This window comes from Blastococcus sp. URHD0036 (genome assembly GCF_000701365.1).
Lineage (GTDB): Bacteria > Actinomycetota > Actinomycetes > Mycobacteriales > Geodermatophilaceae > Trujillonella.
On the sequence record NZ_JNIK01000001.1, the window covers coordinates 111,562 to 169,232 of the forward strand.

48 protein-coding genes and 2 tRNA genes (2 of these 50 only partly in view) are annotated in these 57,671 nt (G+C 72.8%); 38 read left to right on the forward strand and 12 right to left on the reverse strand.

Annotated features, from left to right (window positions below; all coding sequences use genetic code 11):
* Nucleotides 1-3,085: the 5' portion of an NACHT domain-containing protein gene (locus N555_RS0100585; protein ID WP_029429563.1), read on the reverse strand. 2,618 nt of this gene lie to the left of the window's left edge; the window shows 3,085 of its 5,703 coding nt (coding positions 1-3,085); it begins with the start codon at nucleotides 3,083-3,085; its stop codon lies off the left edge, out of view.
* Between the two features lie 151 nt (nucleotides 3,086-3,236).
* Between N555_RS0100585 and N555_RS27660 the strand changes: the two genes are divergently transcribed.
* The 3 genes from N555_RS27660 (at nucleotide 3,237) to N555_RS0100600 (ending at nucleotide 8,390) form a co-directional block, all read left to right on the forward strand.
* Nucleotides 3,237-4,526, forward strand: a complete 1,290-nt coding sequence (locus N555_RS27660; RefSeq protein WP_029429564.1) for an AlbA family DNA-binding domain-containing protein — start codon at nucleotides 3,237-3,239, stop codon at nucleotides 4,524-4,526.
* A gap of 260 nt (nucleotides 4,527-4,786) precedes the next feature.
* Nucleotides 4,787-6,436 carry an RNA-directed DNA polymerase gene (locus tag N555_RS0100595; RefSeq protein ID WP_197028858.1) on the forward strand — a complete coding sequence of 550 codons (1,650 nt, stop codon included), beginning with the start codon at nucleotides 4,787-4,789 and terminating at the stop codon, nucleotides 6,434-6,436.
* A 343-nt stretch (nucleotides 6,437-6,779) separates the two neighbouring features.
* Nucleotides 6,780-8,390: a hypothetical protein gene (locus N555_RS0100600; RefSeq protein ID WP_029429566.1), complete on the forward strand. Its 1,611-nt coding sequence runs from the start codon at nucleotides 6,780-6,782 to the stop codon at nucleotides 8,388-8,390.
* Nucleotides 8,391-8,968: 578 nt separating this feature from the next.
* Here N555_RS0100600 and N555_RS0100610 read toward each other — a convergent pair.
* Nucleotides 8,969-9,042, reverse strand: a tRNA-Gly gene (locus N555_RS0100610).
* A gap of 432 nt (nucleotides 9,043-9,474) precedes the next feature.
* On the opposite strand from N555_RS0100610, the gene N555_RS0100615 reads away from it, so the two are divergent.
* Nucleotides 9,475-10,704 carry an ABC transporter substrate-binding protein gene (locus tag N555_RS0100615; RefSeq protein WP_197028859.1) on the forward strand — a complete coding sequence of 410 codons (1,230 nt, stop codon included), beginning with the start codon at nucleotides 9,475-9,477 and terminating at the stop codon, nucleotides 10,702-10,704.
* Between the two features lie 55 nt (nucleotides 10,705-10,759).
* Here the strand turns inward: N555_RS0100615 and N555_RS0100620 are convergent, their stop codons facing one another.
* The gene (locus tag N555_RS0100620; RefSeq protein ID WP_051683505.1) at nucleotides 10,760-12,082 is read right to left on the reverse strand and encodes a class I SAM-dependent methyltransferase; all 1,323 of its coding nucleotides are present in this window, start codon (nucleotides 12,080-12,082) and stop codon (nucleotides 10,760-10,762) included.
* 188 nt (nucleotides 12,083-12,270) lie between these two features.
* On the opposite strand from N555_RS0100620, the gene N555_RS0100625 reads away from it, so the two are divergent.
* The 5 genes from N555_RS0100625 to clpX all read left to right on the forward strand — a co-directional run bounded on the left by N555_RS0100625 (nucleotide 12,271) and on the right by clpX (nucleotide 17,105).
* Nucleotides 12,271-12,344, forward strand: a tRNA-Pro gene (locus N555_RS0100625).
* A 108-nt stretch (nucleotides 12,345-12,452) separates the two neighbouring features.
* The gene (gene tig / locus N555_RS0100630) at nucleotides 12,453-13,934 is read left to right on the forward strand and encodes a trigger factor (RefSeq protein ID WP_029429570.1); all 1,482 of its coding nucleotides are present in this window, start codon (nucleotides 12,453-12,455) and stop codon (nucleotides 13,932-13,934) included.
* 312 nt (nucleotides 13,935-14,246) lie between these two features.
* Nucleotides 14,247-14,849 carry an ATP-dependent Clp protease proteolytic subunit gene (locus N555_RS0100635; RefSeq protein ID WP_255347327.1) on the forward strand — a complete coding sequence of 201 codons (603 nt, stop codon included), beginning with the start codon at nucleotides 14,247-14,249 and terminating at the stop codon, nucleotides 14,847-14,849.
* A gap of 20 nt (nucleotides 14,850-14,869) precedes the next feature.
* Nucleotides 14,870-15,505: an ATP-dependent Clp protease proteolytic subunit gene (locus N555_RS0100640; RefSeq protein WP_029429572.1), complete on the forward strand. Its 636-nt coding sequence runs from the start codon at nucleotides 14,870-14,872 to the stop codon at nucleotides 15,503-15,505.
* A gap of 331 nt (nucleotides 15,506-15,836) precedes the next feature.
* Nucleotides 15,837-17,105, forward strand: a complete 1,269-nt coding sequence (gene clpX / locus N555_RS0100645) for an ATP-dependent Clp protease ATP-binding subunit ClpX (RefSeq protein ID WP_029429573.1) — start codon at nucleotides 15,837-15,839, stop codon at nucleotides 17,103-17,105.
* Between the two features lie 127 nt (nucleotides 17,106-17,232).
* Here the strand turns inward: clpX and N555_RS0100650 are convergent, their stop codons facing one another.
* Nucleotides 17,233-18,147, reverse strand: a complete 915-nt coding sequence (locus tag N555_RS0100650) for a DUF559 domain-containing protein (protein ID WP_029429574.1) — start codon at nucleotides 18,145-18,147, stop codon at nucleotides 17,233-17,235.
* A gap of 165 nt (nucleotides 18,148-18,312) precedes the next feature.
* Here N555_RS0100650 and N555_RS25415 point away from each other — a divergent pair, with 165 nt between their 5' ends.
* On the forward strand, nucleotides 18,313-19,239 hold the full coding sequence (locus N555_RS25415) for an oxygenase MpaB family protein (RefSeq protein WP_051683507.1): 927 nt from the start codon (nucleotides 18,313-18,315) through the stop codon (nucleotides 19,237-19,239).
* A gap of 63 nt (nucleotides 19,240-19,302) precedes the next feature.
* Here N555_RS25415 and valS read toward each other — a convergent pair whose 3' ends face one another.
* On the reverse strand, nucleotides 19,303-21,888 hold the full coding sequence (gene valS, locus N555_RS0100660) for a valine--tRNA ligase (RefSeq protein WP_029429576.1): 2,586 nt from the start codon (nucleotides 21,886-21,888) through the stop codon (nucleotides 19,303-19,305).
* A gap of 42 nt (nucleotides 21,889-21,930) precedes the next feature.
* Between valS and N555_RS0100665 the strand changes: the two genes are divergently transcribed.
* Entirely contained in the window at nucleotides 21,931-23,286 is a 1,356-nt protein-coding gene (locus N555_RS0100665) for a bifunctional folylpolyglutamate synthase/dihydrofolate synthase (RefSeq protein WP_029429577.1), read from the forward strand.
* On the forward strand, nucleotides 23,283-23,681 hold the full coding sequence (locus N555_RS0100670) for a DUF4233 domain-containing protein (RefSeq protein WP_029429578.1): 399 nt from the start codon (nucleotides 23,283-23,285) through the stop codon (nucleotides 23,679-23,681). The genes N555_RS0100665 and N555_RS0100670 overlap by 4 nt, the downstream gene beginning before the upstream one ends.
* On the opposite strand, the gene N555_RS0100675 is transcribed toward N555_RS0100670, so the two are convergent.
* The 3 genes from N555_RS0100675 to N555_RS0100685 are packed head-to-tail and all read right to left on the reverse strand — an operon-like array spanning nucleotide 23,678 to nucleotide 26,518.
* Nucleotides 23,678-24,517, reverse strand: coding sequence for an LLM class F420-dependent oxidoreductase (locus N555_RS0100675; RefSeq protein ID WP_029429579.1), 840 nt, complete (start codon nucleotides 24,515-24,517; stop codon nucleotides 23,678-23,680). The two genes, N555_RS0100670 and N555_RS0100675, sit on opposite strands and share 4 nt — an antisense overlap.
* A gap of 4 nt (nucleotides 24,518-24,521) precedes the next feature.
* On the reverse strand, nucleotides 24,522-25,286 hold the full coding sequence (locus tag N555_RS0100680) for a sugar phosphate isomerase/epimerase family protein (protein WP_029429580.1): 765 nt from the start codon (nucleotides 25,284-25,286) through the stop codon (nucleotides 24,522-24,524).
* Nucleotides 25,283-26,518, reverse strand: a complete 1,236-nt coding sequence (locus N555_RS0100685; RefSeq protein ID WP_029429581.1) for a CaiB/BaiF CoA transferase family protein — start codon at nucleotides 26,516-26,518, stop codon at nucleotides 25,283-25,285. The genes N555_RS0100680 and N555_RS0100685 overlap by 4 nt, the downstream gene beginning before the upstream one ends.
* A gap of 155 nt (nucleotides 26,519-26,673) precedes the next feature.
* Between N555_RS0100685 and N555_RS0100690 the strand changes: the two genes are divergently transcribed.
* The gene (locus N555_RS0100690) at nucleotides 26,674-27,858 is read left to right on the forward strand and encodes a cytochrome P450 (RefSeq protein WP_029429582.1); all 1,185 of its coding nucleotides are present in this window, start codon (nucleotides 26,674-26,676) and stop codon (nucleotides 27,856-27,858) included.
* Here N555_RS0100690 and N555_RS0100695 read toward each other — a convergent pair.
* Together N555_RS0100695 and N555_RS0100700 are read right to left on the reverse strand one after the other, a co-directional pair.
* Entirely contained in the window at nucleotides 27,855-28,493 is a 639-nt protein-coding gene (locus N555_RS0100695) for a TetR/AcrR family transcriptional regulator (RefSeq protein WP_051683508.1), read from the reverse strand. The two genes, N555_RS0100690 and N555_RS0100695, sit on opposite strands and share 4 nt — an antisense overlap.
* 30 nt (nucleotides 28,494-28,523) lie before the next feature.
* Nucleotides 28,524-29,303 carry a dienelactone hydrolase family protein gene (locus N555_RS0100700; RefSeq protein ID WP_029429584.1) on the reverse strand — a complete coding sequence of 260 codons (780 nt, stop codon included), beginning with the start codon at nucleotides 29,301-29,303 and terminating at the stop codon, nucleotides 28,524-28,526.
* Between the two features lie 82 nt (nucleotides 29,304-29,385).
* On the opposite strand from N555_RS0100700, the gene ndk reads away from it, so the two are divergent.
* The 13 genes from ndk to N555_RS0100765 all read left to right on the forward strand — a co-directional run bounded on the left by ndk (nucleotide 29,386) and on the right by N555_RS0100765 (nucleotide 44,170).
* Entirely contained in the window at nucleotides 29,386-29,799 is a 414-nt protein-coding gene (gene ndk, locus N555_RS0100705; protein ID WP_029429585.1) for a nucleoside-diphosphate kinase, read from the forward strand.
* 113 nt (nucleotides 29,800-29,912) lie between these two features.
* Nucleotides 29,913-30,950, forward strand: coding sequence for an acyl-CoA dehydrogenase family protein (locus N555_RS0100710; protein WP_029429586.1), 1,038 nt, complete (start codon nucleotides 29,913-29,915; stop codon nucleotides 30,948-30,950).
* Nucleotides 30,951-30,967: 17 nt separating this feature from the next.
* Nucleotides 30,968-32,161: an acyl-CoA dehydrogenase family protein gene (locus tag N555_RS0100715; RefSeq protein WP_034508106.1), complete on the forward strand. Its 1,194-nt coding sequence runs from the start codon at nucleotides 30,968-30,970 to the stop codon at nucleotides 32,159-32,161.
* 1 nt (nucleotide 32,162) lies between these two features.
* Nucleotides 32,163-33,356, forward strand: coding sequence for an acyl-CoA dehydrogenase family protein (locus N555_RS0100720; RefSeq protein ID WP_051683509.1), 1,194 nt, complete (start codon nucleotides 32,163-32,165; stop codon nucleotides 33,354-33,356).
* Nucleotides 33,357-33,408: 52 nt separating this feature from the next.
* The gene (locus N555_RS0100725) at nucleotides 33,409-35,331 is read left to right on the forward strand and encodes a TIGR03960 family B12-binding radical SAM protein (RefSeq protein WP_029429589.1); all 1,923 of its coding nucleotides are present in this window, start codon (nucleotides 33,409-33,411) and stop codon (nucleotides 35,329-35,331) included.
* The gene (locus tag N555_RS0100730) at nucleotides 35,331-36,098 is read left to right on the forward strand and encodes a TIGR03936 family radical SAM-associated protein (protein ID WP_029429590.1); all 768 of its coding nucleotides are present in this window, start codon (nucleotides 35,331-35,333) and stop codon (nucleotides 36,096-36,098) included. The genes N555_RS0100725 and N555_RS0100730 overlap by 1 nt, the downstream gene beginning before the upstream one ends.
* Nucleotides 36,099-36,352: 254 nt before the next feature.
* Nucleotides 36,353-39,406 (forward strand): Rne/Rng family ribonuclease, encoded by a 3,054-nt coding sequence (locus N555_RS25420; protein WP_081865876.1) that lies wholly within the window; start codon nucleotides 36,353-36,355, stop codon nucleotides 39,404-39,406.
* Nucleotides 39,407-39,592: 186 nt separating this feature from the next.
* Complete coding sequence (rplU, locus tag N555_RS0100740; RefSeq protein WP_029429592.1) at nucleotides 39,593-39,904, forward strand: 50S ribosomal protein L21; 312 nt, start codon at nucleotides 39,593-39,595, stop codon at nucleotides 39,902-39,904.
* Between the two features lie 7 nt (nucleotides 39,905-39,911).
* The gene (rpmA, locus tag N555_RS0100745; RefSeq protein WP_029429593.1) at nucleotides 39,912-40,169 is read left to right on the forward strand and encodes a 50S ribosomal protein L27; all 258 of its coding nucleotides are present in this window, start codon (nucleotides 39,912-39,914) and stop codon (nucleotides 40,167-40,169) included.
* Nucleotides 40,170-40,254: 85 nt separating this feature from the next.
* The gene (gene obgE / locus N555_RS0100750; RefSeq protein WP_029429594.1) at nucleotides 40,255-41,736 is read left to right on the forward strand and encodes a GTPase ObgE; all 1,482 of its coding nucleotides are present in this window, start codon (nucleotides 40,255-40,257) and stop codon (nucleotides 41,734-41,736) included.
* Nucleotides 41,733-42,869, forward strand: coding sequence for a glutamate 5-kinase (gene proB / locus N555_RS0100755; RefSeq protein ID WP_197028860.1), 1,137 nt, complete (start codon nucleotides 41,733-41,735; stop codon nucleotides 42,867-42,869). Before obgE ends, proB begins: the two co-directional genes overlap by 4 nt.
* Before the next feature lie 13 nt (nucleotides 42,870-42,882).
* A complete protein-coding gene (gene def / locus N555_RS0100760) occupies nucleotides 42,883-43,365 on the forward strand; it encodes a peptide deformylase (RefSeq protein WP_029429596.1) in 483 nt (160 codons plus the stop codon).
* 22 nt (nucleotides 43,366-43,387) lie between these two features.
* Nucleotides 43,388-44,170, forward strand: coding sequence for an isocitrate lyase/PEP mutase family protein (locus tag N555_RS0100765; RefSeq protein ID WP_029429597.1), 783 nt, complete (start codon nucleotides 43,388-43,390; stop codon nucleotides 44,168-44,170).
* Here N555_RS0100765 and N555_RS0100770 read toward each other — a convergent pair.
* Complete coding sequence (locus N555_RS0100770; RefSeq protein ID WP_029429598.1) at nucleotides 44,163-44,786, reverse strand: maleylpyruvate isomerase family mycothiol-dependent enzyme; 624 nt, start codon at nucleotides 44,784-44,786, stop codon at nucleotides 44,163-44,165. The two genes, N555_RS0100765 and N555_RS0100770, sit on opposite strands and share 8 nt — an antisense overlap.
* Before the next feature lie 75 nt (nucleotides 44,787-44,861).
* Between N555_RS0100770 and N555_RS0100775 the strand changes: the two genes are divergently transcribed.
* From N555_RS0100775 to holA, 11 genes are all read left to right on the forward strand, one after another.
* Complete coding sequence (locus N555_RS0100775; protein ID WP_029429599.1) at nucleotides 44,862-45,296, forward strand: MarR family winged helix-turn-helix transcriptional regulator; 435 nt, start codon at nucleotides 44,862-44,864, stop codon at nucleotides 45,294-45,296.
* A 40-nt stretch (nucleotides 45,297-45,336) separates the two neighbouring features.
* The gene (locus tag N555_RS0100780; protein WP_081865877.1) at nucleotides 45,337-46,596 is read left to right on the forward strand and encodes a glutamate-5-semialdehyde dehydrogenase; all 1,260 of its coding nucleotides are present in this window, start codon (nucleotides 45,337-45,339) and stop codon (nucleotides 46,594-46,596) included.
* A 23-nt stretch (nucleotides 46,597-46,619) separates the two neighbouring features.
* Nucleotides 46,620-47,510, forward strand: coding sequence for an AAA family ATPase (locus N555_RS0100785; protein WP_029429601.1), 891 nt, complete (start codon nucleotides 46,620-46,622; stop codon nucleotides 47,508-47,510).
* Nucleotides 47,510-48,928, forward strand: coding sequence for a vWA domain-containing protein (locus N555_RS0100790; protein WP_051683510.1), 1,419 nt, complete (start codon nucleotides 47,510-47,512; stop codon nucleotides 48,926-48,928). Before N555_RS0100785 ends, N555_RS0100790 begins: the two co-directional genes overlap by 1 nt.
* Nucleotides 48,929-49,366: 438 nt before the next feature.
* Entirely contained in the window at nucleotides 49,367-50,047 is a 681-nt protein-coding gene (gene nadD / locus N555_RS0100795; protein WP_081865878.1) for a nicotinate-nucleotide adenylyltransferase, read from the forward strand.
* Nucleotides 50,044-50,460: a ribosome silencing factor gene (gene rsfS / locus N555_RS0100800; RefSeq protein ID WP_029429604.1), complete on the forward strand. Its 417-nt coding sequence runs from the start codon at nucleotides 50,044-50,046 to the stop codon at nucleotides 50,458-50,460. The genes nadD and rsfS overlap by 4 nt, the downstream gene beginning before the upstream one ends.
* Complete coding sequence (locus N555_RS0100805) at nucleotides 50,457-51,188, forward strand: histidine phosphatase family protein (RefSeq protein ID WP_034508116.1); 732 nt, start codon at nucleotides 50,457-50,459, stop codon at nucleotides 51,186-51,188. The genes rsfS and N555_RS0100805 overlap by 4 nt, the downstream gene beginning before the upstream one ends.
* Before the next feature lie 59 nt (nucleotides 51,189-51,247).
* The gene (locus N555_RS0100810; RefSeq protein ID WP_029429606.1) at nucleotides 51,248-52,132 is read left to right on the forward strand and encodes a DegV family protein; all 885 of its coding nucleotides are present in this window, start codon (nucleotides 51,248-51,250) and stop codon (nucleotides 52,130-52,132) included.
* 136 nt (nucleotides 52,133-52,268) lie between these two features.
* The gene (locus tag N555_RS0100815) at nucleotides 52,269-53,141 is read left to right on the forward strand and encodes a ComEA family DNA-binding protein (protein WP_029429607.1); all 873 of its coding nucleotides are present in this window, start codon (nucleotides 52,269-52,271) and stop codon (nucleotides 53,139-53,141) included.
* Entirely contained in the window at nucleotides 53,138-55,594 is a 2,457-nt protein-coding gene (locus tag N555_RS0100820; protein ID WP_231502549.1) for a ComEC/Rec2 family competence protein, read from the forward strand. Before N555_RS0100815 ends, N555_RS0100820 begins: the two co-directional genes overlap by 4 nt.
* 12 nt (nucleotides 55,595-55,606) lie before the next feature.
* Nucleotides 55,607-56,590 carry a DNA polymerase III subunit delta gene (gene holA, locus N555_RS28525; RefSeq protein ID WP_029429609.1) on the forward strand — a complete coding sequence of 328 codons (984 nt, stop codon included), beginning with the start codon at nucleotides 55,607-55,609 and terminating at the stop codon, nucleotides 56,588-56,590.
* Nucleotides 56,591-56,769: 179 nt separating this feature from the next.
* Here the strand turns inward: holA and rpsT are convergent, their stop codons facing one another.
* Nucleotides 56,770-57,036: a 30S ribosomal protein S20 gene (gene rpsT, locus N555_RS0100830; protein WP_029429610.1), complete on the reverse strand. Its 267-nt coding sequence runs from the start codon at nucleotides 57,034-57,036 to the stop codon at nucleotides 56,770-56,772.
* Nucleotides 57,037-57,270: 234 nt separating this feature from the next.
* On the opposite strand from rpsT, the gene lepA reads away from it, so the two are divergent.
* Nucleotides 57,271-57,671 carry the start of a translation elongation factor 4 gene (gene lepA, locus N555_RS0100835; RefSeq protein WP_029429611.1) on the forward strand. 1,444 nt of this gene lie beyond the right edge of the window, so the window shows 401 of its 1,845 coding nt (coding positions 1-401); the start codon lies at nucleotides 57,271-57,273; its stop codon lies off the right edge, out of view.

Sequence of the window (57,671 nt, forward strand, 5' to 3'; positions counted from 1 at the left end):
TGCTGCGCGCAGGGGCATCGGGAGTTCCGGAGACCGCCAGGTACAGCGCCGTCGTGCGGATGGCGAACCGCCGCTGGCGTCGACCCCAAGCCAGGTGCTCGTAAGTCTCTGGCGCGTGCGGCCATCCCAGGCCGAGAGCCAGGAGCGCAGCGGCCTGAGCGCTGACCGTGGGGCCGTCCCGGATGACGTGGAGCAGCGCCGTCAGCGCCAGGCGACGAACGGCGTCCGAGGGTGCCGTGCGGTCATCGTCGCTGGACGTGGCGGTCGGTTGCCTCGGGGGTGGAGGCGCCGGCCCGAACCGGCGGGCGATCGCCTCGGCGGCGGATGCCCGAACGTCCGGCGCGGTGGACCGTAACGCCCAGAGCATCACGGGCAGGACGCGGTCGTCGGGCAGTGGCAGGCGGGCCAGAGACCAGACAGCGGGCCCGGGAAAGGGGCGCGTCGCACCGAGCCACCGCTTGAACGTGGGAAACAACCGGGTTCGCCGCGACGGCTCGGCGCAGGCTCCGACGAGTGCCGTGACGAGCGCCGCCCGATGCTCCAGCCATGGCGAGGTGTCCACCTCGTCGATCAGCAGGTCCAGAAGGGCGGCTGTTCGGTCAGCGGGCAGTACGACGTCGGCGGCCAACGCGTTGGCGATGAGTTCTTGACTGGCATGCCGCTGACGGACGTCGTCCGGCCACCGCAGCTGGCTGTCGCGGTCGTCGGTCCTGGCCAGCGGTCCATCGAGCAGGGCAGCGACGTGGTCCGGGTCCCGGGATCCTGCCAGGGCGGAGAGAAGAACGTCCTGCCATGCCGGGTCGGTGTATCGCCTGGTGAACACGGCTAACTGCTCGGCCGGGTCCTGTCGGGCGAGGTGTTGGCCGGCGAGGTGGTCGAGGACGACTCGATGCAGGAAGCCGACATGATCGGCGCCTTGCGACACGACGAGGCCGAACTCGTCTTCGGCCATCGTGAGGGCGGCGGCGGCCATTCGGTGAGACTCGGCTGGCGGGTACCCGAGGATGTCGTCGTCGGCGAGCGCTGCCTGGATGCGCTTGGTCATCTGGCGGGTGGGCAGGGGCCCGGTGTGGCCGTCGGCCCGGAGTGAGTAGGCGACCGCTTGGAAGACGAGCTTGAAGTCGGCGTCGGCCAGTGGACGTTGTCCGGCGCGGGATGCGCGTCGCCGCATGTGCGGATGTCGCACGACGAGCAGTTCAACAATGTGGGTGTAGAGCTCATAGCGCTTGCGTGGGAGGGGTTCGCCCCGCCAACGTTCGGCCAGCAGAGCCAGGAACAGTGGGGTCCGCGTGAGGTCGGACAGCTCTGGAACCGTCGACAGTTCCGCGATGAACGAGTCCACGCCAGGCCGCGGGTGCTCGCCCGATGTTTGGCGCTGGGGGCTGGGTGGCTCGGCTGCCTCTGCCTGCTGAGGTGCCTGGGGGTGACGGTCGTCAGCCAAGTACTGCGCGGCCATATGCCGACGTTGCTTGTCGGTTAACGGCGCCAGGTCACCGCGCCGCCATGGCGACGCCGAGGCCAGCCGCGTCACCGCGTAGGGGCGCGAGGAGAGAACGGCTGCCGCTCTGGTCCGGTTGAGGAAGGTCTCGATCGCTCCGAGCGCATGATTGGCGGCGTCGAGTGACTTCCACTCGTCAATGCCATCGATCAGCAGCACGAGGCGGTCATCGTCCAGGGCCTGCTCGACCAGCGGCCACAACGCCGCAGCGTCCTGACTGCTGAGCCAGGAGCGGATGGCTGACTGGAGGGAGTTGGTGTCGGCGTCATCGAGGTGGCGCGTCAGGAAGCCGAACGGCAGCCAAATTGGCAGCCGCCCACCGTGCTCCTGCTGCAGCCGGGTGGAGTGCGGATCGGACGACAGCAGGTCTCGAGCCACGAAGCGCAGCAGGCTGGACTTGCCGGAGCCGGGCCCACCGACGACGAGACTGCGAGGCGCCCGGGACAGCCAGATGTCCGCCTGCTCCCGATAGGCGCCGTCGCCACCCGATGAGCTTTCGGTGAGCAGCAGAGCGGCGGGGCGAAGTGTGCGGCGGGGGCGGTCCAGGCCCGCCGCAGGCGTCGATGTGGAGGGGGCGTCGGCCGCGGCCCCCGTCCCCACCCGGCGGGGATCGGTCTCGGCGGCGCCGGATGGGCCGAAGCCGAACCGCGCGCCTGGGAGCAAGGGGCCGCCGCTCTGGTCACCTACGCTGCCAGGCGCGCCCAGCGTTGACCCAAGCAGCGAGTCCTCGCCTGGCGTGATGTCCAAAACGATGAACCGATCGGCGTCCACGGCTGCGTGCTGAGGCGGGCGGACCGCGTTCTGCGCGTCGAAGGTTGCCCGGTACAGGCGGTCCAGGTCTGCGCGCAGCTGACTGGCTTGGTCGAAGGTCAAACGAGTCCGCAGCTGGGTCACGGCTTCTGGTCCGCAAAACGTCTCCACCCAATGCCGGCCGAAGAAGTCGTCGACCAGCTGAGGACGGCGCCTGAGCATCGTGAAGATGTCCTCAGCGCCCCACGGGATGAAGGTGATGCCTTCTGCGGCCAATCTCTGCTCGGCCGCGCGGAGAGCATCGTCCAGGCGGGTGTCGGTCAGGTCGAAGGTCGTGGCGTAGTAAAAGGTGCGGGTGCTGGCCGGCCAGCTGCCGGCCAGGAAATCGTCGACGGCACCTGTGATGTCGCTCGAGGAGAGCTTCTGGACGCGCCGGGACTGTAGGACCGCGTACAGGCGCCGGGCCGTCAGTGTGTCGGTCGCCTCGTAGTCGGTTGATCGTGAAGGGGGCAGCATCCGGGCATAGACGTCGATGCCCTCCTGCTCCTGCCCGGCGGTGCCGTACAGCTTCGTGCGCACCACCGAGGCTTGACCGGCCAGCAGCTGCACGAACAGGCGCTCGACGTTCTGCCACGACAGGTCGAGCAGCGGCAGTGCAGTCGCCTTGGTGACGACGGGAGGCTGAGTGGGCTGTTCGTCGGGCGGGGTCCACAACCATGCCTGGGTGGCGTTTTCGTGCAGGGCGTTTGGGGCCGCGCTGTCCGCAGCTCGTGACGCGGATTCGGTGGCCGCCCCGGCGGTGGAGCTCGGGCACGGGTCGTGGCCCTTATTGCTCACGTTCTGTCGCCCGCTGCTGCCATGTCGCCATCATGAACGACCGGTCCGACTCCTTCCCTGAACGCAGCCCTGCGCCGTTCTGCGGCCGCGCGTCCGTAGTCGAGGCTGCGGTCGCTGGCGGTCTCGGCCACGGATCTGTTTCGGTAGCTCGGTGATCGACACGTCCCTGTTCACCGTCCCGGCCGAGCGCATCGACGCACCCCTGCTCATGGCCTTCCTTGCCCAGCAGGTGACCGAGCGGCTCTTCACCGAGAGCACGACGCTGGAGTTCAAGCGGCAGAGCAGTAGCGACAATGTCGTCCGCGCCATCTGTGCCATGGCCAACACCTCGGGCGGCATCGTTTTGGTCGGCGTCGACGAAAGAACACCGCGTCAGGCGCCGGGTGTCGAGCCGGACGAGCACGGCAAGTTGGTGGACCGCTGCCGACTTGCTTTGGAACCGACCTTCGTGCCCGAGATCATTCCGGTCCCGCTCGATGCCGAGCGAGTGGTTCTCGTCGTGCGGGTGCAACCGCAGCTGGCTGATCGGCCGGTCTTCTGCGGGGGAGCGGTGTGGGTTCGGGTGCCCGGTCAAACGGTGCGGGCGAGCCGCCCGCAAGTGATGGACATGTTCGCCCGGCAGACCGCGTACGGCACGGTGCCGGCCGGGATGGCTTCGGCCGCCCTGGTCAGCACGTTCTATCCGCCGACGCCGAACGGAACGACCGACGACGCAGCCCTACCGAAGCTTCGGCTGCGGGCCGCCGCAGGCGTTCTTCTTCGTCCGGAGGCCCACGCTCACATGATGATTGGCTCGGCGCTGAAAGACCGTCTCCGCGACGCAATCGACGCTTCCGATGCGGTCCGCTGGGCTGCCGGCAGGAACCCTCCAGCGGCGAGGAGCTGGTGGGAGCCCGAGATCGTGCGGGCGACCGAATGGCGGGAGCGGCGGCTCCTGAACCGGCGCTGGGGACCGGACAATGTCTCGGTCGCGGTGCATGTCCGCCTTGAGGCCGCTCGGCTCGCCTGGTCGGTTGACGTGGACATTGCGGGGTCCCAGCCCCAGGACGCCGCGGAGGCCGATCTGGTGGTTCCGGTCGAGCATTGGTTGCGTGGTTGGACCGAGCTCGCTGCCCTCGTAGGGACGGTGCTTCCTGATGCGGTGTCCGAGGAGATCCTGTCCCCGCCCCTGACTCACGCAGGCATCGTGCTGTGGGTGGTCTCCGGTTGCGCCGACCTTCGTCGCGCCCTCGGCCTGCACCGCCTGTCGTATGACCTCGACCGGGGAAACCGCACGGCCGATTGGCGGATCGACCTTGATGGTCCCGACGAAGTGCCGGCAGCCCTCTCAGCGTGGCTGCAGCGGTTGCTGCTCGACGAGGGCGTCACCGATGGCGACCGAGTGGCGGTCTCGTTTGTCGAGCAGGCGTTGGGCACGCAGTCCGGCGCGGCCGGGCTCTGAACCGGCTGTGCCCTCGTAAGCAGGCGTGAGGTGGCCAACTCCGCCGCCGCCGACCAGGTCTCGGGTCGTGGGCCAGTCGCGGCCACAGCGCCGCGTTGCGTCGGTGCAGGCAGGACCTCTTGGACCGGGCGGCGGGGGCACCCCGGTGGCGCAACGTCCAATTGTTGCCCGGGTGGAGTGGTGCGGCCGCTATGTTGCCCGAAGGTGCTCATGCCGAGCCGCAGCTCGGCATGAGGGTCAGGCGGTGGTTGGAGGTGAACGTGGCTGCACCGAAGGTGTGCGCGGCATTGGCGGGACGAAACCTGGAGGACGATCTCCAGCGGGTCGGACGGACGAATGACATGCTTCCGCCGCGCGAAGACGACAAGGTCGCCGGCCGCATTCCGAAGCGGTTTGTTCAGGCACTCAGCCTGAATGTGAGCGAAAACAGCTACGAACCGGCACCGGCTTCGTTCGTCTACGTGCCTAAGACTCGCTTCGCCACCAGGCCGGCGGCGCTACTCACTCTGGCGGACCGGGTTGTCTTTGAAGCTCTACTGGAGCCAATGCGTCCAAAGATCGAGGCGTACCTCGTCTCGGATGGTGTCGTCTTCTGGCCCCGTGGCAGCGTCACTGAGAAGCGATGGGATGAGTTCGAAGCGGCCCCAGTTGCAAGCGGCGGTGGTCACGTCGTCGTCGCTGATGTGGCCGGCTTCTACGAGTCCATAGATCACGCGCAACTCCGGCGCGTCTTAGTCAGCGCCGGAGTAGCAGTCGCCGACGCGGAAGCGCTCGAAGAGTTCCTGCGCTCAGTAATGCGGTCGAGCAAGGGTTTGCCACAGGGGGTAGCAACCTCCGACCCGCTCGCAACGATCTACCTTGCGGCTGCGGACGCCGCAGTTCGTCGCACGGGTGCCGGCTACTGGCGGCACGGCGATGACATCCGGATGGCAGCGTCGACCTTCGCGGAAGCCAGGCGTGCCATCAACACACTTGAGGCCGCCTTGCGAGACTCCGGCCTGCTTATGAACGCCGCAAAGCTCCGTGTCTTGAGGTTTGCGACTTACGCTGAGCACCAAGCCGATCTGGAGAAGGCTAGGGATGACTTTCGGACACGGCTACTGGAGGCGCGAAAGGAGGCAATTCGGAACTCCGAGGAGCCGGAGGAGTTGGAGGAGTTGATGCATGCTGCCAACGTCGACGAGGACATGCAGTGGGGGTTTTGGTACCACCACAACATTGACATAAATGAGGTCCTGGAAGCGCTTAACGAGCACATCGCGCCGTCGCTCCTCGAGGTGCAGCGAGAGATGTTCAAGGACGCCATGCGGCGGCGACCCGGGACACCGGACGGGCTCAGTCGAGAGCTTTGGCACGCGCGCGTCGCATACTGTCTACGGCGCTTCGCGGCTGCGAGATCGAACGCGGCGCTGCCATACGCCGGCGACTTGCTGGTTCGATATCCCGAGGAGACTCAGTTCGTAGCGAGTTACCTGCTGTCCCTAGTCGACGCTCAGCCCTCGCGTGTTGCGCAGGCAGTTGAGCACGGGCTCGACAACTCTGAGTTCCTTCTGGGGTGGCAGAGAGGATGGCTTTACCGCGTTCTAAGCCGCGTCGCGCATCAGGTAACCGACGGCACTTTGACAGAGGCTTCTCGCGTCATGCGGTCGCAAGACCATGACTGGTTGGCACGGGTAGAGGCCGCGCGCCTCCTGGGCGTCCGAAGTCGCTTGACGGCAGACGATGTCAACAGCCTTTACCGAAACGCACCGTCGGCCTTTAGGACTGATCTGTTCGCGATTGCTGCCGAGCTAGAAGATGCCGCCCCGTGGGCGCAGGCATTCCTGGATGGCGCTAAGCAGGATGCACTTGCCGCAGTCGTGATCGACGCAGTTCGCGCGAAGCAAGCCCAACGGTCGAGCTCCAGCTGAGGCGCCAGTTCTGCGGCGCGAGTTCTGCGGCGCCAGTTGGCGGCTCCGTAAGCGCGCGTCTTGACTTGAGCACTCTCCCTAGTCCTCGGACGAATAGAGCGGGCTTCTCACGGGGATCGTGCGCAGGGTGGGAAGTTCAGGCGGACAGAGCCCATAGGACGACGGGGACAGGGGAATGTCGAGAGGACGTGCCACGCGGCGACCGACCAGGCCGCGGACCGCCCGCAGGGCTGCCACACGGGCCGCGCTCAAGGGCGCCGACCGCGCCGAGCGACGTGGCCGGCAGGTCCCGCCGACCGTCGAGGGATTCAGCACCGCTCTGGCCAACCGCGGGCATGACGGCGTGGCGGAGGCGCTCATCTCGCGACACAACCAGCGCATGCAGCGCCTACAGGAGGCCGGCGAAGTCCTCCAACAGTCTGCCCTGCCGGCCCTGTCGGGCTACTTGCCGATGCAGCTCGTGGCCCAAGAGCTCGGCGCCCATCCCGGACGGTGGCCCGCCCACCCCGGCAGCACGTGGCCGGACCACCTGGCGTGGGGGTTGGACAGCGTCGCGGCCGCCGTCCGGCTCATGCTCGCCATTCAGCCGGTCGGCGCAGCGGTGCTCTCCCGCACGCAACTGGAGCGCTGGTCGTCGAACCTGCAGTTCAACAGCGAGGTCGCCCAAGTCCCGGGCGAGGACACTGCCACCTGGCTGACGCGCCTGTGGACATCGCCGGGCGTATCGCTGACCCCCCGCTCCTCGAGCGTGGGCGCACTGTTTGCCGACCTCAGCGAGGTGTTGCACGGCCGTGGGCCGCTCATGCCCCTGGTCTGGCTCGACGTCGCCGACGTCACCGCACTCCCGACCGGCGACCAACTTCGGTTGATGGACACCATTACTGACGCTCAGATCGTCAGCTTGACCCAGCTGCGCAACTGCCTTGCCACCGCAGCCGAGGAGAAGGACTGGCCGGTACTCGCGGAGACCGCCGCGCGCATCAGGCTCATCGAGCGCGCCCACGGCTGGACCCCCAACATCGCCCCGACCGTCGTCCCGCTCATCCCCAGCCACTTCGCCGCTCTGGAAGGACCGCTTGGGGCGCTCGCGACCGGCCACGCAAAGGCTATGCACGCGCTGCGCCACGTTCACGACCCCGAGTACCCGTCCGAGATGTGGCCGCTGTTCGCGTTCGGTCAGCAACGCTTCCGCGCGCTGACCACGGCGAGGAGGGCGTTCGAGCGCGAGCGGGACCTTCTGGGTGAGCGCTTTGGCGAGCACGGCATCGAAGAGCTGGCAACCGAGGCGGTCCTGTCGGGTGAGATGGCCGCGATGCTCGCGGTCTGGCTGCGCGAGCGCAACACCGTGCCGCTGGCGGCAGACGCGTTCGCGGTCTGCGCCTCGGCATTGCGGTCAGCGCACTGGCTGTGGCTTGAGGATGACGACCGAGCGATGGGATGCCTGCGGTGCGTCATCGAGCAGCTCGCGCGCGCTCGGACCTGGCGGGTCAAGCCGGAACGGGCGGCCAAGATTGAAGCCAACCTGAACGCCACTCCACGGGACTGGATCGAAGCCTCCGGATGGCGGCGCCTCGGCCTGATGAACAGAGCCCTCGGCGAGTTCGCGCATGGCTCGACCAGTGTGGACTGGTCTCTTGCCCGCGACGCGCTCGTCGCGCTGCAATCCGATCCCGAGGACGAGCTTGCGCGGTTCACCGGTCGAAGCCACGCCCTTTCCGCGCTCATCTTCATGGTCTCGGTGGAGTGCTCGGCGTGGGTGGATGAGTTCAGTGCCGAGCTAGGGGAGGCGTACCGCAAGGTCATCCGCATCAACGACGACCAGGCCAACCGGGCAATCGAAGCGCTGATGAACCGGGCGTGGAACGCGCGAGACACCCCGTTGCGCGCCCCGCGGACCACCAGTCCTCACGACGACCGCGGAGCAGCGCCCGACGGGTCGGGCGACGCCTCCTGATGAACTCCTCGGGCGTTTGCAGCGATCCACCGCCGAGGTAGCTCCATGACGCCGTCAAATGCAGGGTTGCGTCTCCGCTCTCGTGCGCAAGTTCCACCGCCCGGTGCGCCTTGTCTGGTTGCAGTTGTGGTTGCAGTTGACCGCGTTCACGGTCATTCGTAGTCGTACGCGGCCGTATTTATCCGCTGCTCATCCGGCTTACGGAACGATGGTGAATCGGCCTGAACGCGATCATGACGGCCTGGCAGTGTGGGGGTCAGGGGCCGACTTCGTTGCGGCGTACGAGGTGCCCGGCGACGTGACCTACAGCAGGGCGGCGGCCGAGCGCCTCTCGGTTCCGCTCAGGAAGATCGTCAGGCGGATCGCCGGGCGGCACGGCTTCGACCTCACCGCGTGCCAGCCGTGGTCACGAGGAAGGGGGGCGAGGCCCTCTGCCTAGCGTTTCGGCCGCCAGGCGTGACCCATTCATGACCCACGCAGCGGAAAACAGAGGCCAAAACGGGTCATATCGGGCCTCCGGAGGGTCCTCCGGACCTTCTCCAGTTCCGCTGACAGGCGCTCTGACCTGCCGTTATGCGTGGAGCGGGTGACCGGGATCGAACCGGCATGGCCAGCTTGGAAGGCTGGGGCTCTACCATTGAGCTACACCCGCGAGACGCCGTACGGGCGCGATCCCCGCACGGTGAGAGCCCTCGGGGATCAAGACCGAGGGCGCTCGGTCCGGGGTTGAGGGTAGCGCGGCTCGCAGGTCGATCTCGCGCAGGTCCAACCCCCGCGAAGCAGCGGCCGCGAGTCCCGCGCGAGGGCTCGATGACCGCCTCGTGACGCCGCGCCCGCGGTCCGCCGGCCTCGCCGCTCGCCCTCGCCTCCGCGCGCCGAGCCACGCGCCCGTACGAGCCGTGGCGCCGGACGGTGGCGATCCAGCATCGGCCAGACGAAGTCCTTGACGTGACCCACATCACTTCGCCAGAGTGCGCCGATCGCTGTATGCGATACGCCGTTCTAGCGATTGAACGTCCGCAATTCCCGGATAGGGTTTCGACTCAGAAGTGGGTGGGACATGACAAGACGAGGTCTCGCGGCGGTGAGCGCGGCGTGTGCCGTTGCGCTCGTGCTGGCCGCGTGCGGCAGCGACGACGAGGACAGCGACGACAGCGCGAGCGGTGGTGGCGGGGACAGCGGCGGCAGCGGTGGCAGCACGACGCTGGACATCGGGCTGCTGACCTCCCTCAGCGGACCGGCCGGCTCCTTCACGTCGACCAGCGTGCAGGGCGTCCAGGCCCGCTTCGACGCCTACGAGGAGGACGGCGGAGAGTGCGCCGACTCTGTCGACTTCAACCTCATCCAGGCCGACGACACCTCTGCCGCGCCGGGCGCTCTCGCCGGTGCGCAGCGGCTGGTCGAGCAGGAGGACGTCTACGCGATGCTCGAGGTGAGCGCCTTCTTCTACGGGGCCTCGCCGTACCTCACGACGCAGGGGCAAGACGTCCCGGTGATCGGTTTCGCCTTCGACGGGGCCGAGCAGTGGCTGAGCACCGACAACAACCTGTTCTCCTACCTCCCCGCGCCGGACTACACGAAGGTCTACTCGACCTCGGGTGACTACCTGAAGAGCCAGGGCGGGACCGTCGTCGCCGGCGTCGCCTACCAGAGCCCGAGCTCTCAGGCCGGCCTGGAGCAGGGGTTGGCCTCGGTCGAGGCGGCGGGACTCGAGGTCGGCTACACCAACGACAGCGTGCCCTTCGGCAGCACCGACGTCGGCGCCATCGTGCTGGGCATCCGCGACTCCGGCGCCGACGCGCTGTACCTGACGATCAACCCGGACACGGCCTTCGCCATCGTCGCGGGGCTGCGCCAGGCCGGGATCGATCTGAACGTCATCGTCTCACCGACCGGCTACGGCGGCGACCTGCTCAAGTCGGAGCCCGCGGTCCAGATCGCCCAGGGCGTCACCTTCACCACCGGGACCGCGCCCGTCGAGATCGGTGCCCCCGGCGCCGAGCGGCTCGCCCAGGCCCTGGAGGACGCCGGTGCGGACTCGCCGATCCCGGGGTTCTTCCAGGTGACCGGCTGGCTGGCCGCGGACACGCTCATCTACGGCCTGGAGCAGGCCGGCTGTGACGCGTCGCAGGCCGAGTTCATGTCCACGTTGCGGGGTGTCGACGACTACGACGGCGACGGGCTCCTCCCGACGCCGCGGAACTTCGCCAACGCCACGGAGGACGAGCAGTGCTCGTACTACCTGAAGCTCGACGGCAACGAGTTCGTGCCCGTGGAGGACGCCTCCCCGCTGTGCGGTGAGGCGATCAACTGAGAGACGCCGGCGGCGCGCCCGATCCCCGAGGTCGGGCGGGCCGCCGGTGCACCGCTCAGGTCCAGGCGTCCCGGCGGAGCGGTGGCGCCTCGCCGCCCCGCCGCTGGGCGAGCACCTGGTTGACGCCCAGCGCACCGGCCTCGAACGACAGCGCCGACGCCGCCATGTACAGCCGCCACACCCGCGCCCGGCCCTCGCTGGTCTCCTTCACGGCGGCCGACCAGTTCTCCTCGAGCAGCCGCGTCCACGCCCGGAGCGTCAGCGCGTAGTGCTGCCGCAGCGCCTCGACGTCCAGCACCTCCAGCCCGGTCGCCTCGATGGCGCTCACCGTGTCCCCGAGCCGCAGCAGCTCGCCGTCCGGGAACACGTACCGGCTGATGAAGGTGTCGTTGTCCCACGTCGTCTCGCCGGCGCTCCAGGCGATCGCGTGGTTGAGCACCCGCCCACCGGGGCGCACCAGCTCGTGCAGCCGCGCGGTGTAGGCGGCCATCTGGTGCCGGCCGACATGCTCGGCCATCCCGATCGAGCTGATCGCGTCGAACGGCCCGTCGTCGATGTCGCGGTAGTCCTGCACCCGGATGTCGATCCGGTCGGTCAGCCCGGCCTCGGCGACCCGCTTGCGCGCCAGCGTCGCCTGCTCGATCGACAGCGTCACGCCGACGACGTCCACGCCGTACTCCTGCGCCGCGTGCAGCGCCATGCTTCCCCAGCCGCAGCCGATGTCCAGCAGCCGCATCCCCGGCCGGAGCCCGAGCTTCCGGCAGACCAGGTCGAGCTTCGCCTCCTGCGCCGCGTCGAGCCCGGTGTCCTGGTCGGCCCAGACCGCGCAGGAGTAGACCATCGAGGGCCCCAGGACCAGCCGGTAGAAGGTGTTGCCGACGTCGTAGTGGTGCGAGATCGCCGCGGCGTCCCGACTCTTCGAGTGCCGGAGTCCCCGCCGGCGCATCTCGATCTCCTCCGGCGGCGGAGCCGGCTCCGGGCCCACGGCGCCCAGCCGCGCCGCGATCCCGGCCAGCCGCAACCGGTCGCGGGCCTCCAGCGTCTTCGGTGCCCCCTCGGGCCGGCCGGCCGACGTCAGCCCGGTGAACGCGGCCAGCGCCTCGAACAGGTCGCCCTCGACGTCGATCTCGCCGGCCACGAACGCGCGGCCCAGTCCGAGCTCGCCCGGTGCCCACGCCAGCCGGCGCAGCGCCCGCCGCGACCGGACGACGACCACCGGCCCACCGACCGGACCGGCCTCCGACCCGTCCCAGGCGCGCAGCCGCACCGGCACCTCGTCGGTGCCCAGCACGAGGCAGAGCGCCTCACCCAACCGTTCGGCGACGCCACCCCGCGCGCCGCTCCGGCTCGGGACGCCGCCCGAGGACAACTCCGACATCCGACTCTCCTGCATCCGACGACGAGGTGGTTGCGCAGCGGGACAATCATCGCCCCGATGATCACCGGCCGACAGTGCTTTCTCGGTCACATCCGCAGCTCAGGCGCGCAAGAGCTGCCGCAGGGCCGGTGGGTCGGGCCGGCGACCGGATCACGGAGGCGGACCGGGGACCTAGACTCGGCCCGCCACGGGGTGTGGCGCAGCTTGGTAGCGCACCTGCTTTGGGAGCAGGGGGCCGCAGGTTCAAATCCTGTCACCCCGACACCGCAATCCGGCACCGCCCGCGACGTCTCTAGACTCGGGGGTCGACCGGCGTCGTCCGTCCCGCCCGACGCCCATCCTGACTGCGACATCCGAGGAGCACTGCGCTGTGAAGAGCACCATCGAGGAACTGGGCCCCACGCGGGTCCGGATGGCGATCGAGGTGCCCTGGGGGGACCTGGACCACGCTTTCGGTGAGGTCTACAAGGAGCTCCGCACCCAGGTGCGCATCCCCGGCTTCCGCCCGGGCAAGGTGCCCAACCGCATCCTCGACCAGCGCGTCGGCCGCCCCGCGGTCCTCGAGCAGGTCGTGAACCACGCGATCCCCGAGGTCTACTCCGAGGTCGTCCGCGAGAACCAGGTCCGTGTCATCGGCCAGCCCGACGTCGAGGTGACCAAGATCGAGGACAACGAGGTCCTCGAGTTCACCGCCGAGGTCGACGTCGCCCCCAAGCTGGAGCTGCCGGACCTCGGCACCCTCGCGGTCACCGTCGACGACGTCGCCGTCGCCGACGAGGACATCGACCAGCAGATCGCGGTCATGCGCGAGCGCTTCGCGATGCTCAACGCCGTCGAGCGCTCGGCCCAGGACGGCGACTTCGTCTCCATCGACCTCGAGGCCACCCTCGACGGCGAGAAGCTCGAGGACGGCTCGACCAGCGGCATGTCCTACGAGGTCGGCTCCGGCCAGCTGATGGAGGGCCTGGACGACGCGATCCGCGGCCTGTCCGTCGACGAGTCGAAGGCCTTCGAGACCGCGCTGCTCAACGGCCCGGACGCCGGCAAGACCGCCGAGGTCACCGTGACCGTCCGCTCGGTCAAGGAGAAGGAGCTCCCCGAGCTCGACGACGAGTTCGCCTCCACCGCGAGCGAGTTCGACACCCTCGAGGAGCTGCGCGACGACGTCCGCACCCGCCTGTCGCGCACCAAGGTGCTGCAGCAGGGGGCGCAGGCCCGCGACAAGCTGGTCGAGCACCTGCTCGAGGTCGTCGAGGTGCCGATCCCGGAGAACCTCGTCGAGCGCGAGGTCGAGTGGCGCAACAACGCCATGGCCCAGGAGCTGCAGAAGGCCGGCATGGACTGGGACGCCTACCTCGAGATGTCCGGCGTCACCGACCGCGAGGCCTACGACGCCGACCAGCGCAAGAACATCGAGGAGGCGGTCAAGACGCAGTTCGTCCTCGACGCGATCGCCGACGAGCGCGAGGTCACCGTCGACAACGACGACCTGTCCGCGCAGATCATGGCCCAGGCCCAGCGCAACCGGATGAGCCCGGAGCAGTACGCGCAGCAGCTGCAGCAGGGCGGCAACATCGCCGAGTTCGTCGCCGACGTCCGCCGCACCAAGACCCTCGCCCAGCTGCTCGAGCAGACGACGATCACCGACGAGTCGGGCAACGTCGTCGACCTCGAGGCGCTGCGCCCGAAGACGGTCCAGGCCGACCACGACCACGACCACGACCACGGTGACCACGACCACGACCACGGTGACGACGCCGAGGAGGCGCCCGACGCCGAGGTCGCCGACGCGGCCGCGGTCGAGGCCGCCGAGGGAGCGGTCGAGGACACCGAGGACGTCACCAAGGCCTGACGCGCCCCGAGCGCCTGACGACGACGCCGTCCCACCCCGTGCCCGGGGAGGGGCGGCGTCGTCCGTTTCTGGGGCCGTCCGTCGCCGGCGCCCGCTGCGCCCACGGCGAACACCCCGGCCGGCGGGACTCCTGCCCCCGGACCGCGCGTTAGGGTCGACAGGACTCAGGCGAGCACCGGGGGAGACCCCTCCGGGCGGCGCGCCCCCGGGCCCCGCACCACCCCGAACCATCCACTCCAGACCGACTGTCCGACCTGTCCTACGGAGGTCACACCACCCGTGAGCACCCACTCGAACTCGGCGAGCGCCCCGCTGCTGCGCGGCGCCACCGGGGGGATGAACCTCAACGACTCGGTCTACGAGCGCCTCCTGCGCGAGCGGATCATCTTCCTGGGCAGCCAGGTCGACGACCCGATCGCCAACCAGCTCTGCGCCCAGATGCTGCTGCTGTCGGCGGAGGACCCCAAGAGCGACATCCACCTGTACATCAACTCGCCCGGCGGCTCGGTCAGCGCCGGCATGGCCATCTACGACACGATGCAGTTCATCGACTGCGACGTGGCCACCTACGGGATGGGCCTGGCCGCCTCGATGGGGCAGTTCCTGCTCACCGCGGGCACCGCGGGCAAGCGGTACGCCCTGCCCCACGCGCGGATCATGATGCACCAGCCGTCGGCGGGCGTCGGCGGCACCGCGGCCGACATCGCCATCCAGGCCGACCTGTTCCGCCGCACGAAGAAGGAGCTCAACGAGCTCCAGTCCCAGCACACCGGGCAGAGCATCGAGCAGATCGAGAAGGACTCCGACCGCGACCGCTGGTTCACCGCGGCCGAGGCCCTCGAGTACGGCTTCGTCGACCACGTCGTCAGCAAGGCCGCCATGACCGACAGCGCCAACCCGGTCACCGACAACTGAGCAGCGAGGACCTGACGACCATGAGCGGTTTCCAGCTGCCCTCCAGCCGCTACATCCTCCCCTCCTTCGTGGAGCGGACGAGCTACGGCATGAAGGAGAGCAACCCCTACAACAAGCTCTTCGAGGAACGGATCATCTTCCTCGGGGTGCAGATCGACGACGCCTCGGCCAACGACGTGATGGCCCAGCTCATCACGCTGGAGTCCACGGACCCCGACCGCGACATCACGATCTACATCAACTCGCCCGGTGGCTCGTTCACCTCGCTGATGGCCATCTACGACACGATGATGTTCGTCCGCCCCGACATCCAGACCGTCTGCATGGGCCAGGCCGCCTCCGCTGCCGCCGTCCTGCTCGCAGCCGGGACGCCGGGCAAGCGACTGGCGCTGCCGTACTCCCGCGTCCTCATCCACCAGCCCTCCGGTGAGGCCGGCGGTCAGGTGTCGGACCTGGAGATCCACGCGGCGGAGATCGAGCGGGTGCGCACGCAGATGGAGGAGATCCTCGCGCGGCACACCGGCCGGACCACCGAGCAGGTCCGCACCGACATCGACCGGGACAAGATCCTCACCGCGGCCCAGGCCAAGGAGTACGGGATCGTCGACGAGGTCATCCAGAGCCGCAAGCTCAACGCGCTCCCGCTCAAGAGCTGAGTCCCACCCCCGGCCGGTACGGGTCGAAGGCATCGCGTGTCGCGGCCTCGGCCCGTACCGTCTGAGGGGCCCCCTCCCGGGGGCGCAGTGCGCAGGGGGTCACCAGTGCCGAGTGGGACGACACGACCCGACGGGCTCCGGCTCACCGGGTGCGTCGAAGGCCCCGGGTGTCGGGGGCGCCGGGTACCGTCGACCAGCGCCCGATCCCCGGCCGGCAGCGCCGGGAGGAGCACCTCGCGGAGCACTGGCAGCGGGGTCGAGCACGGGCAGTCCAGCAAGACAGCGGGTCCGCGGACCGACGGACCTTTTTCCCCGATCTGGAGGTCAGCAGGTGGCACGAATCGGTGAGAGCGGTGACCTGCTCAAGTGCTCGTTCTGCGGGAAGAGCCAGAAGCAGGTCAAGAAGCTCATCGCTGGCCCCGGGGTCTACATCTGCGACGAGTGCATCGATCTCTGCAACGAGATCATCGAGGAAGAGCTCTCGGAGTCGTCGGACCTCAAGTTCGACGAGCTGCCGAAGCCCAAGGAGATCCACGACTTCCTCGGCCAGTACGTCATCGGCCAGGAGACGGCGAAGCGCGCCCTCGCCGTCGCGGTCTACAACCACTACAAGCGGGTGCAGGCCGGTGGCGGCACCCGTGACGAGGCCGTCGAGCTGGCCAAGTCCAACATCCTGCTGATGGGCCCCACGGGCTGCGGCAAGACCCACCTGGCCCAGACGCTCGCGCGGATGCTCAACGTCCCGTTCGCGATCGCCGACGCCACGGCGCTGACCGAGGCCGGCTACGTCGGCGAGGACGTCGAGAACATCCTGCTCAAGCTGATCCAGGCCGCCGACTACGACGTCAAGCGCGCCGAGACCGGGATCATCTACATCGACGAGGTCGACAAGATCGCCCGCAAGAGCGAGAACCCGTCGATCACCCGCGACGTCTCCGGTGAGGGCGTGCAGCAGGCGCTGCTGAAGATCCTCGAGGGCACCACCGCCTCGGTGCCCCCGCAGGGCGGGCGCAAGCACCCGCACCAGGAGTTCATCCAGATCGACACCACCAACGTGCTGTTCATCGTGGGTGGCGCGTTCGCCGGCCTGGAGAAGGTCATCGAGCAGCGGGTCGGCAAGCAGGGCATCGGCTTCGGCGCCGAGATCGTCAGCAAGCAGGACCTCGACGAGGCCAACGCCTTCGCCGAGGTCATGCCCGAGGACCTGCTGAAGTTCGGGATGATCCCCGAGTTCATCGGCCGGCTCCCGGTCATCACCGCCGTCCAGAAGCTGGACCGCGAGGCGCTGATCAACATCCTCACCGAGCCGAAGAACGCCCTGGTGCGCCAGTACCGGCGGCTGTTCGAGCTCGACGGGGTGGACCTCGAGTTCTCCGACGACGCGCTCGAGGCGATCGCCGACCAGGCCATCCTCCGCGGGACCGGCGCCCGCGGGCTCCGCGCGATCATGGAGGAGGTGCTGCAGTCGGTGATGTACGAGGTCCCCAGCCGCGACGACGTCGCGACCGTGGTGATCACCAAGGAGGTCGTGCTGGAGCACGTCAACCCGACGATCGTGCCCCGCAAGCCCACCCGCACCCCCCGCGAGAAGTCGGCCTAGCTCGACTCCTGCCCCGCGCCTCGACGAGCCCGTCCCCGACCCCGGGGGCGGGCTCGTCCGCGTTTTTGGCTGGTGCCAGGGCGAGCGTTGTCCCTCCACCGGCCACTCTCTCGCCGAAAGTGGCCGGTCACGGGCCAACGCCCAGCCGCTGGCGGTAGACCGCGGCGATCTGGGCGCGGCACCCCTCCGGGTCGTTGGTCAGCCGGTGGTAGCTGAACCGCAGCACCAGCCAGCCGCGCGCGGCGAGGGCGACGTCCCGGGCGATGTCTGCCTCGCGGGCCTTCCGGCTGCCGTGGAAGGCCGCGCCGTCCAGCTCGACGGCCAGGCGGACCTCCGGCCATGCGGCGTCCAGCTCGACCGGGCCGCCCGGCAGGACGACGCGATGTTGCTGTGTGAACCGGGGGAGACCCGGCACGTCCAGGACGTGCAGGACCCCGAAGACCTCGAGCTCGCTCTGACACCCGCCGTCGACGAGCCCGAGCAACTCGATCAGTCCGGCCCGGCCCGGGAGTCCTGGCCGGGCGCTGAGCTCTGCTGCCACGGCGTCGGCGGTGACCCGCTTCTCGCGCGTCGCACCGAGCAGGGCGCCCCGCACGACCGAGACGGTCCCTCGTATCGCGGCGCGCGCGTGGGCCAGGCCCCAGGCGTCGATCAGGGATCGCGGCAGGGTGGTCACCGGCAGGCCACGTGCCCGGACGATTGCCGTCGGGACGACGGTGCGGTGCACGCGGAGCAGGCGGGTCGTGCGGATACGGGATCCCGGTGGCACCGTGACGTGCAGCCGGGTCGCCTCGAAGTCGATCACGCCATGTGCCGAGAGCGCGCTGAGATGGCTGAGCGGTCCGCCGGAATATCCCGCAGCGGCGTGGGCCCGGACGGTCCAGTCCTCGGCGAGTTCCGGCACGGTCACCCAGCCGGGGTGCAGCCGGACCAGCGTCCCGTCGGCCAACCACCGGCCGACGCTGCGCGCGCTGGCGGAGGCTGCCAGCGCAGGGGTGGACGTCGTCCGCGTGGGGCCCAGGAGACGAAGCAGGTCATGCACGCGGGTGAGCGTGCTGCGCCGGGCTGCTCGGGAGGGCGTGCAGAACGGATCTGTGGAGAACCGCCCAGAGCGTTGTCCCTGAGTCGGTCACTCGGCTGGCACGAATGGCCGACCGAGGGCCAACGCTGACGGGCGGTCCGCGGGCCGCGTGGCACATTCGGAGGTGTGCCCGCCCTGACCCGACTCCCCGACCAGCTGCGGGAGACCTTCCGGGCCCGCGTCTCCGGTGACCCGACCGGCGCGCCGGAGTGGGTCCGCGACATCGCCCGCGTCGGCACCGGCCCCGGCTGGTTCGAGCCCGACGGTGTCGTCTGGCGGGTGCACGGCGACCTGTCCACGCTGGTCGGCGGGGTGGCGGCACTCATGGGGCAGGGCGCACACCCGCTCGCCCTGGCCGGCGTCCAGCGCCACTCGGCCTACCGGGAGGACCCCTGGAAGCGGCTGGCCGGCACCGCCCGCTGGCTGGTGGTGAGCACCTTCGGATCGGCCGAGCTGGCCGAGCGGGAGGCGGCCCGGGTCCGCGGCATGCACGTCCGCGTCCAGGGCCTCGTCGACGGGAAGCCCTACTCGGCGTCCGACCCGGCGCTGCTGCGCTGGGTGCACCTCGCCTTCACCGACGCCTTCCTCGCCGCGCAGCAGGCCGTGGGCACCGACCTGGGCGCGCGGTTCGGCCGCGGCTGGCCCGACACCTACGTGGGGGAGTGGGCCCGCGCCGCCCGTGAGCTCGGCGCCACCGATCTGCCGACCACCCAGGCCGAGCTCGCCGAGGCGCTCGCCGCCTTCCGCCCCGAGCTGCGGCCGGTGCCCGACCACCTGCGCGAGTTCCTCGCCGCTCCGCCCGGTCTCAGTGCGCCCGAGCGGCTGGTCTACCGCGGGCTGTCCGGCGCCGCGGCGTACGTGGTGTCACCGACCATCGCCGGGTGCGCGGGGGTCCCGGGCCGCGGGCGCGGCGGCGCTGCCCAGCTCGCCGTCACGCGGCTCCAGCTCCGGGCACTGCGGCTGGCGCTGGGCAGCCACAGCCCGTCGGAGGAGGCGGCACGGTGGCGGCTCGGGATGGGTCCCGCCCCGGCCTGGGCCGAGGCGTCCGCCTAGCACCGACCGCTGTACCTGAGTGGCCCAGAACTGCCCCGGTCCTGGGCCACTCGGGTACGACGGTCAGGCGGACGCGACCGGCGCCAGGACGACGTCCACGGAGAGCGGACCGTCGCCGGGCACGACCGACAGCGACGCGATCCGCCCGGCCGAGGCCAGGTCGTCGCGACCGGCCTCCACCAGCGAGACCTGCGCGGACGGCGCCGTCACGGTCGCGGACGAGACGTCGGCCCGCATCGACTGCTTGGCCTCCGACTTCGCCTTGCGCACCGCGGCCAGCGCCTCGGCGACCACGGTCACCACCGCCGGGTCGCCGCCGGTCGGCAGCTCAGCGGCGACGGGCCAGGCGGCGCGGTGCACTGAGCCGGTCTGCCACCAGGACCAGACCTCCTCGGTGACGAACGGCAGCACCGGCGCGAACAGCCGCAGCTGCACGTCGAGGGCGATCGCCAGCGTGGCCTGGGCCGACTCGGCGGCCGCCCCGGTGCCGTAGGCGCGGGTCTTCACCAGCTCCACGTAGTCGTCGCAGAACGACCAGAAGAACGCCTCGGTGACCTCGAGCGCGCGGGTGTAGTTGTAGGCGTCGAGCGCGGCGGTCGCCTCGGTGACGACCGACGCGAGGCCCGCCAGCAGCCCGCGGTCGATCGGCTCGGTGACCTGCTCGGCCGCCAGCCCCGCCGAGGCGCCCAGCCCCAGCACGAAGTTGCCGACGTTGAGGATCTTCATCGCCAGCCGCCGGCCGACCTTCATCTGCGCCTCGTCGAACGGCGAGTCCGCACCCGGCCGGGCCCCGGCCGCGCGCCACCGCACCGCGTCGGTGCCGTAGCGCTCCAGGACGTCGATCGGGGTGACGACGTTGCCCTTCGACTTCGACATCTTCTTGCGGTCGGGGTCGACGACGAACCCGGAGATCGTGGCGTGCGACCACGGCACCGCGCCGAACTCGAAGTGCGACCGGACGACGGTGGAGAACAGCCAGGTGCGGATGATGTCGTGCGCCTGCGGCCGCTGGTCCATCGGGAAGACCGCGGCGAACAGCTCCGGATCGGTGTCCCAGCCGGACGCGACCTGGGGCGACAGCGACGACGTCGCCCAGGTGTCCATGACGTCGGGGTCGGCGATGAAGCCGCCGGGCACGCCGCGCTGCTCGGGGGAGAAGCCCTCCGGCACGTCGGAGGACGGGTCCACCGGAAGCGAGGCCTCGGGGGCCAGCAGCGGCTCGTCGAAGACCGGCTCCCCGGCCTCGTCCAGCCGGTACCAGACCGGGAACGGCACACCGAAGAACCGCTGGCGGCTGATCAGCCAGTCGCCGTTGAGGCCCTCGACCCAGTTCTCGTAGCGGTGCCGCATGTGCTCGGGCACCCACTGGATCTCCTTGCCGCGGGCCACGAGAGCGTCGCGGAGCGCGGCGTCCCGGCCGCCGTTGCGGATGTACCACTGCCGCGTGGTGACGATCTCCAGCGGGCGCTCGCCCTTCTCGAAGAACTTCACCGGGTGGGTGATCGCCCGCGGCTCGCCCTCGAGGTCGCCGGACTCCCGCAGCAGCTCCACGATCCGCTGCTGCGCGCTGAACGACGTCTTCCCGGCCAGCTCCGTATACACCTCGGCGGGCACGCCGGCCGGGGCGTCGGCCACGAACCGGCCGTCCCAGCCGATGACGGCGCGGGTGGGCAGCTGCAGCTCGCGCCACCAGGTGACGTCGTTCAGGTCGCCGAAGGTGCAGATCATCGCGATGCCCGAGCCCTTGTCCGGCTCGGCCAGGCGGTGGGCGACCACCGGCACCTCGACGTCGAACAGCGGCGTGCGCACCGTCTGACCGAACAGCGGCTGGTAGCGCTCGTCGTCGGGGTGGGCCACGAGCGCGACGCAGGCCGGCAGCAGCTCGGGGCGGGTGGTCTCGATGAACACCGGGCCGGACGGGCCGGCGAAGGCCACCCGGTGGTAGGCACCCGGACGCTCACGGTCCTCCAGCTCGGCCTGCGCGACGGCGGTGCGGAAGGTGACGTCCCAGAGGGTCGGCGCCTCCTGCGCGTAGGCCTCACCGCGCTCGAGGTTGTGCAGGAACATCCGCTGCGCGGTGGCGCGGGAGGACTCGGAGATCGTCCGGTAGACGATGTTCCAGTCGACCGAGAGCCCGACCCGGCGCCACAGCTGCTCGAAGGCCTTCTCGTCCTCCTCCGTCAGCCGCTCGCACAGCTCGACGAAGTTGCGGCGGGAGATCGGCTGCTGGTCCTTGCCGGGCTTCTCCGGCGGCTCGAACGAGGAGTCGTAGGGGAGCGCCGGGTCGCAGCGGACGCCGTAGTAGTTCTGCACCCGCCGCTCGGTCGGCAGGCCGTTGTCGTCCCAGCCCATCGGGTAGAAGACGTGCCGGCCGAGCATCCGCTGGTAGCGGGCGACGATGTCGGTGTGGGTGTAGCTGAAGACGTGGCCCACGTGCAGCGACCCGCTCGCGGTCGGCGGCGGCGTGTCGATCGAGTAGATCTGCTCGCGCGGCGCCGCCAGGGCAGCGGAACGGTCGAAGGCGTAGGTGTCCTCGGCGGCCCAGCGGGCGGTCCACTTCTCCTCGAGGCCGTCGAGGGTCGGCTTCTCGGGTACGCCACCGCCGACTCCCGGGGCCGCGGCGTCCGGGGTGCGTGTGTCGGTGGTCATGCCCCTCATCCTAGGAACCCGCCTGCTGGCATCCTGGGCGGGATGAGCAGCAGCACCGGTGACATGGCCCGGGTCGAGAGGGAGCTGCTCGCGCGGTGGCCGGAGACGCGGCTGGAACCGTCGCTCACCCGGATCAACGCGCTGGTCGACCTGCTGGGCTCGCCGCACCGCGCGTTCCCCGTCATCCAGGTCGCCGGCACCAACGGCAAGACGACGACGGCGCGGATGGTCGACGAGCTCCTGCGCGGGTTCGGGCTGCGCGTGGGCCGGTTCACCAGCCCGCACCTGGAGTCGCTGCGCGACCGGATCGTGCTGGACGGCGAGCCGGTCAGCGCCGAGCGCTTCGTGGAGACCTACGAGGACATCGCGCCCTACGTCCAGATGGTCGACGCCGGCAGCGAGCACCCGCTGTCGTTCTTCGAGGTGATGGTCGGGCTGGCGTACGCGCTGTTCGCCGACGCCCCGGTCGACGTCGCGGTGGTCGAGGTCGGCATGGGCGGGCGGTGGGACGCCACCAACGTCGTCGACGCCCGGGTCGCCGTCGTGACGCCGGTGGCGCTGGACCACGCCGAGTACCTCGGTCCCGACGTCGCCACCATCGCCACCGAGAAGGCCGGGATCATCAAGGCCGACTCCGTCGCGGTCCTCGCCACCCAGCAGCCCGGGGCGCTGGACTCCCTGGTCCGCCGGGCGGTCGAGGTCGAGGCGGTCGTGGCCCGTGAGGGCACCGAGTTCGGCGTGCTGGGCCGCGCCGTCGCCGTCGGCGGTCAGCAGGTGCGGCTGCAGGGCCTGGGCGGGGAGTACCCCGAGGTCTACCTGCCGCTGTTCGGCGCGCACCAGGCGCAGAACGCCGTCACCGCGCTGGCCGCCGTCGAGGCGTTCCTCGGGGCCGGCGCGGCGACCGGCCCGATCGACGTCGAGACGGTGCGCGCCGCGTTCGCCGCCGTCCGCTCGCCCGGCCGGCTGGAGCGGGTGCGCACCTCGCCCAGCGTCCTGGTCGACGCCGCGCACAACCCGGCCGGGATGGCCGCCACCGTCGAGGCCATCCGGGAGTCCTTCGACTTCACCCGCCTGGTCGGCGTGGTCGGCTGCGTCCGCGGCAAGGACGTCACCGGGATGCTCGCCGAGCTCGAGGGCATCTGCGCCGAGCTGGTCGTCACCCAGCACACCTCGCCGCGGGCGATGCCGGCCGACGAGCTGGGCGCGCTCGCCGTCGACGTCTTCGGTGCCGACCGGGTGAGCGTGAACCCGCGGCTCTCCGAGGCGATCACCGAGGCGATCGAGCTGGCCGAGGCCGGGCCGGACGACGCGCTCGGCGGCTCCGGCGTGCTCGTCACCGGCAGCGTGATCACCGCGGGCGAGGCGCGCACGATCCTCGGGGGCGGTCGGCGGTCGTGACAGCGCCCGATCCGGTCCGGGCGGCGAAGGCGCTGCGGGGGGCCGCTGCCGCGATCCTGGTGCTGGAGGGCATCGCCGTCCTCTTCGTCCCCCGCGCCGTCGCGCCGACCGACGAGGGACTGAGCGGCTCCTGGCTCACCGCGCTCCTGGTGCTGGCCGTGGCGCTGATCCTGGCCGGCGGGCTCCAGCGCCGGTCGTGGGGGCTGATGGCGGGCACGGTCCTGCAGGTGCCGCTGCTCCTGACCGGCGTCCTCACCACCGCGATGTTCTTCGCCGGCGGCGTCTTCCTGCTGATCTGGCTCTACCTGCTGCAGGTGCGCAAGGAACTGCTCGGCTCGCCGTTCGGCGACCCCGTGGCACCCGGGGACGACGGCGAGGATCCGTCTCCCACCTAGGCCTGCAGCACCTCGTCGGCGAAGCGGCGCATCCCGTCGACCGCCTCCCGCGAGCGGCGCCAGGGGGAGACGATCAGCCGGGTGACGCCCGCGGCGGCGTAGGGCTCGACCTCGGCCGGGGTGGTCGGGGTGCCGTTGAGGGTGACCTCGACCGGGCTTTCCCGGCCGGCCGCGGTGCACAGCTCGCCCAGCCGGGCCAGCGACGCGGGCAGCTGGTCGAGCGTGTGGTTCATCGGCATCCAGCCGGTGCCGACCGTCGCCGCCCGCCGCAGGGCCGCCGCGCCGTCGCCGCCGATGTGCAGCGCGGGACCCGGCCGCTGGACCGGCTTGGGCTCGAAGGCGACCGGGGCGAAGGAGAAGAACTCGCCGGAGTGCTCGACGACGTCCTCGCTCCACAGTCGCCGGCACACGTCGATGGCCTCGTCGACGAGCGGTCCGCGGCGGTCGAAGTCCAGCCCGACGGCCTCCCACTCCTCCCGCAGCCAGCTGGCGCCGATGCCGAACGCCAGCCGCCCGCCGGAGAGGACGTCGACCGTGGCGGCCGCCCGCGCGGTGACGAACGGGTGGCGCAGACCGATGTTGTAGACGTTCGTGCCGAGCCTGATCCGCTCGGTGCGGGCGGCCAGGTGGCAGAGCACGCCCATCGCGTCGAACACCGGCACGGTGGGCGGGATCGGCGGGTGCTCGGCGCCGTGGTGCGGGCTGCCCTGGGCGCCGACGGGGATGACGAGGTGCTCGGGCACCCACACCGACTCGAAGCCCAGCCGGTCGGCCTCCTCGGCCACCTCACCCCACAGCGCCGGGTTGACCGAGCCGAGGTGCACGCCGAAGTCCATGTCGTCAGCTCCAGTACCGGGCGGTCGTGTCGTGGGCGGCCCGCGCGAACTCCTCGACGGGCAGCTGCACGAGGTCGGCGTTGAGCACCTCGACGCTCACCGTGCCCGCCCAGCCGCGGTCGCGCAGCGTGGCGGCGAAGCGCTCGAGCTCGAAGGTGCCCTCGCCGGGCCAGAGCCGGCGGTTCATCGTCTCGTCGAAGCCGTCCTCGCTGACCGGCTCGGGGGCGTCGTTGACCTGCAGGTAGGCGATCTCCTCCAGCGGGATCGTCGCCAGCTGCTCGAAGGTGCTGTCGCCGCGGCTGAAGTGCCAGGTGTCGATCATGACCGCCGTCCGGCCCGGGTCGGCGGCCGCGATCAGCTCCCGGGCGGCGTCGATGGAGGTGACCACGCCCAGCGGGCTGAACTCGACCGCCAGCCGCGCGCCGGCCTCGGCGACGACGTCCGCGCAGCGCCCGAGCAGCTCGGCGGCCTCCGGCGAGGGCGGCGTCGCGGGCACCGTCAGCACCCAGGGCGCCCCCACCGCGGCGGCCGCAGCGGCCAGCTGCCGGGCCGAGGCCAGGGTGCGCTCGGCGTTGCGGGACACCATGAGCGCCATCAGCTCGGTGCACCGCACCCCGGCCCCGGTCAGCGCCTCGGCGACCCCGGGCCCGGCGGCGCGGTCGGCGCCCAGGCCGATCCCGGCGAACCCCGCCCGGCCGGCGGCGGCCACCAGCTCGGCGGTGTCCGCCGTCCACCGCGAGTCGGTGGTCAGAGCCAGCTCGTACCTCACGTGACGGCGCCCTCGATCTTCAGCGCGATGAGCTCGTCGTCGTCGATGCCGAGCTCGCGGAGGATCTCGTCGGTGTGCTCGGCGTGCTGCGGCGCCCGGTCGATGACCGGCGGCTCGCCGTCGAACTGGACCGGCGCGAGCACCAGTTCCCGCTCGATGCCGTCGACGTCGGTGACGCGGCCGATGTAGCCGTTGGCGCGGGCCTGGGAGTCCAGCCCGGCCTCGTGGTAGTTCTGCACCAGCGCCCACTGGCCCTGGGCACCCTTCATGCGGGCGCGGAACTCCTCCAGGGTCAGCGCGCCGATCATCTCGGCCACGTACTCCGCGGCGACCGCGGCGTTGTCGATGACCTTCTGGCCGGTGTCGAAGCGCTCGTCGGTGACCAGCTCCGGCCGGCCGAGCCGCTCGCAGATCTCCGGCCAGTACCGGCCCGGCTGCAGCATGCCCAGCTGGATCCACCGCTCGTCGGAGGTCTTGTAGGCCCCGCCGGAGAGCGGGTTGCGGGGCGAGCCGTGCTTCATCGGCGCCATCTTGGGCATCGGGGCGCCGGCCAGCAGGGAGGCGTTGATGCCGAACGACGACGTCCAGAGGCCCACGCCGAGCAGCGACACGTCGATGACCGACGGCGCGCCGGTCGCCGCCCGCTTGTACAGCGCGGCCGCGATGCCGCCGGCGATGGTCATGCCGCCGATGTTGTCCCCGTAGGCGCCGGTCGGCATCGGCAGCAGCGCGTCCAGCCCGGCCGGGGTGATCGCGTCGGCATGCCCGGAGCGGGCCCAGAACGCCGTCTGGTCGTAGCCGCCGTTGGGCCCCTCGTCGCCGTTCGGGCCCATGCCGGTGCCGCGCATGTAGATGACCTGCGGGTTGATGGCGCGGACGTCGTCGACGTCGACGCCGAGCTTCTTGCGGGTGGGCTCGCGGAAGTTGGTGACGAAGACGTCGGCGCCGCGGATGAGCTCCTCGAAGACCCGCCGTCCGCCGGCGGTCTCCAGGTCCAGCCCGATGCTGCGCTTGCCCCGGTTGGGGCCCTCCATGATCGGGAAGAAGGTCTTCGAGGCCACGCCCTGGTCCAGGCCCAGGATGCTGACCAGCCCACGCTGGGCGTCGCCGGTCTCGGCGTGCTCGATCTTGATGACGTCGGCGCCCCAGTCGGCGAGCACCGCACCCGACGCCGGCACGAAGGTGAACTGGGCGAGCTCGACGATCCGGACGCCCTCCATCGGTCGGCTCATCGGGGCGCTCCTCGGTTCCATGAACATATGTTCATTCGGTCGATCCGTGGTTCAGCGGCGAACGTATCGGAGTGGCGCAGGTCACGACAAGGCCTTGACGGCGGCCTCCGACCAGGGCTTGTCTGCGCCCACCGCCACCGGAGGGGAAGCGACCCATGACCACGACCGCCGACGACGTCGTCCAGACGCTGCTCAGCAACCAGTACGGGATCGTCTGGGACGACGACGCCCCGCGGATCTGGCGGGACCTGTCGTCGCAGCCGCCGCGGCGGGTCGACTCGGAGGTCGTGGTGACCGCCTCGGCCGACGTCGACCACGTGCTGCACGAGCCCGGTGTCTTCTCCTCCGGGCCCGAGGGCAGCTTCCTCGGCAGCGACTCCGGGCTCATCCCGCTGCAGATCGACCCGCCCGAGCACGCCCGCTACCGCCGGATCCTCGACCCGATGTTCTCGCCCAAGCGCGTCGCGCCGCTCGAGGCGGGGCTGCGGGCGCTCATGCACCAGTGCATCGACGCCTTCGCCGACCGCGGCTGGTGCGACTTCGGCGCCGAGGTGGCCACGCCCTATCCCGTCGGCACGTTCCTCACGCTGCTGGGGCTCCCGCTGTCCGGGACGGCGGAGTTCGTCCGGCTCAAGGAGGACATCATCCGCGGCGGCGTCGGCGGCACCCTCGAGGAGTCGATGGCCGTCCGCCGGCGGGCCGGCGCGGAGATCTCCGAGCTGTTCCAGGGCGAGCTGACCGAGCGGAAGACCGCGCCGCGCGAGGACCTCCTCTCCGCCCTGGTGGAGCGGGAGCGGGCCGGTGACCTCAGCCGGGAGAACTCGATCAACATCTGCCACCAGCTGCTGATCGCCGGACTGGACACGGTCACCGGCACGCTCGAGTGCGCGTTCGGGATCCTCGCCCGCCGGCCCGATCTCCAGCCGGCGCTCGCCGACCCGGCCGCCGTCCCGTTCGCGGTGGAGGAGCTGCTGCGCTGGGCGGCCACCAGCCCGTCCCAGACCCGCCGCGCGGTGCAGGACTCGGTCGTCGGCGGGGTGGAGATCCCGGCCGGCACGCACGTCAGCGTCGTCCAGGGCACCTGGAACTTCGACCCCGAGAAGTTCACCGACCCGCTCACCGTCGACCTCGCCCGGCCGGCGAACCGGCACGCGACCTTCGGCCTGGGCCGGCACCGCTGCCTGGGGTCCAACCTCGCCCGGCTGGAGATGCGGATCGCGGTCGAGGTGTGGCACCAGCGGATCCCGGCCTACCGCCTGGCCGAGGGCTACGAGCTGTGCTACGCGCCGGTGCTGCGCGGCATCCCCGACCTGCGGCTGGAGTTCGAGCCGCGCGGCTAGGCCGGGCGGACGACGAACGTCGCGCGCAGCAGGTCGAGGAACTCCTCCAGCGGCAGCGCGGCGGTGGCCTGCTCGTCGATCACGTGGGAGGCGCTGACCATCGCCGAGAACATCCGCGCCAGCGCCTCGGGTGCGCCGGCGCGCAGCAGCCCGGCCTGCTGGCCCTCGGCGATGACGCCCGCCTGCAGCTCCATCGCCCAGCGGTAGCCCTCGTCGTAGTTCCGCGCGACCTCGCCGCCGGGGAGATCGGCCCGGGCGCCGGGGGAGACGAACATCGTGGTGATCCGGGCCCACCGCGGGTGCTCCCGGAAGTAGCGCACCTGCCATTCCGCGAGCCGCAGCAGGCGGACGTCGGCCGGGGCGTCCTCCCGCGCGATCTCGGCCATCCGCCGGGTGAGACCGGTGCCGAACCGGGCCGTGACGGCGGCGAAGAGCGCCTCCTTGCCGTCGACGACCGAGTACAGGGAGCCGACCGACACCTCGCACCGCGCGGCGACCGCCTTGAGGTTGGTGCCGTGGTAGCCCAGCTCGGCGAACATCTCCTCCGCGGCATCGAGCACCTGGGTCCGGAAGAGGTCCACGCGCTGCTGCCGCCGCTCCTCGCGGGGCGAGGGCGTGTCCGCGTCCTGGGTCATCGGCGCCTCCTCGTCGGCTCGGGCGGGGGGTCACGGTAGCCGCCGGCCGGCTCGGCCCGGCGTCGCGCCGCTGCTCAGGGCGGCGGCGAGGAAGGTCGTCGCCTCGGTCCACGAGGCGAGGTCCGCGGCCTCGTCGCGCATCGGGGGGACCGGTGCGCAGAAGGCGTGGCCCGCGCCCGGGTACAGGACGAGCCGGTGCCGGGGGTCGGCAGCCGTCAACCGCTGACGCAGGTCGACGAGCCGCTCGGGCGGCAGCACGGGGTCCCGGTCGCCGTAGAGGACGAGGGCGGGCGCCCGCAGCGCCCAGAGCAGGTCCGCCGGGTGGACCGGGGTGCGCTCGGTCAGCTCGCCGAACCAGGGCTGGCTCGGGAAGAAGAGGACGGCGGCCGCCACCCGGTCGCTCAGTTCGGCGGCCAGCAGCGCCAGCGTGCCGCCGGTGCAGTAGCCCCAGACGGCGATCCGGTCGGCATCGACGTCCTCGAGGCCGGCGGCGTGGGCCACCGCCGTCAGCAGGTCGCGGGTCCCGCGGCGGAAGTCCAGTGCGCCGATGAAGCGCATGACCTCCGTGAAGTCGGTGTAGGCCTCCGCGTCGGCCGGCCCGTTCCCCCGGTAGTAGTCCGGGACGACGACCACGTACCCCTCCTCGGCCAGGCGCGTGGCGACGCCCGCCGTGAAGGTGTTGGGCCCGTAGGCCTCCACGCCGATCACCACCGCCGGGTGCGGACCGGGGCCGGCCGGGCGCACCACCGCCGTCGGGACGGTGCCCCCGTCGGCCGCGGGCAGGTCGACGACCGTGCGGGTGGTCTCCATGGCACAGCAGTAGCGCAGCCGGACCCCGTCGTCCAGGTCGCCGTCCGGGGGCGGCCGGCGCGCCCCGCTAGGCTCCGGCCCCGTGACGGAACGCAGCCTTGTCCTGGTCAAGCCCGACGGTGTCGCTCGCGGTCTGGTCGGCGAGGTGATCAGCCGGCTGGAGGCCAAGGGGCTGCGCCTGGTCGCCGCCGAGCTCCGCACCCTGCCTCGTGAGACCGCCGAGGAGCACTACGGCGAGCACCGCGAGCGCCCCTTCTTCGGCTCGCTCGTCGAGTTCATCACCGGCGGGCCGCTGCTCGCGCTCGTCGTCGAGGGGCCCCGGGCCATCGAGGCCTTCCGGGCGCTGGCCGGTGCGACCGACCCGGTGAAGGCCGCCCCGGGCACGATCCGCGGCGACCTGGCGCTCGAGGTGCAGAGCAACATCGTGCACGGTTCGGACTCCCCGGAGTCGGCCGCGCGCGAGATCGGCCTGTTCTTCCCCGGCCTCTCCGCGTAACGCCTGTCCCGAGGACCCGGTCCCGCCGTGCGGCGGGCCCGGGTCCTCGGCGTTTCCGCGACGCGCCAGGGGCCTCTTGTCCGCCGCGCCGTCCATGTGATGCATTTACAGGCATGGAACGATTCGAGCTGCGCCGCCAGGACTTCCGTCTCGACGAGGACCAGCAGGCGGTACGCGAGGGGTTCGGCGACTTCTTCACCAAGCAGGTCCCCTCCTCGCTGGTGCGCGACGCGGAGCCGCTGGGCTTCGACGCCGACCTCTGGCAGCGGGTGGTCGCCATGGGTGCCACCTCGATGGCCCTGCCCGAGGCCGTCGGTGGTGACGACGCCACGCTCGTCGACCTGGTCCTCGTGGCCGAGGAGCTGGGCAGGGTCGTCGCCCCGGTCCCGCTGATCTCCCACGTCGTCGCGTCGCGGCTGCTCGCCCGGGTCGGCGGGGCCGACGAGCTCGTCGCCGCCGCGGCCGAGGGGGAGCGGATCGTCACCCTCGCCCTGCAGCCCGTCGTGGGCACCAACCGGCAGCTGGTCCCCGACGCCGCCGTCGCCCGCGACGTCCTCGCCTGGACCGACGAGGGGCTGGTGCTGCACACGCTCGCCGAGCCCGCGGCGCACGTGCCCAACCAGGGCTCGACGCCGCTGGCCTGGTTCGACCCGGCGGCCGGCGAGCGCACCGTGCTCGCGACCGGCCCGGAGGCCGCCGCGGCGTGCCGTGCCGCCTACGCCGAGTGGAAGCTGCTGACCGCCGCCGCGCTGGTGGGCATCGCCCAGTCCGCGCTGGACCTCGGCGTCGAGTTCGCCAAGACCCGCCGGACCCTCGGTGTCGCGATCGGGTCGCTGCAGGGGGTCGCGTTCCCGCTCGCCGACGTCGTCACCGAGATCGCCGGCGCCCGGAACCTGGTGCAGAAGGCCGCCTGGTACGCGACCCACGAGCCGGCCAGCCGGCCGGAGCTGCCGCTGGCGGCGTTCGTGCACGCCGCGCACGCCGCCACCGAGGCCGCCTGGGTCTCCGCGCACACGCAGGGCGGTCTGGGCTTCACCGTCGAGGCCGACATCAGTCTGTTCTTCCTGCGCGCCAAGGGCTGGAGCGTCCTCGGGGGCGACCCCGGCCAGGACCGCCGCCAGGTCGCCGCCGCCCTGCTGGCCACGGTCTGAGCCGGGAGGACGACGACATGGACTTCGGCACCGTCGAGCTCACGCCCGAGCAGGAGACGTTCCAGAAGGAGGTGCGCGCCCTCTTCGACGAGATCGTCACCGAGGAGGTGCACGAGCACGAGCGGCGCACCGGTGACGGCTTCAACGAGGCCGTGCACCTGGCGCTGGGCAGCCGGGGCTGGCTGTTCCCGGAGTGGCCGGTGGAGGACGGCGGAGCGGCCCTCGACCGGGTCTCCCAGCGCATCCTCGCCCTCGAGATCGCCCGCTACCGGGTGCCCACGGTCACGATGGGCACCACGCGCCTGGTCTGGGCCGCCGTCGAGCTGTCCTGCGACCCCGAGCTGACCGCCCGGCTCAAGCCCGAGGTCGCCGCCGGCCGGGTGCGCTTCTGCCTGGGCTACAGCGACCCCGAGGGCGGGTCGGACATCGCCGGGGCCACCCTGCGCGCCGTCCGGGACGGCGACGAGTGGGTGCTCAACGGCTCCAAGCTGTGGACGACCGGCGCGCACAACTGCCAGTACACGTTCCTCATCACCCGCACCGACCCGGAGGCCCCGAAGCACAAGGGCCTCACGATGTTCCTCGTGCCGCTGGACTCGCCGGGCGTGGAGATCCAGGCGATCCGCACCTACGGCGGCGAGCGGACCAACGCCGTCTACTACACCGACGTGCACGTGTCCGACTCCCATCGGATGGGAGACGTCAACGCCGGCTGGGCGACCCTCCAGGGCCCGCTGTCGGCCGAGCACGGAGCCGGACGGCCGGACGACGGCCTGTCCGACATCGCGATGACCATGGGGACCCGGGAGTTCGAGGCCGCCCTCGACGCCGCCGCCCGCTGGGCCAAGCGCACCACCCGGCCCGACGGCACGCTCGTCGCCGACGACCCGGCCTTCCTCGACCGGCTCGGCAAGCTCGTCGTCGACACCGAGGCCAGCTGGGTCACCCCGGGCCCGATGGGCCGGAACAAGAGCTCGCTCAGCTACATCGACGGCATCGCCGAACTGGTCGACCTGGTCGGCCCCGAGGCCCTGCTCGCCCACGGCGCCGACGGCGCGATCGAGGACGGCGTCATCGACTTCGCCCACCGGTTCGCCCAGGGCACCGCCACGTACGGCGGGACCACCGAGGTGTTCAAGGGGATGATCGCCCAGCACGTCCTCGGCCTGCCGCGGCTCACCCTGCCGGGCAGCAAGCAGTGGGTGCGTTGACGTGGACTTCGCGACGGTCGAGCTGACCGCGGAGCAGCAGGCGTTCCAGCAGGAGGTGCGCGCCCTCCTCGACGAGGTCATGACCGAGGAGGTCCACGACCACGAGCGGACCACCGGCGACGGCTTCCACGAGGGCGTGCACCTGGCCCTCGGCGCCCGGGGCTGGCTGTTCCCCGAGTGGCCGGTCGAGGACGGCGGCGCGGGTCTGGACCAGGTCTCGGCCCGGGTCCTCGCCCTCGAGCTGGCCCGGTACCGCGTCCCCTACGTCACCTCCGGGACCACGGCCGGGGTGTGGCCGTCGGTCGAGCAGTACGGCGACCCCCAGCTGGTCGCCGAGCTGAAGCCCGAGGTCGCCGCCGGGCGGGTGCGCTTCTGCCTGGGCTACAGCGACCCGGAGAGCGGGTCGGACATCGCTGCGGCGCACCTGCGCGCGGTCCGCGACGGCGCCGAGTGGGTGCTCAACGGCTCGAAGATGTGGACGACGGGCGCGCACAACTGCCAGTACACGTTCCTCATCACCCGGACCGACCCGGAGGCGCCGAAGCACAAGGGCCTGACGATGTTCCTCGTGCCGCTGCAGTCACCGGGCGTGGAGATCCAGGCGATCCGCACCTACGGCGACGAGCGGACGAACGCCGTCTTCTACGACGACGTCCACGTCTCCGACCGCAACCGGCTCGGCGAGGTGAACGGCGGCTGGGCGGTGCTCCGCGGGCCGCTCGACGAGGAGCACGGCGCCGGCCGGGGCGACGGACTCGACGACGTCACGATGGGCATCGGGTACACCCGCGTGTTCCAGCGGGCGATCGACGCGGCCGCCCGCTGGGCGAAGCGGGCGACGCGACCCGACGGAACGCACGTCGCCGACGACCCGGTGTTCCTCGACCGCCTCGGCAGGCTGGTCGTGGAGACCGAGGCGGCAGCGGTCACGCCCGACCCGATGGGCCGCACCAAGGCGTCGCTGTCCTACATCGCCGGCATCGCGGAGCTGATCGACCTGGTGGGCCCGGAGGCGCTGCTGGCGCACGGTGCCGACGGCGCGATCGAGGGCGGCACCCTGGACCACGCCCACCGGTTCGCGCAGGGGACGGCGACCTACGGCGGCACGACGGACGTCTTCAAGAACATGATCGCCCAGCACGTCCTCGGCCTGCCCCGGCTGCGGCTGCCCGGCGACAAGGCCCTCGTCCGCTGATCTCGTCGACGGGGGAGAGGGGTCTTGGGGCCCCGTCTACCCTGGACGGGTCATGACTGGTGAGACGCTGTACCCGCGCCTGGAGCCCCTGCTGGCCCAGGTCCAGAAGCCCATCCAGTACGTCGGCGGTGAGCTCAACGCCCAGGTGAAGCCCTGGGACGACGTCGCCGTGCACTGGGCGCTCATGTACCCGGACGCGTACGAGGTCGGGCTGCCCAACCAGGGGCTGATGATCCTGTACGAGGTGCTCAACGAGCGCCCCGACGCCCTGGCCGAGCGCACCTACGCCGTGTGGCCGGACCTCGCCGGGCTGATGCGGGAGGCCGGGGTCGGCCAGTTCACCGTCGACAGTCACCGCGCCGTCGCCGACTTCGACCTGCTCGGCGTCAGCTTCGCCACCGAGCTGGGCTACACGAACCTGCTCGAGGCCCTCGACCTGGCCGGCGTCCCGATCCACGCGGTCGACCGGGACGAGACCCACCCCGTCGTCGTCGCCGGCGGGCACGCCGCCTTCAACCCCGAGCCGGTCGCCGACTTCGTCGACTGCGCCGTCCTGGGTGACGGCGAGCAGGCGGTCGGCGACATCACCGACGTCGTCAAGGCGTGGAAGGAGCAGGGCCGGCCGGGGGGCCGCGTCGAGCTCCTGGCCCGCCTCGCCCGCGTCGACGGCGTCTACGTGCCCCGCTTCTACGCCGTCTCCTACGGCCCCGACGGCGCCATCGCCTCGGTCGCCCGAACCCGCGACGACGTCCCCGCCCGGGTCGGCAAGCGCACCGTCATGGACCTCGACGAGTGGCCCTACCCGAAGACCCCGCTGGTGCCGCTCGCCGAGAGCGTGCACGAGCGGATGAGCGTGGAGATCTTCCGCGGCTGCACCCGCGGCTGCCGCTTCTGCCAGGCCGGGATGATCACCCGCCCGGTGCGCGAGCGGACCATCACCGGCATCGGTTCGATGGTCGACCAGGGGCTCAAGGCCACCGGCTACCAGGAGGTCGGGCTGCTGTCGCTGTCCAGCGCCGACCACTCCGAGATCGGCCAGCTGGCCAAGGAGTTGGCCGACCGGTACGAGGGCACCAACACCGGGCTGTCGCTGCCGAGCACCCGCGTCGACGCCTTCAACGTGACCCTGGCCAACGAGCTGTCCCGCAACGGACGGCGCAGCGGGCTGACCTTCGCCCCCGAGGGCGGCAGCGAGCGCATCCGCCGGGTGATCAACAAGACGGTGTCCAAGGAGGACCTCGTCCGCACGGTCACCACCGCGTACGCCAACGGCTGGACGCAGGTGAAGCTCTACTTCATGTGCGGACTCCCCACGGAGACCGACGAGGACGTGCTCGAGATCGCCGAGCTCGCCACCGAGGTGATCCGCGCCGGGCGCGAGGCCAGCGGCCGCAAGGACATCCGCTGCACCGTCTCCATCGGTGGCTTCGTGCCCAAGCCGCACACGCCCTTCCAGTGGGCCGCCCAGGCCAGCGCCGAGACCATCGACAACCGGCTCCGGCTGCTCCGGGCCGCGATCAACAGCGACCGCCGGATCGGCCGGTCCATCGGCATGCGCTACCACGACGGCAAGCCCGGCGTGATCGAGGGACTGCTCTCCCGCGGCGACCGCCGCGTCGGCCGGGTCATCGAGCGCGTCTGGCGCGACGGCGGGAAGTTCGACGGCTGGAGCGAGCACTTCTCCTTCGACCGGTGGACGGCGGCCGCGACCGAGGAGCTGGCCGCCTTCGGCGTCGACCTCGACTGGTTCACCACCCGCGAGCGCACCGAGGACGAGATCCTGCCCTGGGACCACCTGGACTCCGGGCTGGACAAGGAGTGGCTCTGGGAGGACTGGCAGGAGGCGCTCAACGAGGAGGAGGTCAGCGACTGCCGCTGGACCCCCTGCTACGACTGCGGCGTCTGCCCGACCAACGGCACCGAGATCCAGATCGGGCCGACCGGGCGCAGCCTGCTCCCGCTCACGGTCGTCTGATGGCCCGCCAGCCCGACGGGCCGCCGCCCCCGCCGACCGTGCAGAAGCTGCGGCTGCGCTACACCAAGCGCGGGCCGCTGCGGTTCGCCTCGCACCGGGACCTCGCGCGGGCCCTGGAGCGGGCGCTGCGCCGGGCGCAGGTGCCCATGGCGTTCTCCGCCGGCTTCAGTCCCCACCCGAAGATCAGCTACGTCGGGGCGGCTCCCACCGGCGCGGCCAGCGAGGCCGAGTACCTCGAGATCGGCGTGACCCGGCCCTGTGATCCCGAGGCCGTGCGGCTCGCCCTGGACGCCGCCCTGCCCCCGGGCATCGACGTCGTCGAGTGCGTGGCGGCACAGGAGGGGACCGGCGGCCTGGCCGAGCGGATCGACGCCTCGGTGTGGCGCCTGGAGCTCCCGGGAGTGGAGCCGGCCGAGCTCGGTTCGGCCCTGGCGGCCTTCCTCGCCAAGGACGTCGTGGAGGTCGCCCGGCGCACCAAGAGCGGCATGCGCGACGTCGACGCCCGTGCCGCGGTGGCCGCCGCGACCGCGGGCGGGGAGCCCGGGTGTGGCATGATGACGGTGGTCGTCCGGCAGGTGACGCCCGCTGTTCGACCAGACGACGTGGTGGCCGCCCTGGCTGCCGTCGCCGACCTGCGCCCGCCGTCGCCCCCCCGGGCCGTGCGTGAGGCGCAGGGCCGGCTCGACGACACCGGGACGGTGGCCGACCCGCTCGGGCCCGACCGGCTCGCGAGCACCCACTGCCAGGGGGAGCGCGCAACGGTCTGAGTCGCAGAGCGCCCGCGCCGTCGCGCGCCACGGCTGCCAGACGTGACGCACCGAGAGCCAGCACCAGCGCACCTGCACCGACCGCACCACCGGCTCCCCGCCGCGGCAACCGTCGCGCGAGAGCCGTCCACAGACTTTGCAGGACGGACGCTCCGCGTCAGATCCGTGGGGACGTCCGACCCGCCCAACCCGTGCTCCTGCGCGGCCGCCGTAGCAACCGGCGCCCGGGAGCACCACACAGGAGGCGAGCCCTCGTGGCAGACCAGGACGACGACACCACCACGACCACCGAGGAGACCGAGGCGGCGCCGCCCGCTCCCGAGCAGCCGGGAGAGGCGCCCGAGGGCACCGAGCCCGGCCCCGCCGGGCAGGCGGCCGAACCCACGGTGGCCCTCGACGAGGACGAGGACGACGCCGTCGCGGCGGTCGCCCCCGGTACCGCCGAGCTGCCGGCCGAGGAGCCCGAGCCGGAGCCGGTCTCCCGTTTCGGCGCGCAGTTCAGCTCCCCGGAGCCGACCGCGGTGATCGCCCGGCCGCGCCGGCGCGCGACCCGCCCGGTCGCCGCCGCCGACCCCGACTCCGTCGAGCCGCCCCCGCCCGCGCCGCCGGCCGTCCCCGCCTTCATCAGCTTCGTGGCCCCCGCCGAGGCCGACGCCCCGGCGCCCCGCCGGCGCGGCCGCCGTCCCCAGGCCGAGGCCCCCGAGGAGCCCGAGGACACCGCCGGCGCCTCGCTCGACGACGACGCCGTGGACGACGACGTCCCGGCGCCGCGGTCGCGCCGCGGCCGCTCACGCCGCCGCAGCGGGGGACCGGGTGACGGGAGCGGCGACGCTCCCGCCGACACCTCGACCGACGCGGACGAGCCCGAGGACACCGACGAGGCCGACGACGCCGCCGACGGCGAGGACCGGGACGACGCCGGGAGCAGCAGCCGCCGGCGCCGCCGGGGCCGTCGCGGCCGGGGCCGCGGGCGCAGCGGTGAAGACGACGACGCGGCCGAGGACGCGACCGACGACTCCGACGACGCCGACGAGCAGCGCAGCGACGACGAGGACGCCGACGAGTCCGACGAGGACGAGGGCAGCGACTCCGACGAGGGCGACGAGGGCGAGGCCGGCTCGAGCACCCGCCGCCGCCGGCGCCGCCGCCGCCGTGGCAGCAGCGGGGACGGCGAGTCCGCCTCCGCCGCCGACGAGTCCGACCGCCCCGAGCGGGCCGGCCGCAACGGCCGCACCACCAGCGACGACGACGTCAAGGGCGTCGCCGGCTCCACCCGCCTCGAGGCCAAGCGGCAGCGGCGGCGCGACGGCCGCGACACCGGCCGCCGGCGTGCCCCGATCCTCACCGAGTCGGAGTTCCTCGCCCGCCGCGAGGCGGTCGACCGGGCGATGGTCATCCGCCAGCGGGGCGAGCGGACCCAGATCGCCGTCCTCGAGGACGACGTCCTCGTCGAGCACTACGTCACCCAGGCCTCGGCCACCTCGTTCGCCGGCAACGTCTACCTCGGCCGGGTGCAGAACGTGCTGCCGAGCATGGAGGCGGCGTTCGTCGACATCGGCAAGGGCCGCAACGCCGTCCTGTACGCCGGTGAGGTCAACTGGGACGCCGTCGGCCTGTCGGGCAAGCAGCGCTCCATCGAGACCGCGCTGAAGTCCGGGGACAAGGTGCTGGTGCAGGTCACCAAGGACCCGATCGGGCACAAGGGCGCACGGCTCACCCAGCAGATCAACCTGCCCGGCCGCTTCCTCGTCTACGTGCCCGGCGGCTCGATGACCGGGATCAGCCGCAAGCTGCCCGACACCGAGCGGCAGCGGCTCAAGGACATCCTCAAGAAGATCGTCCCGGACGACGCCGGCGTGATCATCCGGACCGCCGCGGAGGGCGCCTCGGAGGAGGAGCTCACCCGCGACGTCGCCCGGCTGCAGGCGCAGTGGGACGTCATCCAGAAGAAGGCCGAGACCTCCTCGAACGCCCCGACGCTGCTCTACGGCGAGCCCGACCTCGCCATCCGCGTCATCCGCGACGTGTTCAACGAGGACTTCTCCTCCCTCGTCGTCCAGGGCGACGACGCCTGGGACACCGTCGAGGCCTACGTCGCGCACGTCTCCCCGGAGCTGGTCGGCCGGCTCTCCCGGTACGCCGGGCAGGGCGACGTCTTCCACGACCTGCGGATCGACGAGCAGCTGGCCAAGGCGCTGGACCGCAAGGTGTGGCTGCCCTCGGGTGGCTCGCTGGTCATCGACCGCACCGAGGCGATGACGGTCGTCGACGTCAACACCGGCAAGTTCGTCGGCTCCGGCGGCAACCTCGAGCAGACGGTGACGCGCAACAACATGGAGGCGGCCGAGGAGATCGTCCGCCAGCTCCGGCTGCGTGACATCGGCGGCATCATCGTCATCGACTTCATCGACATGGTGCTGGAGAGCAACCGCGAGCTGGTGCTGCGCCGGCTGACCGAGTGCCTGGGCCGCGACCGCACCAAGCACCAGGTGGCCGAGGTGACCTCGCTGGGCCTGGTGCAGATGACCCGCAAGCGGGTCGGCCAGGGGCTGCTCGAGGTCTTCAGCGAGCCGTGCGAGCACTGCCGCGGCCGCGGGATCCTCGTGCACACCGACCCGGTCGACGAGAAGCGCCGCAGCGGCAACGGCTCCGGCGGGAGCCCGGGCGGCGGCGGGGGCAACACCGGCGGCAGCGGGTCCGGTGGGGGCGGCAACCGCCGCGACCAGAACCAGAACGCCGGCAAGGGCCAGGACAACCGCGACCAGAACCGGTCGGAGCGTCGTGACGCCCCGGTCGAGGGCGGCTCCGACGAGGCGCCGGCCGCATCGCCGGCCCCGGACGACACCCCGGCCGAGGGTGGCGAGGGCCGCTCCGGTGGGCGTCGCAACCGCGGCCGGCGCAACCGTGGCCAGTCCGGCGAGGAGCGGGCGGCCGAGGACGCCGCGGTGCTCGCCGGTGAGGCCCCTCCGGTGGAGTCCGAGGTCGACATCGACGCCGGCACCGAGCCGTCGCCGGACGGGACGCCGGCCGACGCGCCGGAGATCGCCCCCCAGGGAACCGCCGAGCACGTCGTGGCGGAGCCGGCGCCCGTCCCGGAGCCGGTGGTCCCTCCGCTGCCCGTCGCGGAGCCCGTGGCCGAGGCGGCGGCGGCCGTAGCGGTCGTCACCGAGCCGGAGGACGAGCCCGACGAGGACGACGTCCCCGTCGGGGCCGGTCCCGACGAGCCGGCCGCGCCCGCGGTGGTCGAGGGCACTCGCCCGCGCCGCCGCCGGGCGGCCAGCCGGCCGGCCGGGCCACCGGCCAGCTGAACCTCGGGCCGCCGGGGCGGGTTCGACCCTGCACCGGCGGCTCGGGTACGCTGGACGGGTTGCACCGCCAGGCAGCGCACCGGACCTCCGGTGCCGCCGAGGAGGCGCGCGCAGCCGTCCCGCATCCCGTGCTCCGCGCGGTGGTGCGCCCAGGACAGACACGAGCAGGCGATCGAGGAGTCAGTGGTGTACGCAGTCGTCAAGGCCGGTGGCCGGCAGCACAAGGTGGCCGTCGGTGACCGTTTCACGGTCAACCGCCTGGTCGGTGAGGCGGGCGACTCGATCGCGCTGCCCGCGATCCTGCTCGTCGACGGCGACACCGTCACCACCGACGCGGCCGCGCTGGCCGGCGTCACGGTGACCGGCGAGATCGTCGGCCACGGCAAGGGCCCGAAGATCCGCATCCACAAGTTCAAGAACAAGACGGGCTACCACAAGCGGCAGGGGCACCGTCAGCCGCTGACCGACGTGGTCGTCCGCGACATCACGAAGGGCTGACGACGACATGGCACACAAGAAGGGCGCCTCGTCCTCCCGCAACGGCCGCGACTCGAACGCCCAGCGCCTCGGCGTGAAGCGCTTCGGTGGTCAGGTCGTCAAGGCCGGCGAGATCATCGTCCGCCAGCGCGGCACCCACTTCCACCCGGGTCTGGGTGTCGGTCGCGGTGGCGACGACACGCTGTTCGCCCTGGAGCCGGGTGCCGTGACCTTCGGGATGCGGCGCGGTCGCAAGACCATCTCCATCTCCGCCGTCGAGGCCTGAGCACCACTCTCTCCGCTCACGAGCGCACGGGCCGACGGCCCGTGCGCTCGTGGCGCTTGATCAGAAAGTAGGAGGCGGCACGGTCATGGCCGCTTTCGTCGACCGCGTGGTCGTCCACGTCACCGCCGGCAACGGCGGGCACGGCGTGTCCTCGGTCCACCGCGAGAAGTTCAAGCCGCTCGGCGGGCCCGACGGCGGCAACGGTGGGGACGGCGGCGACGTCGTCCTCGAGGTGGACCCCAGCGTGCACACGCTGCTGGACTTCCACCACCGGCCGCACCACAAGGCCGGCAACGGCCGCCCCGGCGAGGGCAGCAACCGGCACGGCGCCCGCGGCGAGGAGCGCGTCCTCCGCGTCCCCCCGGGCAGCGTCATCAGCACCCTCGACGGCGAGGTCCTCGCCGACCTCGTCGGCGTCGGCACCCGCGTCGTCCTGGCCCACGGCGGCAAGGGCGGGCTCGGCAACGCCGCGCTGGCCAACACCCGCCGCAAGGCGCCCGGTTTCGCGCTGCTCGGCGAGCCGGGGGAGTCCGTCGACGTCGTGATCGAGCTCAAGAGCATCGCCGACGTCGGGCTGGTCGGGTTCCCCTCGGCCGGCAAGTCCTCGCTGATCGCCGCGATGTCCGCGGCCCGGCCGAAGATCGCCGACTACCCGTTCACCACGCTGGTCCCGAACCTCGGCGTGATCCGGGCCGGCGACGTCAGCTTCACGATGGCCGATGTCCCCGGGCTCATCCCCGGGGCCTCGGTGGGCAAGGGCCTGGGCCTGGAGTTCCTCCGCCACATCGAGCGATGCGCCGTGCTGGTGCACGTCGTGGACATGGCGACGATGGAGCCCGGCCGCGATCCCGAGAGCGACATCGAGGCGCTGGAGCACGAGCTCGCCGAGTACTCCGGTGAGGAGATCGACCTGCTGGGGCGGTTGCGGATCGCCGTCCTCAACAAGATCGACGTGCCCGACGCCCGGGAGCTGGTCGACCTCGTCCGCGCCACGCTGGAGGAGCGCGGGCTGCAGGTGTTCCCGATCAGCGCCGTGACCGGCGAGGGGGTGCCCGAGCTCGGCTTCGCGCTGGCCGCCGCCGTGGAGGAGCACCGGGCCGCGCTGCCGGAGGTCGAGCCGGTGCGGATCACGCTGACCCCGCGGGCGGTCGACGACACCGGGTTCACCGTCGAGCCGGACCCGGAGTACGGCGGCTTCGTCGTCCGCGGCGTGAAGCCCGAGCGCTGGGTGCGCCAGACCGACTTCACCAACGACGAGGCCGTCGGCTTCCTCGCCGACCGGCTCAACCGGCTCGGTGTCGAGGACGCCCTGGAGAAGGCCGGCGCCGTCGAGGGCGACGCGGTCACCATCGGCGACGTCAGCTTCGACTTCGTGCCGACGCTGCCGGCCGGCACCCTCACGGTCGAGGAGACCGCTGGGCTGGGCGGCCGCGGCACCGACGCGCGCATCGACGCCCCGCACCGCATCCGCGCCGCCGAGCGGCTGGCCGCCAAGAAGGCCCGCCGCGTGCCGTACGAGCTCACCGAGACCTGGACGGACGACGACCTCCCCGAGGGGGACGCGTGACCGTGCGCCCGGAGATCGCCGGCGCCCGCCGGGTCGTGGTGAAGGTCGGCTCGTCCTCGCTGACCACGCTGCCCGGGGGGCTGGACACCGACCGGCTCACCGCGCTGGTCGACGTGCTGGGCACCGTCCGCTCGGCCGGCCGCGAGGTCGTGCTCGTCTCCTCCGGCGCGATCGCCGCCGGGCTCGCGCCGCTGGGCATCGAGGGCCGCCCGCGTGACCTGGCCACCGCGCAGGCGGCGGCCAGCGTCGGCCAGTTGCGGCTGGTGCAGACCTACGCCGACGCCTTCGCCCGGCACGGGGTCACCGTCGGCCAGGTGCTGCTGACCGCCGACGACCTCACCCGCCGCAGCCACTACCGCAACGCGCACCGGACCGTGGACCGCCTCCTGACCCTGGGTGTGCTGCCGATCGTCAACGAGAACGACACGGTCGCCACCGAGGAGATCCGGTTCGGCGACAACGACCGGCTCGCGGCGCTGGTCGCGCACGTGGCGCAGGCCGACGCGCTGCTGCTGCTGTCCGACGTCGACGGCGTCTACGACGGCGACCCGCGCACCGGGCCCGCGCAGCTCGTCGACACCGTCTCCGGTCCGGGCGACCTGGCGTCGGTCACCCTCGGTTCGGCGTCGCGCAACGGCGTCGGTACCGGCGGCATGGCCACCAAGGTCGAGGCGGCCCAGATCGCCGCGGGCGCCGGTGTCCCGGTGGTCGTCACCTCGACGGTCCAGGTGGCCGCGGCGCTGGCCGGGGAGCAGGTCGGCACGCTGTTCCTCCCGTCGGGCCGCCGTCCGTCCGCCCGGCAGTTCTGGCTGCGCTACGCCAGCCGCCCGCGCGGCCGGGTACTGCTGGACGAGGGCGCGGTGCGGGCGGTCCGCGAGCGCAACGCCTCCCTGCTGGCCGCCGGCATCACCGGGGCGACGGGGGAGTTCCTCGCCGACGACCCGGTCGAGCTCGTCGGCCCGGACGGCGTCGTGGTGGCCCGCGGCCTGGTCGCCTACGACGCCGCCGAGCTGCCGGCGCTGTTCGGCCGCAAGACCGGTGACCTGGACCCCGAGTACCGCCGCGAGGTGGTGCACCGGGACGAGATGGTGCTGGTCGGCCCCCGGGCGCCGAAGCCGGTCGCGACCGCCTGAGAGACTGCACCGCGTGACGATCCGCCCCATCCGGGAGCTCGGTGACCCGGTGCTGCGCACCCCGTCCGACCCCGTCCGCGCCTTCGACCGCGAGCTCGCCGCCCTGATCCGCGACCTCGAGGAGACCGTCGACCACCCCGGCCGCGCCGGGCTGGCCGCTCCGCAGATCGGCGTCGGCGCCCGCGCGTTCAGCTACAACATCGACGGCGTCATCGGGCACGTCGTGAACCCGCGCATCGTGGAGCTGTCGGAGGAGACACAGGGCGGCGACGAGGGGTGCCTCTCGGTCCCCGGCATCTGGGCGCCGACGGTGCGGGCGATGCACGCCGTCGTCGAGGGGTTCGACGTGCACGGGGAGCCGCTGCGGCTGGAGGGCAGCGGGCTCATGGCCCGGTGCCTGCAGCACGAGGTCGACCACCTCGACGGCAAGGTCTTCCTCGACCGGCTGACGGGCGACGCCCGCAAGGCCGCGTTCCGGGCGCTCAACTCGCGCTAGCGCTGCTCGCTACCGTGCGGGGATGACCGACCTCGCCACGCGCGCCCGGACCCTGCTCGAGCTGCACACCGCGCCGGAGATCCTCGTCCTCGCGAACGTGTGGGACGTCGTCTCCGCCCGCGTGGTCGCCGCCACCGACGGCGTGCGGGCGCTGGCCACCGCCAGTCACAGCATCGCCGCCACCTTCGGCTACGAGGACGGCGAGAACATCCCGCTCGCCCTCCACCTGGACATGCTGGAGCTGATCACCTCGGCGGTCGACCTCCCGGTGAGCCTCGACATGGAGGCCGGCTATGGCGACCCGGGGGAGACGACCCGCCTGGCGATCGCCGCCGGCGCCGTCGGCGGCAACCTCGAGGACCAGATGAAGCCGCTCGACGAGGCGGTCGCCGCCGTCGAGGCGGTGCTGCGGGCGGGGCGGGACGCCGGCATCGACTTCGTGCTCAACGCCCGCACGGACACCTTCGTCCGCGCCGCCGAGGGCGCCGACCGCGGCGAGCTGGTCGCCGAGGCGATCCGCCGGGGCCGGGCCTACCTCGAGGCCGGTGCGCCCGTGGTCTTCGTGCCGCGGCTGGTCGACCGGGAGGAGATCGCCGCCGTCGTGGAGGGGCTGGGCCGGGGGAAGCTCACGCTGATCAGCGCGCCCGGCGCCTCCCTGCCGGCCCGCGAGCTGCAGGAGCTCGGCGTGGCCCGCGTCTCGACCGGGCCGTTCACGCAGCGGGTGGCGCTCACCGCGCTGCAGGACGCGACGGCCGAGATCGTCGCCGGCGGCGTCCTCCCGCCGGGGACCCGGCCGCTCAACTGACCAGCCGGTGCGCGCCGTCGCCGGCCAGGTGCGCCGCGGCGGCCGTCGTCCGGCCGGTGACCAGCAGGAGGACGGCGGACGCGGGGCCGTGGACGGGGGCGCCGTCGCCGAGCACCAGGTCGGCGTCGTCCGCGGTCAGCCGGTAGCCGGCCAGCTTCCGGCGGGCACGGAACGGGAAGCTCGTCGCCCACACCGCCTGCGCCGCCGCCGCGGCGGCAGCCGGCGGCATCGGCCGGGACCGGCTCAGCGGGAGGGCGATGTCCTGCCCGTGCACCAGGACGTCGATGAGCGGCTGCACCGGGGTGAGGAACGGCGCCATCCGCCGGGAGCCCACCATCGCCCGCAGCCGTCGCGCGCACTCCTCCGGCGTCAGGCCACGCGCCCGGAGGGCCGAGTCACGGATCATCCGGTCGAAGCTGCCCCGGGCGCGGACGGCGGCCACGGCGGCGTCCCGGAGGCCCATGTGCGCCTGGGTGAGGTGGACGGCGACGTCGCCGACCCGCCAGCCGGCGCAGAGGGAGGGGGTGTCCCACTCGGCGGGGGAGAGGTCCTCCACCAGGTCGGCGAGGCCGGCACGCTCGGCGTCGATGGTGCGCCAGACGGTGTCCACGTCCATGACCGGCTCCCCGGGAATCGGTAAGATCCTCTGACAGTCTCGTCAGAGAGACTGACCGTCGTCAAGGGGTGGTGCATGACCGCCGAGCCGAACCTGGGGCTGCTCTGCTTCTTCCCCTACCGCGCGCTCGAGGGGCGGGTGTTCGCGGCCCTCGCCGCGGCCGGCTTCGACGACCTGACGGTGGCGCAGGGCCGGGTCGCCGCGCGGATCGGCGAGCACGGCACCCGGCTGACGGACCTCGCCGAGCAGTCGCAGGTGACCAAGCAGAGCGCGGGCTTCCTCGTCGACCAGCTGGAGCGCGCCGGCTACGTGCGCCGGGTGCCCGACCCGACGGACGGCCGAGCCCGGTTGGTGTGCCTCGCCGAGCGCGGCCGGGCCGTCGTCGCCGTGGCCCGTCGGGTGGAGGCCGAGGTCGAGGCCGAGTGGACCGCGCACCTGGGCGCGGAGACCACCCGCGCGCTGCGCGAGGCCCTCACCCGGTTGCGTGAGGTCACCGACCCCTGGGCCTGAGCCGCCGGTCGGCGGCCGCCCCCGCGCTACCCTCGCGGACGTGTCCGATGTCGCCTCGCTGCCGCTGATCGGGGCCGCCGCGCTGCGCGCCCGTGCCGCCTCCCGGGTGCTGCGCACGCTGCCGACCGACGTCAAGGACGCCGCCCTCTCCGCGATGGCCGACGCCCTGGTGGAGCGGACCGACGAGATCCTGGCGGCCAACGCCGCCGACGTCGCCGCCGCGGCCGCCGAGGGCACGCCGGAATCGGTGCTGGACCGGCTGCGGCTGGACGCCGCCCGGGTCGCCGGCGTGGCCGGGGCGCTGCGCGAGCTCGTGGCGCTGCCCGATCCGGTCGGCGACGTCGTCCGCGGGTCGCGGCTGCCCAACGGCCTACAGCTGCGTCAGGTCCGCGTGCCCTTCGGGGTGGTGGGGATCGTCTACGAGGCCCGCCCGAACGTGACCGTGGACGCCGCGGGCCTGTGCCTCAAGAGCGGTAACGCGGCGCTCCTGCGGGGCTCGGCCTCGGCGTTCGGCACCAACACCGCCCTCGTCGCCGTCCTCACCGAGGCGGCCGAGAAGGCCGGCCTGCCGGCCGGGTCGATCGAGCTGCTGCCGGCCGACCGGGCGTCGGTGGGCGAGCTGCTGAGCGCGCGCGGCTTCGTCGACGTGGTGATCCCGCGCGGTGGCGCCTCGCTGATCCAGCGGGTGGTCATGGAGGCGAAGGTGCCGGTGATCGAGACCGGCGTCGGCAACGTGCACGTCTACGTCGACGCGTCGGCCGACCCCGGCATGGCCGAGGCGATCGTCCTGAACTCCAAGACCCACCGGGTCAGCGTCTGCAACTCCGCCGAGACGCTGCTGGTCCACCGCGACTTCCCGGCCCTGCCGCGGCTGCTGTCGGCGCTCGGGGAGGCCGGGGTCTCCCTGCACGGGGACGACGACGCCGTCCGCTCCGCCGAGGGCACCGTCGTCGTCCCGGCGACCGACGAGGACTGGGCCACCGAGTACCTGTCGATGGACATGGCCGTACGCGTCGTCGACGACCTGCCCGCCGCGCTCGAGCACATCGCGCGCTGGGGGAGCGGGCACACCGAGGCGATCGTGTCCGACTCCGCCCGCGCGATCGCCGAGTTCACCGCCGGCGTCGACGCGGCCGCCGTCATGGTGAACGCCTCGACCCGGTTCACCGACGGCGGCGAGTTCGGCTTCGGCGCCGAGATCGGCATCTCCACCCAGAAGCTGCACGCCCGAGGCCCCCTGGGCCTGCCGGAGCTCACCTCCACCACCTACGTCGTCACCGGAGACGGTCACACCCGCTGACGTCCCTCCCCGTTTGGAGAACCATGCCCCGCCCCCCGACGCAGCTGCCGCAGTTCTCCTCGGTCTCCGACGTCGCCAAGCGGCTGTCGGCGGCGGGCTACCTGCCGGACAAGCAGATCGCCACGACCGTCTTCCTCGCCGACCGGCTGGGCAAGCCGCTGCTGGTCGAGGGGCCGGCCGGCACCGGCAAGACCGAGCTGGCCAAGGCGCTGGCCGCCGCGACCGACGCCGAGCTGATCCGGCTCCAGTGCTACGAGGGACTCGACGAGGCCCGCGCGCTGTACGAGTGGAACTACAAGAAGCAGCTGCTGCGCATCCAGGCCTCGCAGGCGTCGGGGGACGGCGCGGACTGGGAGACCGTCCACGACGACATCTTCGGCGAGGAGTTCCTGCTGTCGCGTCCGCTGCTCACCGCGATCCGCCGGACCGAGCCGACCGTGCTGCTGATCGACGAGACCGACAAGGCCGACGTCGAGGTGGAGGGCCTGCTGCTCGAGGTGCTGAGCGACTTCCAGGTGACCATCCCCGAGCTCGGGACCATCGTGGCCACCCGCCGGCCGATGGTCGTGCTCACCTCCAACGCGACGCGTGAGCTCTCCGAGGCCCTCAAGCGCCGCTGCCTCTTCCTGGGTCTGGAGTACCCCAGCGCCGAGCGGGAGCGGGAGATCGTGCTGTCGCGGGTGCCGGACCTCGCGCCGGGGCTGGCCGAGCAGTTGGTGCGGGTGATCCGCACGCTGCGTGCCCTGGAGCTGAAGAAGTCGCCGTCGATCTCCGAGACCCTCGACTGGGCGCAGACGCTGCTGGAGCTGGGCCTGGACACCCTCGACGAGTCGACCATCGGCGACACCCTCGGCGTGGTGCTCAAGCACGCCAGCGACCAGGAGCGGGCCGCGGCCGAGCTGCGGCTGAACTGATGGTCGCGGCTGCTGCGCCCGGGGGGCTGGCCGGTCACCTCGACGGGTTCGTCCGCGCCGTCCGGGAGGCCGGCATCCCGGTCGGCATCAGCCAGGCCGTGGACGCCGCCGAGATCCTGACCGTGGTGGAGCTCCTGGACCGCGAGCAGCTGCGGCACGGGCTGGCCGCGGTGCTGCTGCAGCGCGGCAACCAGCGTCAGATCTACGACACGCTGTTCGACCTGTGGTGGCCGCTGGGGGACCGGCCGCAGTTCGTCGAGGTCACCGACGAGGACGACGACGGCGACGGCGAGGCGATGACGCTCGAGGCGCCGGAGGGCGATCTCGACCCCGCGGCCCGGATGCGGGAGGAGCTGGCCCGGCTGCTGGCCGAGGGCGACGAGGAGGAACTCGCCCGCTTCGCCCGCCGTGCCGTGGGGCTGCTGGGTCAGACGTCGCCCTCCCCGTCGGGGCAGTCGTGGTTCAGCTACCGCGTGATGCGGGCGCTCTCGCCGGACACCCTGACCAGCCAGCTGCTCGAGGGCCTGCTGAACGGGGAGGCCCACGGCGGGCTGGCCGAGCAGGTCGCCCGGGGCGAGGTCCGGGAGCGGTTGCGGTCGTTCAAGGACGCCGTCGACACCGAGGTCCGGCGGCGGCAGGCCGACGAGCGCGGCCGGGAACGGATCGCCAAGAGCGCGGTGAAGCCGCTGGCCGACCAGATCGACTTCCTCCGTGCGCAGCAGGGGGACCTGGCCGAGCTGCGGCGCATGGTCGCGCCGCTGGCCCGCCGCCTGGCGGTGCGGCTGTCGGCCCGTCGGCGGCACGGCCGGGAGGGCCGGCTGGACTTCCGCAAGACCGTGCGGGCGTCGCTGGCCACGGGCGGGGTGCCGGTGGTGACCCACCACCGCCCGCGGAAGATCCACAAGCCCGAGCTGGTGGTGCTCTGCGACATCAGCGGCTCGGTGGCGGGCTTCAGCCACTTCACGCTGATGCTCACCCAGGCCCTGCGTGAGCACTTCTCCGGCGTCCGGGCGTTCGCGTTCGTGGACTCCACGGACGAGGTGACGCGGTTCTTCTCCCCCGGGGCCGACGTCGCCGACGCGATCCGCCGGATCGGCCGGGAGGCCGACGTCGTCGCCTACGAGGGACACAGCGACTACGGCAACGCGCTCGAGGTCTTCGCCGACCGCTGGCCGACCGTCGTGGGTCCCAAGACCTCGCTCATGGTGCTCGGGGACGGCCGGACGAACTACCGCCCGCCCGGGCTGCCGGTGCTCGCCGACCTCGTGCGGCGGTCCCGGTCGGCGCACTGGCTGAACCCGGAGCCGCGGCGGGTGTGGGGCAGTGGGGACTCGGCGGCGCTCAAGTACGCCGAGGTCGTGGACATGGTCGAGTGCCGCAACGCCGCCCAGCTGGCGGACTTCGTCACGACTCTGTGAGCCGGCGCGGCGGGCCTCCTCACTGCGACCTGGGCTCCGGTGAGCACGACACGCCGGGACGGCCGTAACCGGATCGGTCCCGCGCCGTTGGTGCAGCGCGGGTGCCGGGTTCGTCCCGGTGCCGGACCGGCCGCCCTCGGGCGCGGCGTCCCCAGGGGCGTCAGTTGTGAGAGGCGTCAGCTCTGGGGGCGACGGTCCGGCGGTGACCGGCGGCACGGGGGAGCCGGTCACGCGGAGCACCTCTCCCCGGCCGGGAGGCTCCCGGCGTCCCGTCCGGGGCCGGCCCGAAGCGGCCGGCCCCGGACGCTCCCTCCGGCGCACGGCCCGCCTGGTGAGCGCCCGGCCGTGACCTCGTCCGGGTGGCCCCTCCCGCCTCGGCCGTGGGGCCTGGCGGAACCCGGTTAGGCTCGATCGGTGGCGGGTGGTCGGATCGGGGTCATGGGTGGGACGTTCGATCCCATCCACCACGGGCACCTCGTGGCCGCCAGCGAGGTCGCCGGCCTCTTCGGCCTGGACGAGGTCGTGTTCGTCCCGACCGGTGAGCCGTGGCAGAAGAGCGACCGCGAGGTCAGCCCCGCCGAGGACCGCTACCTGATGACGGTCATCGCCACCGCCTCCAATCCGCGCTTCTCGGTCTCCCGGGTCGACGTCGACCGCGGCGGCCCCACGTACACGGTCGACACGCTCACCGACCTCCAGGCCCAGCGCCCCGACGCCGAGCTGTTCTTCATCACCGGTGCAGACGCGCTGGCCCAGATCCTGGGCTGGCGCGACAGCGACCGGTTCCTGGAGCTGGCCCACTTCATCGGCGTGACCCGGCCCGGCTTCCAGTTGGAGGACACCCATCTCCCGCAGGGCAAGGTGAGCCTGGTCGAGGTGCCGGCGCTGGCGATCAGCTCCACCGATTGCCGCGACCGGGTGGGCCGGGGCATGCCGGTCTGGTACCTCGTCCCCGACGGCGTCGTCCAGTACATCGAGAAGCGCGGGCTGTACCGCTCGCCGTCCCGGGCCCGGGCCGGGTACCGATCCGCCGACGGCGTGCCCCACCCCGGCGGCATCTCTGCCGCCACCCCGGCCGGCGGACCGCCGGCCACCGATCCCCAGGAGGTACCCCGATGACCGCCTCGGTCGAGGCGCGGGAGACCGCACAGCTGGCCGCCCAGGCCGCCGCGGACAAGCTCGCCACCGATGTGTCCATCGTCGACGTCAGCGACCGGCTGGCGATCACCGACGCCTTCGTCCTGGCCTCGGCGCCCAGCGAGCGGCAGGTGCAGGCCATCGTCGACGAGGTCGAGGACCGGCTGCGCGAGCACGGCGTCAAGCCCGTCCGCCGCGAGGGGGTGGCCGAGGCACGCTGGGTGCTGCTCGACTTCGTCGACGTCGTCGTGCACGTCCAGCACGCCGAGGAGCGGGCGTACTACGCGCTCGAGCGACTCTGGAAGGACTGTCCGACCATCCCCTTCGTCGACAGCACCGCGCCCCCGGCGGCGGCTGACGGGGATCCGGCGGAGCCCCAGGCGCCCGCCCGGTGAGCGCCGCGTCCGAGCCGCCCGCCCGGGTGTCGCGCCTGGTCCTGTGGCGGCACGGGCGCACCGAGTGGAACGCCGAGGGGCGTTTCCAGGGCCAGCTGGACCCGCCGCTGGACGCGGAGGGCCACCGCCAGGCCACCGTCGCCGCGGAGCACCTGGTGTCGGCGCTCGGGCTGACCGGTGACGACACCGTCGTCGTCTCCAGCGACCTCGACCGGGCGGTGCAGACAGCCACCGCGCTCACCGGGCTCCTCGGGCTGCCCCTGCAGGTCGACGCCCGGCTGCGCGAGCACGGACTCGGCGACTGGGAGGGACTCACCCGCGACGAGGTGGCGGCCCGGTATCCCGAGCAGTACGCCGACTGGGTGGCGGGCCGGGCGGTCCGCGACCGGGGCGGGGAGGAGCCAGGGGCGGTCGCCGCCCGCGCGCTCTCGGTGGTGTCCGACCTCCCGCCGGCCCGGACGGCCGTCCTCGTCACGCACGGCGGCACCAGCGGCCGGCTCCTGGAGGCCCTGCTGGACCTGGGACCCGAGCACCTGCGCGTCTTCGGCCCACTGGCCAACTGCGCCTGGAGCGAGATCGTGCCCCTGGGCTCGCGATGGCGGGTGCTCCGGCACAACTGGGCCCCACTGGGCGGACTCCCGGCGCAGCGACCCGGCACGGCGCGGGAGGGCCTGGCCAGACCCGCCCCGGAGGACGCCGCGGCCGAGGACGCCGACGCCGTCGCCTGACCGGGCGTTCCCCTGCGGTGTCCGGCTGAGGTGCCGCTCGGTCCGGCTAGCCTCGCGGGATGTCCGTCGCCGTGGTCACCGACTCCACGGCGTACCTGCCCGCGGACCTCGTCGAGCGGCACGGCATCGAGGTCGTGCCGCTGTACGTCGTCCTGGCGGGCCGGTCCGGCCGGGAGGGCGCCGACATCTCGCCGCACGACGTGGCCCGCGCCCTGAGCACCCGTGGCCAGCAGGTCTCCACCTCCCGGCCGACGCCGGGTGACTTCATCGCCGCCTACCGCCGGTGCCTCGACGGCGGGGCCGAGCGGGTCGTCTCGATCCACCTGTCGGCCGAGCTCTCCAGCACCGCGGACGCGGCGCGGATGGCCGCCGCCCAGGTCGGTGAGCACCTCGTCACCGTCATCGACTCGCGCTCGGCGGCCATGGGCACCGGCTTCGCGGTCCTCGCCGCCGTCCGGACCGCGGAGCAGGGTGGCGACGCACATGCGGTCGCCGACGCGGCCCGGACGACCGCGAGCCGGACGCGCACGCTGTTCGTGGTGGACACCCTGGAGCACCTGCGCCGCGGCGGCCGGATCGGTGCCGCCGCGTCGCTGCTCGGTACGGCGCTGTCGATGAAGCCGGTCCTGCACATGGTCGACGGGCAGGTCGTGCCCCTGGAGAAGGTGCGGACCTCCGCCCGCGCCCTGGCCCGCCTGGTCCAGCGGGCGGTCGAGACGGCGGCCGGCGGCCCGGTGGACCTCGCCGTGCACCACCTCGCCGCCCCCGAACGCGCACAGCGGCTGGCGGACGACCTGCGCCAGGCGCTGCCCCAGGCGGGCGAGCTCGTGGTGAGCGAACTGGGCGCGGCGATCGGCGCCCACGTCGGTCCCGGAGCGCTCGGGGTGGTCGTCTCGCCGACGACGGATCCGGGTGGCGCCCCTCCGGAGGACGAGGCGCACTGAGCAGGTGATCGGCACAGCCGGCGACTCTGCTCCCGCGGGCCGACGGTGACCCTCCGACTGTCCACAGACGGCGGGCCGATCCACAGGTTCCGGCGCCGCGGCATCCGAGCGCGGGCGCCTGCCTAGCGTCCGCCGGGTGCGTCTCTCCTCCCGCCGCGTCGACGACGCCGATCTGATCCGAGCTCGTCTGCGGCTGCTCCTCAGCGAGGGGCAGCGCAACGGCGGGTGGCTGCCCGACGACCTGCCGGACGAGGACCCCGGCGATCCGTTCCCCCCGCCCTGGGCCCCCACGCCGGCGCCCGATGCGCCCAGGCCCGTCGGGTCGGCGGCCGGGGAGCCGGATGCAGCGGAGGAGGACGCCCTGCCGGAGGGGATCGGCCGGCACCGGGCACCCGGGTCGGCGGTGCGGATGGCACCCGGGCGACCCGGCGTCCGCGCGCTCCTGGTGGCGGCTCTGGCCGGCGCGCTGGTCCTCGTCGGCTGGACGTGGCTGGGCCAGCCGCGCGCGGAGCCGGTGGACGGCGAGCCGGTGGTGAGCAGCAGTCAGCCGCCGCCGGCCGCCCCCTCGGTGGGCACGGCCGCGGAGACCGCTCCCACGGTGACGGTGTCGGTGGTGGGGCAGGTCATCCGGCCGGGGTTGGTGGTGCTGCCCGGAGGGTCGCGCGTGGCCGATGCCGTCGCTGCGGCCGGGGGGTTCGCTCCGGGGGTGGACCCGGCCGCGGTCAACCTCGCCGCGGTGGTCACCGACGGGCAGCAGATCGCCGTGGGCTCCGGGGCGGTCGGCGGCGGCCCTGGGGCGGCGCCGCCGGTCGCGGGCGGCCGGGTGTCGCTGAACAGCGCGACCGTGGCCGATCTGGACGCGTTGCCGGGCATCGGTCCGGTGCTGGCCCAGCGCATCGTCGACCACCGCGCGCAGAACGGGCCGTTCACGGCCGTCGACGAGCTCGAGGACGTGCCCGGCATCGGGCCGGCCACCTTCGACGAGCTGGTCGACCTGGTGGCGGTGTGAGGAGCGTCGTCCCGGAGCCCGATCGCCGGTGGACGTGGACGGACCTGCGCCTGGCGCCGGCCGCCGCGGTCGTGTGGGGGACCACGCTCGTGGCCCCTCTCGCGTCGTGGCCGCTCCTCGCCGGTGTCGCCGTCGGCGCCGCCGCCGTGGCCGGAGGTCTGGTCCGCGGTCGCCCCTCCGGCCGCGCGCTGGTGGTGGCCGCGGCGTCGGCGGCCCTGGTCCTGGCGGCGGCGAGCGCGGCGCTGCGGTCGTGGGACCGTGAGGCATCGCCCCTCGCGGGCGCGTCGTCCGGCGAGAGCCCGGTGCTGCTGGAGCTCCGGACCGACAGCGACCCGCGGCTGGTCGCCGGGGCGGGGCCACCCCGGGTGGTGGTCGAGGCGACGGTGACCCGGCTCGCGCGCGGACCGGGGACCGTCGCCCTCGACGATGCGGTGGTGGTCTTCGCGCCGGCGGAGGAGTGGGCCGGTCTGCTCCCGGGGCAAGCGGTACGCACCCGTGGCGTGGTGACCCCCGCCGGGCCGGCCGACGGCGTGGTGGCCCGGGTGTCGGCCCGTGGCCCGCCCGAGCTCCTCGGCGACCCGCCCTGGGCCCAGCGGGCGGCCGGGAGCCTGCGCGCGGCCCTCGCGTCCTCGGCGGACCGCACGCTGGACCCCGCCGCTGCCGGGCTGCTCCCCGGGCTGGTGGTCGGCGACACGACGGGCCTGGATCCGCTGCTGGAGGAGGACTTCCGGCGCTCCGGGCTCTCCCACCTCACCGCGGTGTCGGGCGCGAACGTGGCGATCGTCCTCAGCGGCGTGCTGGCCCCGCTCCGCCGCCGCGCCACGGACCGCCGGGTCCAGGCGGTCGTCGCCTCGGTGGCGTTGATCGGCTTCGTCCTCCTGGCCCGGCCGACGGCGAGCGTGCTGCGGGCGGCTGCGATGGGTGCGGTCTCGCTCCTGGCCCTCGCCTCGGGCCGGTCTCGCGCGGCGGTGCCGGCGCTGTCCGGGGCGGTCGTCGTCCTCCTGGTCGTCGATCCGCGGCTGGCACGGGACGCGGGCTTCGCCCTCTCCGTGGCCGCGACGGCCGCGATCGTGCTCCTGGTCCCGGGCTGGTCCCGGCGGCTGAGGGCGCGAGGATGGCCGCGCCTCCTCGCCGACGCGGTCGCCGTGAGCGCGGCCGCGGGGCTTGCCACAGCGCCGCTCGTCGCCGGCCTCTCCGGGCTCGTCAGCCTGGTGTCGCTGCCCGCGAACCTGCTCGCGGCACCGGCGGTCGCCCCGGCGACGGTGCTGGGACTGCTGGCGGCCGTGGTCGGCCCCGTGGCGGCGCCTCTGGCCGACTGCCTGACCTGGCTGGCGGGCTGGCCGGTCCGCTGGCTGGTGCTCGTGGCGCGGTCGGCCGCCGGGCTGCCCGACGCGGTCACGGGCTGGCCCGCCGGGACGACCGGGGCGCTCCTGCTGACCGGGCTGATCGCGGCGGTCGCCGCTGCGCTCTGGCGCTGGCCGAGGCTGCGTGCGCTTGCCCTCGCGCTCATCGTGGGGGCCCTGCTGGTCGGCTGGCCGCTGCGCCAGGTGACCCGCGGCTGGCCGCCGCCCGACGCCGTCCTGGTGGCCTGCGACGTGGGGCAGGGCGATGCCCTCGTGGTGCCCACCGGCCCGGGGGAGGGGGTCCTCGTCGACGCGGGACCCGATCTCGCCCCGGTGGACCGCTGCCTCGACCGGCTCGGCATCGACCGGCTGCCGCTCGTGCTGGTCTCCCACCTGGACGCCGATCACGTCGGGGGGTTGGCCGGCGCGCTCGGCGGCCGGGAGGTGGGGGTGGTCGCGACCGGCACGCTCTCGCCCGCCGACGACCGCGCGGGGGCGCTGGCGAGGACGGTCCGCGACGCCGGAGCGCGGCGGGAGGTGCTGCTGCCGGGAGACCGGCGGCAGGTCGCCGCGGCCTCGATCGAGGTGCTGGGACCGACGCCGCAGAGCGCCACCCGCGGCGCGGAGCCCAACGACCTGTCCCTCGTCGTCCGGGTGACCGTGCACGGCCTGCGGATCCTGCTCACCGGCGACCTCAGTGCGCAGGCCGAGCAGCGGTTGCTGCGCCGGGACCCGGACCTGCGGGCAGACGTCCTGAAGGTGCCGCACCACGGCAGCGCCGACAACGACCCCGACTTCCTGGCCGCGAGCCAGGCCCGCGTGGCGATCGTCTCGGTCGGCGCGGACAACACCTACGGCCACCCGACCCGCCGGCTGCTGGGGTGGCTGGCCCAGGGCGGCATGCGGGTCTACCGCACCGACCGCGACGGGGACGTCGCGATCACCGGATCCGCGGCGGGGTGGGCCGTCGTCCCCCGGGGCGCGGACCCCGGGGCAGCCGCGCCGGACCTCCCGGCCCGGGGTCCGCCCGGTGCGACCGCGGGCCGGTACGTGGTGCGCCGGCGGACGGAGCGCGGGCCGTGGTGCGCCGGGACCATCGGACCGCCGTGACACGATGCCCGGGTGGCTGCCGCACCCCCCGCCCCGACGTCCCACCTGCGGGTCGTCGTCGGCGAGGAGGAGTTGCTGCGCAGCCGGGCCTTGTCGGCCGTCCGCACCGCCGTGCTGGCCCGGTACCCCGACGTCGAGGAGCACGACCTGGCCGCGGCCGGCCTGCCGCTGGGGGACCTCGCCGACGTGCTGGCGCCCTCGCTGTTCGGCGGCCATCGTCTGGTCGTCGTCACGGGCGTCCACGAGGCCGCCGGAGCCCTCTGCGACGCGCTCACCGGCTACGCCAAGGAGGCCGACCCCGACCTGACGCTCGTCGTCGTGCACAACGGCGGGAAGCGCAACGACGCGCTGCTCAAGGCCTTCAAGTCCGCCGGTGCCGCTGTCGACGAGTGCCCGAAGATCAAGTCCGCCGGCGACCGGCTGGCCTTCATCCGCAACGAGGTCCGCCTGGCCGGGGGCCGCATCGCCGCCGATGCCGCCACCGCCCTGCTGGAGGCCGTCGGCAACGACCTGCGCGACCTGTCGTCGGCGGCGAGCCAGCTGGTCTCCGACTTCGGCGGGACGATCGACGTGGACTCCGTCGCCCGGTTCTACCGGGGTCAGGCCGAGGCCAACGGGTTCGCCGTCGCCGACAAGGTGATGGTCGGCGACATGACCGGATCGCTGGAGACCCTGCGCTGGGCGCTCGGCCGCGGGGTGGCCCACGTGCTCATCGCCGACGCCCTCGCCGACGGCGTCCGGACGGCAGCTCGGGTCAAGTCGCTCAACGCCCGGTCCGGCGACCTCGCGCGGACCCTCGGCATGCCGTTCTGGAAGGTCGACCGGGCCAGTGCCCAGGCCCGTGGCTGGAGCATCGACGGGCTGCAGCAGGCCATCGGCGTGACCGCGGAGCTGAACGCCGACGTGAAGGGTGCTGCCGCGAGCGCGGACTACGCGCTCGAGCGGGCGGTGCGACGGCTCATCGGCATCCGGGTCGCCACGTCGGGCCGCCGCTGAGCCGGTCGGCCCCCGCCGGTCGGCTCCCTCCGGCGGCCCCCGCCGGGCAGAACCCCCGGCCTCCCGCGGTCATAACCCCCGGCCCCACCGCCGGTCGTGGGCCGCTCGCGGCACGGCCCGGACATGCGTCGAGCCCCCCTCCCGAAGTGGGAGAGGGGCTCGACGGAGAAGCGGTGAGGTCAGCCCTCGAGACCGGCGACCTGCTTGGCGAGACCCGACTTGCGGTTCGCGGCCTGGTTCTTGTGGATGACGCCCTTGCTGGCGGCCTTGTCGAGCTGCTTCGCGGCGACCTGGAAGGCGCTGGCCGCGGCGGCGGCGTCGCCGGACTCGGCGGCCGTGCGGACGCGACGGACCGCCGTCTTGAGGGCGGACTTGACCGCGACGTTGCGCTGACGCGCCTTCTCGTTGGTCTTGATCCGCTTCATCTGGGACTTGATGTTCGCCACGCGTGAGCCTCGGTGTCTCGCTGGAGGGAGTCTGACAGTGCGTCCGGACGCGGGCTCGACACCCTGCGATCACGGACCGGTCTACCAAGATACCAGCGCCGACGCGGCCGGCCCACACCGTGTGGTCGGCCCCCCGGCCGGTCCCGCCGCGGCCCCGTCCCCCCACGGCACGGAACCGGCGCGTCGCCACGAGGCGCCCGCCCCGCCGGGCGGGCATGGGACGATGGAGGCACTGTGACGACTCCTGCTGCCACCGACCCGCGCCTGATCCGGAACTTCTGCATCATCGCCCACATCGACCACGGCAAGTCGACGTTGGCCGACCGCATGCTGGAGGTCACCGGGCTGGTCGAGGGGCGCAACATGCGCGCCCAGTACCTCGACCGCATGGACATCGAGCGCGAGCGCGGGATCACCATCAAGGCGCAGAACGTCCGGCTGCCGTGGACGCCGCGATCGGGCGAGCACACCGGCACCGAGTTCGTGCTCGACATGATCGACACCCCGGGCCACGTCGACTTCACCTACGAGGTCTCCCGGTCGCTGGCCGCCTGCGAGGGCGCGGTCCTCCTCGTCGACGCCGCCCAGGGCATCGAGGCGCAGACGCTGGCCAACCTGTACCTGGCGCTGGAGAA

Coding starts and splice junctions, on each gene's coding strand:
- N555_RS0100790 (WP_051683510.1), top strand. CDS start 47,510: ATGGTCGCGGCTGCTGCGCCCGGGGGGCTGGCCGGTCACCTCGACGGG.
- N555_RS0100665 (WP_029429577.1), top strand. CDS start 21,931: ATGAGCAGCAGCACCGGTGACATGGCCCGGGTCGAGAGGGAGCTGCTC.
- N555_RS0100810 (WP_029429606.1), top strand. CDS start 51,248: ATGTCCGTCGCCGTGGTCACCGACTCCACGGCGTACCTGCCCGCGGAC.
- N555_RS0100690 (WP_029429582.1), top strand. CDS start 26,674: ATGACCACGACCGCCGACGACGTCGTCCAGACGCTGCTCAGCAACCAG.
- N555_RS0100765 (WP_029429597.1), top strand. CDS start 43,388: ATGACCGACCTCGCCACGCGCGCCCGGACCCTGCTCGAGCTGCACACC.
- N555_RS0100710 (WP_029429586.1), top strand. CDS start 29,913: ATGGAACGATTCGAGCTGCGCCGCCAGGACTTCCGTCTCGACGAGGAC.
- N555_RS0100775 (WP_029429599.1), top strand. CDS start 44,862: ATGACCGCCGAGCCGAACCTGGGGCTGCTCTGCTTCTTCCCCTACCGC.
- N555_RS0100620 (WP_051683505.1), bottom strand. CDS start 12,082: ATGTCGGAGTTGTCCTCGGGCGGCGTCCCGAGCCGGAGCGGCGCGCGG.
- nadD (WP_081865878.1), top strand. CDS start 49,367: ATGGGTGGGACGTTCGATCCCATCCACCACGGGCACCTCGTGGCCGCC.
- N555_RS0100770 (WP_029429598.1), bottom strand. CDS start 44,786: ATGGACGTGGACACCGTCTGGCGCACCATCGACGCCGAGCGTGCCGGC.
- N555_RS0100640 (WP_029429572.1), top strand. CDS start 14,870: ATGAGCGGTTTCCAGCTGCCCTCCAGCCGCTACATCCTCCCCTCCTTC.
- N555_RS0100785 (WP_029429601.1), top strand. CDS start 46,620: ATGCCCCGCCCCCCGACGCAGCTGCCGCAGTTCTCCTCGGTCTCCGAC.
- N555_RS0100695 (WP_051683508.1), bottom strand. CDS start 28,493: ATGACCCAGGACGCGGACACGCCCTCGCCCCGCGAGGAGCGGCGGCAG.
- N555_RS0100685 (WP_029429581.1), bottom strand. CDS start 26,518: ATGAGCCGACCGATGGAGGGCGTCCGGATCGTCGAGCTCGCCCAGTTC.
- rsfS (WP_029429604.1), top strand. CDS start 50,044: ATGACCGCCTCGGTCGAGGCGCGGGAGACCGCACAGCTGGCCGCCCAG.
- obgE (WP_029429594.1), top strand. CDS start 40,255: ATGGCCGCTTTCGTCGACCGCGTGGTCGTCCACGTCACCGCCGGCAAC.
- N555_RS0100700 (WP_029429584.1), bottom strand. CDS start 29,303: ATGGAGACCACCCGCACGGTCGTCGACCTGCCCGCGGCCGACGGGGGC.
- N555_RS0100730 (WP_029429590.1), top strand. CDS start 35,331: ATGGCCCGCCAGCCCGACGGGCCGCCGCCCCCGCCGACCGTGCAGAAG.
- valS (WP_029429576.1), bottom strand. CDS start 21,888: ATGACCACCGACACACGCACCCCGGACGCCGCGGCCCCGGGAGTCGGC.
- N555_RS0100715 (WP_034508106.1), top strand. CDS start 30,968: ATGGACTTCGGCACCGTCGAGCTCACGCCCGAGCAGGAGACGTTCCAG.
- N555_RS0100675 (WP_029429579.1), bottom strand. CDS start 24,517: ATGGACTTCGGCGTGCACCTCGGCTCGGTCAACCCGGCGCTGTGGGGT.
- rpmA (WP_029429593.1), top strand. CDS start 39,912: ATGGCACACAAGAAGGGCGCCTCGTCCTCCCGCAACGGCCGCGACTCG.
- N555_RS0100725 (WP_029429589.1), top strand. CDS start 33,409: ATGACTGGTGAGACGCTGTACCCGCGCCTGGAGCCCCTGCTGGCCCAG.